The sequence below is a fragment of the Microbacterium sp. 22215 genome, from assembly GCF_052045655.1.
Taxonomy (GTDB): Bacteria; Actinomycetota; Actinomycetes; order Actinomycetales; family Microbacteriaceae; genus Microbacterium; species Microbacterium phyllosphaerae.
In genome coordinates this window covers 1-57,671 of sequence record NZ_JBQEPC010000005.1, presented here as the reverse complement: position 1 = coordinate 57,671, position 57,671 = coordinate 1, and the positions used below count along the sequence as shown (strand labels likewise).

The following is a 57,671-nucleotide window of genomic DNA, read 5'->3' as shown; positions in this document are numbered from 1 at the left end:
GCTGACAGACGCGGGAACGCGCGGTAGTCGAGACCCCGCATCGAGTCGATGTGCTCGGTCCAGAGGTTCGCCTGGCCGCCGAGCACGTGTCGCGCCTCGGCGGCGTCGAGCTCCGCGGGCACGGGATCGAAGGAGTACGCCTTCTCGACCGTCGTCACGGTGCCGGTCGGGATCGGCTCCGAGTCGAGATCGGACTCGCGATAGTCGAGGTACACCGTGTCTTCTGGGCAGGCGACCACGTCGTGCCCCGAGCGGGCAGCGGTGACAGCGCCGACATTGCCGCGCCAGGAGAGCACGGTCGCGCCGTCGGCCAGCCCGCCTTCGAGGATCTCGTCCCAGCCGAGCAGCTTGCGCCCGCGCGACGCCAGGTGCTGGCCGATGCGGCTGACGAACCAGCTCTGCAGCTCCTCCTCGTCGTGCAGGCCCAGTTCCCGCATCCGATCCTGGGTCCGCTCGTCCTCGACCCACTGGATCTTGGGGCACTCGTCTCCGCCGATGCAGATGTACTCCGAGGGGAACAGGTCGACGATCTCGTCGAGCACGTCCGACAGGAACCGGATGGTCGACTCCTCGACGTTGAAGATCACCGGATTGATGCCCCAGCGGGTCCACGGGGTGGTCGGTGCGCTGTCGGCGTCGCCGACACCCAGCTCGGGATACGCGGCCACGGCCGCCTGCGCATGGCCCGGGAGCTCGATCTCGGGGACCACGGTTATGCCGCGTGCGGTCGCGTACGCCACGATCTCGCGGATGTCGTCCTGCGTGTAGAAGCCGCCGTGCGGTCGCCCGTCGGTGTCGGATCCGTGTTCCGCTCCGAGCTGGGTCTCGGGGCGCCAACCGCCCACCTCGGTGAGGCGGGGGTACCTGGTGATCTCGACCCGCCAGCCCTGGTCGTCGGTGAGGTGCAGATGCAGGGTGTTGAGGCGGTGCATCGCCAGCAGGTCGATGAACCGCAGCACGTCGCGGGTCGGTGCGAAGTGGCGGACGACGTCGAGCATGGCTCCACGCCAGGGGAACTTCGGGGCGTCCTGCACGCGCGTGGCGGGGGCGGTCCAGCGTGCCGTCGCGAAGGGCGAGCGGCGGTACACCGCGGCCGGGAACAGCTGCAGCAGGGCCTGGACGGCCCAGTGTCCGCCTCGCTCGGTCGACGCGGCGAGCCGGACCGACGCCGGTGCGGTCTCGAGATCGAAGGCCTCATCGGCGAGCGACCGATCGACATCCAGACGGATGCTCACGGCGTCGCGCGATGCGGTGTCGGACACGTTCAGCGGCAGCACGAACCCGGTCGCCGCCCGCAGTCGCTCCTGCAGTCTCAGGGCCGGCTGGGCGAGGTCGGGGTGGCTCGAGATCGCGGCATCCGCGGTGAGCTCGAACTCGCCGGGCGACGTGATCTGGGTCGTGGGTCGAGGAAGAAGGGTCGACATTCGGGCGAACTCCCTGATTGTTTCGGGTGGGCAGGAATTAGTTGGTTACATGCCCTAATAGTTAGTAAATAAAGTGACCTAATTCAACGGCCAAGATTGTCGCCGGAAGCGAAACAATGCCGTCATAACGCTGAAACCTAACAGATCTATAAATGCCAACATAATGATTGACAACGGATATGCAACAGATGTGTACTAACTTTCACGAACGACACATCGACGTATCCGTTCGCGGTATCCCACCCACCAAGGAGAATTCAGTGGCAATCAAGAAGTTGGCGACGTTCGGTGCCATCGGCATCGTCTCCGCTCTCGCCCTCAGCGCATGTTCCGGTTCGGCCGGTGCCGGCAACGCCGGTGCCCCCAGCGACGGAAAGGTCCCCGAGGTCGACGGATCGGGCGAGACGCTCACGGTCTGGGTCATGGACGGCGACTACACGCCCGACACGCTCGACGAGATCAACAAGCGCTTCACCGAGGAGACCGGCGCGGAGGTGAACCTCCAGAAGCAGACCTGGGACGGCATCACCACGAAGGTCACGACGGCGCTCGCCACCGACACCCCGCCCGATGTGATCGACATGGGCAATACGCAGATCGCGAGCTACGCCGCGAACGGCGGACTGCTCGACCTCACGGCGTACAAGGATGACCTGGCCCAGGGCCAGACCTGGCTCGACGGACTCGTCGACCCCGCGACGATCGATGGCAGCCTCTACGGGGTACCCGGATTCGCCGGTGCTCGCGCCGTGATCTACAACAAGAAGATGTGGGCGGAAGCGGGCGTCACCGAGGTCCCGACCACGTATGACGAGCTGACAGCGGCCCTCGACAAGGTCGCGGCAGCCAACGCGCAGACGCCCGACTTCTCACCGTTCTACCTGCCTGGTCAGTACTTCTACGCGGGAATGCAGTTCGTCTGGGACGCCGGTGGGGACATCGCATCCGAGAAGGGCGGCGAGTGGACCTCGGGCTTCGGCTCGGACGAGGCCCTCGAGGGCCTCGAGGCGTTCAAGGAGTTCCAGAACACGTACTCCACCGCGGCATCCGCGACTCTCGACACCTTCGAGCCGAATCAGGGTCAGATCTTCGCTGACGGCAAGACCTCGGCGATCCTCAACACGAACACCGGTGCGATCCTGAAGATCAACCCGGATCTCGAGCCGGACCTCGGGTCCTTCCCGTTCCCCGGCCTCTCGGGCGAGGCTCAGCCGGTCATGCTCGGAGGCTCCGACTGGGCGATCCCGGTGAAGTCGCAGAACTCTGATCTCGCCCTGAACTGGGTCAAGATCGCCGCCAGCCCCGAGGTTCAGAAGGACTTCGTGTTCGGCGTCGACGGGTGGATCCCGAACAGCACGGAGGGCATCGAGTTCGCGCAGGAGACGCTGGATGACGTCAAGGTGAGCTTCTTCACCGCCGCACTCCGGTCGAAGGCCACGCCGGCCAACGCCAACTGGACCACGATCGAGAGCAACAAGGACATCAACAACCTGTTCTCCTCGATCGCCTCGGGCTCGAAGTCCGTCGACGAGGCGGCGACCGCCTTCGACGACGCGGCCGACAAGACGCTCAACACCAAGTAGCACTTCGGATGCCGCGCGCCCGCGCATCGCGGACGCGCGGCATCCTCCCACCCAGTACTTCCTCGGCCCCGTGAACCGGCGGTGCCTCGACCACCGAAAGGCGAACCCGTGGTCACCACACCCGTCGTGTCACCGCCGTCAGTGAAGACGCGAACACCTCGTCCCCCATCCCTCCGCGCTCGGCGGACGGCGAGCAGCCGCCGGAGCACGGCCCCGTTCTGGCTCTTGACGCCGGCGGGCCTGATGATCCTGTTCGTCACCCTGCTGCCGATCGGCTTCCTCGTCTTCACGTCCTTCACGAACTACAACCAGCGGACGCTGTTCACGGGAGCCTTCGACTTCGTCGGTCTGGATCAGTACGCCGCGGTGCTGGCCGACCGCGAGTTCTGGCTGTCCCTCACGCGCACGATCGTCTTCACCGCGGCTCTGGTCGTGGGCAGTGTGGCGATCGGCGCGGGGATGTCGCATCTCATGACGCGCCTGCCCTCCGGCATCCGTTATCTCACCACCGTCGTGCTGATCCTGGCCTGGGCGATGCCGAACGTCGCCTCGTCGATCGTCTGGTCGTGGCTCTTCCAGCCGCAGTACGGCGTGATCAACTGGATGCTCACGCAGCTCGGCATCTTCGGCGACATGACCAGCAAGGACTGGTCGTCCGATCCGGTGCTCGCGTGGGTCTGCATCTGGCTGCTCGTCGTCTGGCAGGCCGTCCCCTTCATCGCGCTGACCCTGTACGCCGCCGAGACGCAGGTCGCGGTCGAGCTGAAGGAGGCCGCCCGGCTCGACGGAGCATCCGAATGGCGCATCTATCGCGTCGTCGTGCTGCCCTCGATCGCACCGACGATCCTGCTCGTGACGATGCTCTCGATCATCTGGGACTTCAACGTCTTCAACCAGATCTGGCTGATCTCCGAGGGCGGTCCCGACGGGGCGACCTCGACACTCGGCGTCTTCACCTACACGACGGCGTTCTCCGGCAACCTGCAGATCGGGGCGGGGTCGGCGATCGCCGTGGCCTCGACCGTCATCCTCGCGGCGCTCAGCGCCGTGTACATCCGACACCTCGTGCGGTCGGGAGAGGACCTCTGATGACCACGACGACCACCGCCCCGGCTCCCGCGGCGACCACGACCACGCCGGCCGCCACCGGACGCAGGCGTCGCCGACGCCGCACCCCCTGGGTCAGCAGCAGCATCGCGATCCTCTTCTGCATCGTGTGGGCGTTCCCGGTGTACTGGATGATCAACACCGCGTTCAAGCCGCGGTCGGAGATGCTCAGCAGCACGCCGCACTTCCTGCCCGAATCGCCCACGCTCGACAACTTCTTCACGGCGATCGGCAAGGGCCAGTTCCACATCTATCTGCAGAACTCCGTGATCGTCGTCACCGGTGCGGTGGTGTTCGCGATCGTGCTCGGCCTGTTCGCGGCGGCCGCGCTGTCGCGGTTCCGGTTCCGCGGACGTCGGCCCATCCTGGTTCTCATCCTCATCGTCCAGATGCTGCCGGGCACAGCGCTGCTCATCCCGCAGTTCCTGATCTTCAACTCGATGGGACTCCTGGGAACCTACTGGGGCCTGATCCTGTCGTACGTCGCGAGCGTGCTCCCGTTCTCGATCTGGGTGATGCGCGGGTTCTTCCTCGCCATCCCGATCGAGCTCGACGAGGCCGCCCGCATCGACGGCGCCACGACGTGGCAGGTGCTCACCCGAGTGCTGTTCCCGCTCGTGATGCCCGGCATCATCTCGAGCAGCGTGTTCGCGTTCATCGCCGCCTGGAACGACTACATCGTCGCGTTCACGTTCATGAAGGATCAGGCGAACTACACGCTGCCGGTGTGGTTGAACTCCTTCACCGTCTCGGTCGGCGGCGAGATGGGCACGGACTACGGCGGGCAGATGGCCGCAGCGACGCTGTTCGCTCTCCCCGTCGTCGTCTTCTTCATGATCATCCAACGCAACCTGGTGACCGGCATGTCCGCCGGCGCCGTGAAGGGCTGACCGATGTCTGCGACGAACGGCCGCGATCGGCCGAAGACGAAGGCGGTCGTCATGACCACCGCAGCGACCCTGATGATCCTGGCGAGGATCGGGGCCGGTGCGCAGCCGGCACTCGCCGCACCCTCCTCGGCGGGAACCGCGGCGGCCGGGGCTGCGGGGACCGTGGACTGGTACGTCGCGCCCGACGGAACGGTCGACTACGAGCACTCGGCGGCGCTGGCCTACGAGTTCCTCGACGACCGGGTCGACGAGTACTGCAGCGCAGACGGCATGTGCCTGCCGCGGAGCTACCAGGGCGGCTTCTTCACGACCCCTGACTGGGACTTCACGTCGTCGTTCCTGTACGACGACGCGCTGATCGTCATGGCCTATGCGGCGAGGGGGCTTCCCGACGACATCCGGCGGGCGCAGTCGATCGGCGACGCGCTGCTGTTCGTGCAGCAGAACGACCCGGACTTCTCCGACGGGCGCACCAGGGCGTCGTATCAGCCTGCGAGCCTCCGTGCAGGCGCTGTCGAGATCGGATCCTCGGCGTCGAACACCGGCAATCAGGCGTGGGTGGGGATGGCGCTCGCCCGTCTCTTCGATGTCACCGGCGAACGGAAGTACCTCGACGGAGCCCTGCGGCTGGCCGACTGGATCCAGCAGAACACGGCCGACACCGAGCAGGCGCCCTTCGGCTACACCGGCGGACAGGATGCCGACGGCAACCCGTTCACGTTCAAATCGACCGAGCACAACATCGATGTCGCCGCTTTCTTCACGCAGATGTCTGCGCTCACCGGTGATGCGGTGTGGGCGGATCGGGCGGCCGTCGCCGCGGGCTTCGTCGCCGCGATGCAGACCGAGGACGGACACCTGTGGACGGGGACCCATCCGGATGGCGTCTCGACGAACTACTACCCGATCCCCGAGGACCCTCAGACCTGGAGCTACCTCGCGACGCTCGACGACCGATACGCGTCCGCGCTGGCGTGGACGGTCGAGAACCTGCACGCGACTGACGGTCCGTACGCGGGGCCCGCGTTCAGCAGCGCCGATGTGTCGAAGGTCTGGTTCGAGGGGTCGGGGCAGCTGGCTCTCGCCCTGCGCACCCGCGACTCCGCCGGTGACGCGGACTACACGCAGTCGATCCTCGCTTCGGCGGAGCTCGCGCAGCGGCAGGCCGCGAACGGCGACGGCCGAGGGATCGTCGCGTCGTCGAGCGACGGACTCGACACCGGGTTCGGCGACCTCTATTACTCGAGCCTCCACACCGGAGCGACCGCGTGGTACCTCCTCGCGGTCACGGGGTACAACCCGTTCCGCCTCGCGGTGGATCCCGAGACGCCGACGGTCCCGAGTCCCGAGGGCGAGGGCGAGGGCGAAGGCGTCGCGCCGATCGCCGACACCTCCGACGATGTCCTGGCCGAGAGCGGCTCCGAGGCCCCTGTCGTCGCGATCGGCATCGGCGGGTTCGCGCTCCTCGTCGGGGCGACCCTGCTGCGACGTCGTCATGCCGCGAGGTGATGCCGATCCCGGGTCGGGCGGGAGACAATGGGCTGTGGCCGATCTCCGCATCACGACCAAGGCGCTCCCCGAGCACAATCGCGTGCGCAATCGCGCGATGCTGCTGCAGACGCTGTTCCACGAGGGGCCGCGCAGTCGGGCGGACATCGCCCGCGGATCGGGGCTCAACAAGGTCACCGTCTCGACCATCGTCGGCGAGCTGATCGATCAGGGCATCCTCGTCGAGGCGGGGCATGCGGCGGAGGGCCGCGTGGGAAAGCCGGCGACGCTGGTCGCCCTCGACGACGACTCCCGCTCGATCATCAGCCTCGACCTCTCCGACGCGCAGTCGTTCCGGGGCGCGGTCATGAATCTGCGCGGGGAGGTGTCGCACGAGCGCCGAGTCGATGCGCTCACCGAGCGCGGCGACGACGCGATCGCGCGCGTCATCGCGATGATCGAGGAGCTGCTCGCCGAGGCATCCGCTCCCGTCCTCGGGATCGGCGTCGGCAGCCCCGGCGTGGTCGACCGTGACGGCGTCGTGCGCTTCGCGCCCCATCTCGGCTGGTTCGGCGCTGACCTGCGTGGGGCTCTGAGTGAGCGCTTCGGCCTCCCGGTGCACATCGTCAACGACGCCAACGGCATGGCTCTCGCGGTGCACACCTTCCGCGAGAACGACGACGGCCGCAGCATCCTGATCCTGACCATCCAGCGTGGAGCGGGGGCGGGGCTGATCATCGGCGAGACGCTGATCGACGGCGTCGACTTCATGGCGGGCGAGATCGGCCACGTGGTGGTGGATCCGACGCGCGACACCACCTGTCTGTGCGGACGCCCCGGATGCCTCGACGCGATCGTCGCAGTACCGGCGCTGCGCGCGCGCCTCGACGCCGGTGAGAACCGCGACGAGGTCATGGACGACGCGGCGGACGCGCTCGCCGCTGCCGTGGCTCCGATCATCTCGATGCTGGGTGCGACCCGCATCGTGCTCGTCGGCCCGGAAGACATCCTCGACGAGGCGTTCGCGCAGCGGACCCAGCGGTGTCTGACCGACCGCACGCTTCCGTCGACGACCAGCACGATCGGCGTCGAGATCGGCTCGGACGGCGGACTGCTCGCGCTGCAGGGCCCCCTGGTCGCGGTGCTCTCGGCGGAACTGGGCATCTCGTGACGAACCGCGGCACCGAGAAGGCCCTGCCGGAGCACACCCGGCAGGTCAACCGCTCCCTGATCCTGCGCACGCTCTTCCGCAGTGATGCGATGAGTCGAGCGGACCTCGCCAGAGCGACCGGACTCACCAGGGTGAGCGTGTCGCGCATCGTCGATCACCTCGCGGCCGAGGGGGTCGTGCGCGAGAGCGGGCCGAGCCCCGAGGGGAGGGTCGGCAAGCCGAGCACCCTCATCGCGTTGAACCCCGATTCCTATCACGTGGTCACACTCGACCTCTCGGCCTACGCGGAGCTGAGCGGGGCGATCATGAACCTCGACGGCGAGGTGGTGCATTCGACGAGCGTGCCCACCGACGGCGCTCGGGGCGCCGCGCTGGTCGACAAGGTCTGTGCGCTGGCCTCGGCGCTGGTCAAGCGGTCGACCGTGCGGGTCCTCGGGGTGGGCATCGGCTCTCCCGGTGTCGTCAACGGCGAGGGTGTCGTCCTCGAGGCCGTGGCCTTCGACTGGCATGGGCTCGATCTCGGTGCGGCGCTCTCGGCCGCGGTCTCCGTGCCCGTTCACATCGCGAACGACGCCAATGCCGCCGCTCTCGCCGCGCGAACCTACGGTCAGCCGGGCGTCGACAACCTGGCGCTCGTGCGGATCGGTCAGGGCATCGGCAGCGGCGTGATCGTGGGCGGCGCGCTCGTCACCGGCGACCGTTTCACTGCCGGCGAGATCGGCCACGTGCTCGTCGACGAGGGCGGCGAGGTGTGCCGATGCGGCCGACGCGGCTGCCTCGAGGTCGTGGCCGCGGTGCCCTACGTGCGTCGCCTGCTCGCGGAGCCCGACGCATCCGCCGACGAGATCCTGACTCGCGCGGGTCGGGCTCTCGGGCGTGTGCTCACCCCGGTCGTCGCCGCTCTCGGGCTCGAGCAGGTCGTGCTGTCCGGACCCCTCGACATCGTCGGCGGGGTCTTCCTCGACGAGACGCGCGCGGCGATCGAGCACGAGGCGCTGGCGATCGTGACCGACGACTTCGAGATCCGTGTGGCGGTGCGCGGCGACGACATCGTCCTGCTCGGCGGTACCGCGCTGGTGGTCGCCGAGGAGCTCGGCATCCGCTGATCGCGGCCCGTTGCGGATGCTCTCCGCAGACCGCCGGTGCTCTCGCTGTGCCGCAGCCTACGCGGCGACGCGCGCGACTGCGGCGATCGCGCTGGTGAAGAAGTCGAGTCCGTCGACGCCCGAGCGCATGGCCGCGGCGGTGTCGGGGCCGAAGCCCGCCTCGGTGGCGTGCTCGGGGTGCGGCATGAGCCCCACGACGTTGCCCGCCTCGTTGGTGAGCCCGGCGATGTCGCGCAGCGAGCCGTTGGGGTTGACGCCCGCATAGCGGAACGCGACGAGACCTTCGCCCTCGAGACGGTCGAGGGTCTCTTCGTCGGCGATGTAGCCGCCGTCGGCGTTCTTCAGCGGGATCGTGATCTCCTGGCCGGTGCGGAACCTGTTGGTCCACGCCGTGTCGGAGTTCTCGACGATGAGCTTCTGGTCGCGACGCACGAAGTGCTGGTGGTCGTTGCGGATCAGGCCGCCGGGCAGCAGGTGCGCCTCGACGAGCATCTGGAAGCCGTTGCAGATGCCGAGGATCGGCATGCCCTTGGCTGCTGCGTCCTTGACCTCGGCCATGATCGGCGAGAGCGCGGCGATCGCACCGGCGCGCAGGTAGTCGCCGTAGCTGAAGCCGCCGGGGAGGACGAGGGCGTCGACGCCTTCGAGATCGTGCGAGCCGTGCCACAGGGCGACGGGCTCGGCGCCGGCGATGCGCACGGCGCGCTGCGCGTCGCGGTCGTCGAGCGAGCCGGGGAAGGTGATGACCCCGATGCGCGTGGTCACTCGGCGACCTCGATGCCGACGACGTCCTCGATCACGGAGTTGGAGAGCACCTCGTCGGCGATGCGGCGGGCCTCGGCGAGGATCTCGTCGGTGACCTCGCCCTCGACGGTGAGCTCGAAGCGCTTGCCGATGCGGACATCGGAGAAGCCCTCGACGCCCAGACGCGCGAATGCGCCGGACACGGCCTTCCCCTGCGGGTCGAGCAGTTCGGGCTTGGGCATGACGTCGACGACGATGGTGGGCATGAACGGCTCCGGAAGTCGCGGGCGGACGGGCGTGCTCAGTCTACCGGCTCGCGGAAGGCGCCTTGAGCGAGAGCGCGAGCGTCAGGCGTGGAAGACGGTGTGCAGGTCTCCGATGGCGTCGCGGCCGCCGAGTCCGTCGATCTCGAAGAGCACCGAGATCCCGACGACGTGGCTGCCCAGGCGCTCGACCAGCTCGCGTCCGGCGGCCAGGGTTCCGCCCGTGGCGAGCACGTCGTCGATCAGCAGCACGCGGGATCCGGCGGGCAGGTCGTCGTGCATCTCGATCGTCGCGGTGCCGTACTCGAGGGCGTAGTCGACGGATGCCGCCGGGCGAGGCAGCTTGCCCGCCTTGCGGATCGGGATGAGGCCGACGCCGGCGGCGATCGCGGCTGCTCCGGCCAGGATGAAGCCGCGTGCCTCGATGCCTGCGACGACGTCGAACTGGCCCGCGAACGGCGCGATGATCGCCTCGGTGGTGGCCTGGAGTGCCTCGGCGTCGGCGAGCAGCGGGGTGATGTCGCGGAAGATGATCCCCGCCTCGGGGTAGTCCGGGATGCTGCGGATCAGCGATTCGGCGCGGACGAGGGCGGGGGAGAGTTCGGTGTCGGGCACCGGTCAAGGGTACGCCACCGGTGGGGCTTGACTTTCGTGGGAGCGCTCCCATAGAGTCACTCTTCAGTGCATGGGAGCGCTCCCACGAGCATCCCTGCATCCCCCGAAAGCACCAGCACCACCGCACGACCCACCACAAAGGAGTGAACTGTGAACACACGTGCCCGCACCCGGATCCTCACGGCAGCAGCCGCGGCATCCGTCTCCGTCCTGGCCCTCGCCGGCTGCGCCTCCACCGGCGCGGACGGCGGCGACGGCGCCGCCGGCGACGAGGACGTCACGCTGACCGTCACGACCTTCGGAACCTTCGGTTACGAAGACCTCTACGACGAATACGAGAAGGCGCACCCGAACGTCACGATCGAGGCGACCAACATCGACACCGGCGGCAACGCCCGCACCGACGCCTTCACGAAGATCGCCGCAGGCTCGGGCCTGAGCGACGTCGTCGCGATCGAAGAGGGCTGGCTCGGAGCCATCATGGACGTCTCCGACACCTTCGTCGACCTGCGCGACTACGGCATCGAAGACCGCAAGGGCGACTGGGTCGACTGGAAGTACGGCCAGGCGACGGATGCCGACGGCCGCGTGATCGGCTACGGCACCGACATCGGCCCCAGCGGCATCTGCTACAACGGCGCGGCGTTCGAGGCCGCGGGGCTGCCCAGCGACCGCGAGTCGGTCGCCGAGCTCCTCAACGGCGACTGGGAGAACTACTTCACCGTCGGCGCCGAGTACACGGAGAAGACCGGCAAGGCCTGGTACGACCACTCCGGCTTCGTCTGGAACGCCATGGTCAACCAGCTCGACGAGGGGTACTACACCTCTGACGGCGAGCTGAACGTCGAGGACAACGCCGAGCTCAAGGAGCGCTTCGAACTGCTCGGAGCAGCCACCGAGGGCGGCCAGTCCGCCGCACAGACGGCGTGGGACTGGAACGGCGGCAAGTCGTTCGTGGACGGCACCTTCGCGACCTTCGTCTGCCCCGGCTGGATGCTGGGCGTCGTCCAGGGTCAGGTCGAGGCCGGCGGCGGCGACGCATCCACCGGTTGGGACTTCGCCGACGTGTTCCCCGGCGGAGCAGCCAACTGGGGCGGCGCGTTCCTCTCGATCCCCGAGAGCTCGCAGCACAAGGAGGCCGCGGCGGAGCTCGCCGACTGGCTGACGCAGCCCGAGCAGCAGGTCAAGCAGTCCGCTGCGGCCGGCAACTTCCCCTCGACGATCAAGGCGCAGGAGACCCTGTCGTCCGAGGCGACGCCCAACGCGTTCTTCAACGACGCGCCGACCGGAGCGATCCTCGCCGAGCGCGCGAAGGGTGTCGTCGCCCAGTTCAAGGGTGCCGATGACTCGGTCATCCAGGAGAACGTCTTCGGTCCGGCCCTCAGCGGGCTCGACCGCGGCGAGACCGACACCCAGGGCGCCTGGGATGCCGCGATCAAGCTCCTGAACGAGCTGGTCGACTGACCCAGCCACTGCCTCCACTCCGCTCGCAGTTCGTGCCGCGCCTCCTCTGCGGGGGCGGCACGGACTGCGACCGGAACCGGACGAGCCGACACGCGACTCAGACGAAAGAACCCTCATGACCCTCACAGCGGAACGCCGCGAGACGGCATCCGAACAGCCGAAGCCGGATGCCGCCGGAAGGCGCCCCTGGCGACACCGCCTCTCGCGGTTCGACCAGAACGCGTCGCCGTACTTCTACATCTCGCCGTTCTTCCTGCTGTTCGGCCTGGTCGGTCTGTTCCCCCTGATCTACACGGTGTGGGTGGCCGTGCACGAGTGGGATCTGCTCAAGGGGCAGGGGGAGTTCGTCGGAGCGGGCAACTTCGTCGAGATCCTCGGCGATGCCATGTTCTGGAACTCGATCTTCAACACCCTGAGCATCTTCCTGCTCTCGGCGATCCCGCAGCTGGCCGTCGCCCTGGTGATCGCCTACCTGCTCGACCGCGGTCTTCGTGCCCCGACCTTCTGGCGGATGAGCGTGCTCATCCCGTTCGTCGTCACCCCGGTGGCCGTCGCCATCATCTTCTCGAGCATCTTCAACGAGGCCGACGGTCTCGCCAACAACCTGCTGAACCTCATCGGCATCGCCGACCAGGAGTGGAAGCACAACACGGCTCTGTCGCACCTCGCGATCGCCGTCATGGTCAACTTCCGCTGGACCGGGTACAACGCGCTAATCCTGCTCGCCGCGATGCAGGCGGTGCCGCGCGACCTCTACGAGTCGGCCGCGCTCGACGGTGCCGGTGCCGCGCGTCGCTTCTTCTCGATCACGATCCCCACGATCCGTCCCACGCTGATCTTCGTCATCATCACCGCGACGATCGGCGGTCTGCAGATCTTCGCCGAGCCTCGCCTGTTCGACGTGTCGACGGCCGGCGGCATCGGCGGCAGCGATCGGCAGTTCCAGACCACCGTGCTGTTCCTGTGGGAGCTGGCGTTCTTCCGTCGAGACCTCGGTGAGGCATCCGCCGTCGCGATCCTGCTCTTCCTGCTCATCGTCGGCATCGGCGTCATCAACTTCCTCATCTCGAGACGGATCTCGACCGGGGATGCTCCCCAGAACCGCGCCGCTCGCCGGCGTGCACGCGCCGCCACGGCTGCGGCAGCCGCCGGCACCACGATCGCCACCACCACCGAGGAGAATGCACGATGACCGCCACCCAGGCACTCAGCGTGCCCGAGACGATCCGTCGGCGTCGCGGAGCCGTCGGCGGGAACGCCGGAATCGGCAGCCGACCCGGCTTCCTCACCTACGGCCTGCTCGCCGCGTTCATCATCGGCAGCGTCTACCCGCTGTGGTGGTCGGTGGTCGTGGCGAGCGGCACCAATGCGACCCGCGGCGAGACCCTGCCGCTGATCCCCGGCGGCAATTTCTTCACCAACGCCGCCAAGGTGTTCGACGCGATCCCGTTCTGGCTGGCTCTGGGCAACTCGTTCCTCATCTCGGCGATCATCACGCTGTCGGTCGTGACCTTCTCGACGCTCGCCGGCTACGCGTTCGCCAAGCTGCGGTTCAAGGGCCGCGACGGTCTGATGATCTTCGTGATCGCGACCATGGCGATCCCGACGCAGCTGGGCATCATCCCGTTGTTCATGCTGATGCGCGAACTCGGCTGGACGGGCTCGATCGGCGCGGTCATCGTGCCGACCCTGGTCACGGCCTTCGGCGTCTTCTTCATGCGGCAGTATCTGGTCGACGTGATCCCGGACGAGCTGATCGAGGCCGCGCGCATGGACGGGGCCAACCAGTTCCGCACGTTCCTCACCGTCGGCATCCCCGCCGCCCGACCCGCGATGGCGATCCTCGGACTCTTCACCTTCATGACGGCCTGGACCGACTACCTCTGGCCGCTGATCGTGCTCTCCCCGCAGAACCCGACCCTGCAGACGGCGCTGAGCCAGCTGCAGTCGGGGTACTACATCGACTACTCGATCGTGCTCGCCGGAGCCGTGCTCGCCACCCTCCCGCTTCTCGTCCTGTTCGTCGTGGCAGGACGCCAGCTGGTCAGTGGCATCATGGCGGGCGCGGTGAAAGGATGACCCGTATGACCCGCGCCTTTCCCGAGAACTTCCTCTTCGGAGCCGCGACAGCGGCGTATCAGATCGAGGGGGCGGCTTTCGAAGACGGGCGCACCGCATCGATCTGGGACGCGTTCAGCCGCGAGCCGGGAGCGGTGATCCTGGGCGACAACGGCGACGTGGCGTGCGACCACTACCACCGCTATCCGCAGGACGTCGCCCTCATGAAGGAGCTCGGCCTGCAGACGTACCGCTTCTCGACGTCGTGGGCGCGGGTGCGACCCGACGGCGGAGCGGTCAACGCGAAGGGCGTCGACTTCTACGAGCGCCTCGTCGACGAGCTGCTCGCGAACGACATCCTGCCCTGGCTGACCCTGTACCACTGGGACATGCCGCAGGCGCTGCAGGAGACCGGTGGGTGGACGAACCGCGACACCGTCGGACGCTTCCTCGAGTACGCGGGCACGATGCACGACGCGCTGGGCGACCGGGTGAACGTGTGGACGACGCTGAACGAGCCGTGGTGCTCGTCGTTCCTCTCGTACACGGGCGGCGAGCACGCCCCCGGTCACACGAGCGTCGCCGAGGGGCTGCTCGCAGCGCACCACCTGCTGCTCGCGCACGGCGAGACGGTGCGCGAGCTGCGTGGACGCGATGCGAGCCTGAACCTCGGCATCACCCTGAACCACACGGTCGCCGACCCGGCAGACCCCACGAAGCCGGCCGATGTCGACGCCGCTCGCCGCGTCGACGGCCAGTTCAACCGCTGGTTCCTCGATCCGATCTACCGCGCCGAGTATCCCGCCGACATCGTCGAGGACATCCGGGTGGTGGATGCCGGGGCCGTGGCCCGCTTCGAGGACGCGGTGCACGAGGGAGACCTCGCGACGATCGCGCAGCACATCGACACGCAGGGCGTGAACTACTACCACGGTGACTTCGTCTCGGGCACGGCGCCCGAGGTCGCGCCGGTCAGCGGCGGACCCGCGACGGACCGCCCCGGTCGCAGCCCGTACCCGTCGAGCGAGGGCATCCACTCGGTCGAGCGCGGCCTCCCGCGCACCGCGCAGAACTGGGAGGTGCAGCCCGAGGGGCTCACGCGCCTGCTGCAGCGCGTGTGGACCGAGTACGCCGAACCGGCGGGCACCGTGCTGTACATGACCGAGAACGGCGCCGCCTACGACGACGTCGCGGTCGTCGAAGACGGTGAGACCCGCGTGCACGACGAGGATCGCACCGAGTTCCTGCGCCTGCACCTCGGCGCTGTGCTCGACGCAGCGGACGCGGGAGTCGATGTGCGCGGCTACTTCTACTGGTCGATGTTCGACAACTTCGAGTGGGCCTGGGGCTACGACAAGCGCTTCGGCATCGTGCGCGTCGACTACGACACCCAGGAGCGGAGTCTGAAGGACTCCGGTCGGGAGTACGCTCGCATCATCGCCGCTCGCGCTCTCTGACGCCGGACGGCGGCACAGGGGAGCATCCGACTTCGCTGTCGGACGGAGGGAGAGTCGTGTCGATACGAGCGACCATCGAAGAGGTGGCGTCCGCCGCCGGAGTCTCGCGATCGACGGTGTCGCGCGTCGTGAACGGATCGACGGCGGTGAGTCCGGAGGCGCTCGTCGCGGTGCAGCGGGCCATCGAGGAGCTCAGCTACGTGCCCAACCGCGCGGCGCGGTCGCTGGCCTCGAAGCAGACTCACGCGATCGCCCTGATCGTGCCCGAAGACACCACCCGCTTCTTCGGCGACCCGTTCTTCGCGGCGATCGTGGCGGGCATCACGGGGGCGCTCCGCGGCTCGGACTACCTCCTCAACCTGCTCATCGCGAGTGACGACCCCGGCGACAAGATGACCAGCTTCGTCCGCAACGGCGGAGTCGACGGTGCGCTCATCGTGTCGCATCACACCAGTGACGCCTTCATCGAGCGTGTCGCCGACGCGGTCCCCGTCGTGTGGGGTGGCCGTCCGGTGCGTCTGCGCGAGGGCGATTACGTGGTCGATGTCGACAACGTCGCCGGCGCGCGCACGGCGACCGAGTACCTGATCGGGACCGGACGCACCCGCATCGCGACGATCTCGGGGCCCATGACCATGGTGTCGTCGGTCGACCGTGTGCAGGGCTTCCAGGCGGCGTTGGCGGATGCGGGGCTGACGCCGTTCGCGGCGGAGGCCGGCGACTACAGCGAGGCGAGCGGAGCGGATGCCGCACGTCGCATCCTCGCGGCGGGGCGCCCAGATGCGATCTTCGTCGCCAGCGACCTCATGGCGCGAGGAGCGTTGACGGCGCTGCGCGCCGCCGGCATCCGGGTACCCGAAGACGTGGCGCTGGTCGGGTTCGACGACTCGTCGGTCGCGCTGAGCACCGATCCGCAGCTCACGACCATGCGGCAGCCGATGTACGCGCAGGGCGAGGCGATGGCAGGGGTGCTGCTGTCGCGGCTGGCCGGACGCGACCCCGAGCACACCACGATCCTGCCGACCGAGCTCGTGGTGCGGGCCTCGTCGTAGCCTCGCCCTCACCCCTGCATCTGACGGGGAAGGGCGACACGGATGCGGACCCGACGCCCCTCCAGGTGGGTCCGCATCCGTGATCCTGTGCGGTCAGCCGATGCGTTGGGCCGACCTGAGTTCGATCGCCGCCGGCCAGGGCAGCATCGCCCACGGTCCGTTGCGCTTCGTCGACGTCGCTTCCTTGAAGTCGCTCCACCCGTCTCCGAACTTCGCGAACGATTCGTCGTCGAGAGTGCCGTCGCTCCAGTGCATGATGCGTCCTGCGAGGTAGCTGAGCCCGAAGTCCGCCCACGACACGAACGACGGTCGGGCTTTGATGCTGATGCGGTGGATGATCAGGCGGGCCTCGGCGACGTCGGCATACCCGAGCGCGACACCCCACGTCGTCAACGCCACGGCCTGGCCGAGGGCATAGGCGTCGAGCGTGCGGACGAAGAGGTCGGGCGTGACGACCTCCCTGCCGACGCGCTTGCGCACCTCCCGCTCGATGTGCTCGATGCCGACGACGAACGGATGCGCGTCGTGCTCGTCACCGCCGTCCGCAGCGATGGCGTCGAGCCACTCCCGCGTCGTCGGCACGCGGCCCAGCGCGGTGGCGAGATCGTTGCGGACGCCCAGGTGGAGCATCCACGCATGGCGGCGACGTCGCACGGTGCACAGGTGATCGATCATGCCGAGCCAGTCCGTTCGGGAGTGGATCCCCCACTGCTCGGCGAGCATCCGACCCTCGTCCTCGCCGAGTTCCGGTGCGGTCGGATCGTTCCACGGGCCCGAGGGCACGGTGCGGATCTGGAGGTATCCCAGAGCGATCTCACTCGCTGCGGCATCGTCCGTGGAGTGGCTGCTCGACGTCGTGACCCTTGGTGCAGGCAGGACCCACGAGAGGGGATGCATTGCACTCCTTCCGACGCGGCATCGACGACACGCAAAGCTTGAATAGCCGTTCAGTCAGTAATATATAGGTTTCGGAGCCTTTTTCCGAGTCGTCCAATCCTGGGGAGGTGGACCTGCATGACGCGTAACGATGAATTGAATCGCGTCGCGCGGGAGCGCTCCCGCCAGGTCATCCTGCAGGCTGCGATCGACCTCTTCGCAGAGCGTGGTGTCTCGGGTGCGAGCATCGCCGAGATCACGCGTCGGGCGGGGGTGGCGCAGGGGTTGGCGAACTACCACTTCGGCGGCAAGGACCAGCTGATCGCGGCCGTTCTCGACAACTGGTTCGACGTGCTGTTCGGCATCCCCCAGGTCGACGGCCCTGCCGATCTGCGTCTGGCCGGCATCATCGACGGCGCGCTCACGGCCACCGGTTACGCGCTGCCGGTGCAGCGAGCCGTGTTCGCGATGCAGCAGCAGCCGACCACTCACCGCCTGTACGCCGAGGCGGAGGGGCGGCATGCCGAGCAGGCGAGACTCTCGGAGGACACCGTGCGCGAGATCTTCCGGGAGCGTGGCGCCGCCGACCCGCCGCTCGAGGAGATCATGCTCCGCAGCACGCTCGAGGGGATCTTCATGAAGTTCGCGGTGTACGGCGACACGTTCCCGCTCGAGGATGCGCGGCGCTGGGTGCACCGGCTGTACGGCCTGCCCGAGCCCGTGACGCCGCTGCCGTTGCACCTCGCCCCGCGCGATCCCGACGCCAGGACCAGGGCGTCCGGAGCGCTCCGCCCCGAGCTCTGAACCACTGAACGCGCAGATCCCGGATGCCGCCGCTGCAGCATCCGGGATCTGTCTCAGATTCTGGAGTTACGCGGGGTCGCCGCCGAGTGGTCCGACGGCTTCGAGCGGCTTCGGGTCGTCGGCGCCGGTCTTGCGCGCTCGGGCGATGAGGTTGCCCAGGTGGTAGATCAGCAGTGCCGCGACCGTGCCGAGCACGATGCCGCCGAAGGCGAAGTCGCCGAGCTGCATCGAGAACCCGGCGATGCCGATCACGAGCGAGACGGCTGCGGTGTACTGGTTCACCGGACGCGAGAAGTCGACCTTGCTGTCGACCCAGATCTTGATGCCGATGATGCCGATCAGGCCGTACAGCGCGGTGGTCGCGCCACCCAGCACGCCGGCGGGGATCGAGTTGAAGACCTCGCCGATCTTGGGTGAGAACGCCAGCAGGATCGCGAACAGGCCGGCGACCCAGTAGACCGCGGTCGAGTAGACCCGGGTGGCGGCCATGACTCCGATGTTCTCGCCGTACGTGGTGGTGCCGGATCCGCCGAAGCCGCCGGCGATCGTCGTGGCGACGCCGTCGGCGATGAGCGCGCGACCCGTGTGCTTGTTGATCTCGGGGTCTTCGGTCATCGTCGCGACGCCGCGCACGTGGCCGACGTTCTCGGCGACGAGCACCAGGACGACGGGGAGGAACATCGCGATCGTCGACCAGGTGCCCGGTGCGACGAAGTCGGGGAGCTGGAACTCGGGCAGGCCGACCCAGGGAGCGTCCGCGATGAGCTCGGCAGGGGTCTTGCCTCCGCGCAGGGCGTTGGGCACATCGAACGAGCCGGTGAAGGCGGCGTAGATGAAGCCCACGGCGACGCCGAGGAAGATCGAGATGCGGCCGAGGAAGCCGCGGAACAGCACCGCGAACAGGATGATCGCGACGAGCGTGATGGTCGCGGTGACCGGGTCGAGCTGGAAGTTGTTCCACGCGGTCGGCGCGAGGTTGAAGCCGATCAGTGCGACGATCGCTCCGGCGACGACCGGGGGCATGAGGGCGTCAACCCAGCGGAGGCCGGCGAACTGCACGACCAGACCGACCACGGCGAGCAGGATGCCGACCGCGACGACGCCTGCCAGGGCCGAGCCGGTGCCACCCGCCGCGACGGCAGCCGTGATCGGCGCGATGAACGCGAACGACGAGCCCAGGTAGCTCGGCAGCTGGTTCTTGGTGATCAGCAGGAAGATCAGGGTGCCGAGACCGCTGAAGAGCAGGGTGGTCGAGACCGGGAAGCCGGTCAGCGTCGGCACGAGGAACGTGGCGCCGAACATCGCGACCACGTGCTGGGCGCCGATCGCGATCGTGGCCGGCCAGTTCAGGCGCTCATCGGGCTTGACGACGGCGCCGGGTTCGACCGTGCGGCCGTTTCCGTGGGTCTTCCACAGGGGCATGCGGGCTCCTCAGTATCGGGGGGAGGGGGAGTGCTGGAGCAACACTACCGATTCCTGAGTGTTCCCTGGGTGTGCTGTCGGCCCTGCGCGTGCGGGGTACCGCGCGGGGTCAGGCCCCGAGGCGCTCGATCAGCTCGCGGTAGCGGGCGGCGGTGCGCTCGACGATGTCCGCGGGCAGCGCGGGCGGCTCGCCCTGCTTGTCCCAGTTGGCGGCGAGCCAGTCGCGCACGATCTGCTTGTCGAAGCTCGCCATGCGCTCGCTCGGCGTCGAGCCGGTGCGCCACGCTTCGGCATCCCAGTACCGCGACGAGTCGCTCGTGAGCACCTCGTCGGCCAGGTGCAGGATACCCTCGGCATCCGTTCCGAACTCGAACTTGGTGTCGGCGAGGATCAGGCCCTTCTCCCCGGCGATCGCGGCGGCGCGCGTGTAGAGCGCCAGCGAGACGTCGCGCAGCTCGGTGGCGCGCTCGGCGCCGACCAGCTCCACCGTCTGCTCGAAGGTGATGTTCTCGTCGTGCTCACCCATCGGCGCCTTGTAGGCGGGGGTGAACAGCGGCTCGGGCAGGCGGTCGCCGTTCTGCAGGCCGGCGGGCAGCGGGATGCCGCACACGGTGCCGCTCTCGGTGTACTCGGCCCAGCCGGAGCCGGTGATGTACCCGCGCACGACGCATTCGACCGGGAGCATCTCGAGCGACTGCGCGAGCATGGCACGATCGGCGACGCTCGCGGGGATCTCGCCCTCAGCCAGGTGGTTCGGGACGTCGGCGAGCTCGCTGAACCACCAGCGGCTCAGGCGCGTCAGCAGCGCACCCTTCTCGGGGATGCCCGGCGAGAGCACGGAGTCGAACGCGCTCACGCGGTCGGAGGCGACCACGAGGATGCGGGTGTCGGCGGCGTCATCCGAGGCGTACAGGTCGCGGACCTTGCCCGAGTAGATGTGGCGCCAGCCGGGGATGGTCTGCGCGTTGCTGTCCGAAGGTGTGCTCACCCGCCCATTATCCCGGTAGACGCGCCGCTGCCGTGTCAAGCCCTGGCATGACTCCGCCGTATCGGCGACGCTCGAGTGGACGGAGCGGAGGAATCATGACGAAGGACCTGTCGACCGGAGACCGGGTGAGCTGGAACACATCCCAGGGGCGCACGCACGGCACAGTCGAAGAGAAGCGGACGAAGGACTTCCGGTTCGCCGGACAGAGCTTCACGGCTTCGGAGGACGAGCCGGCCTACATCGTGAAGTCGGAGAAGAGCGGTGAGAAGGCCGCGCACAAGGGATCCGCGCTGCGGAAGCTGGGCGACTGAAGTGACCGCGGTTCGCCGCGCCGAGTGTCGGCGGGGGTGCCTAGCCTGAATCCGTGAACGACGATCTCCTCACCGACCGGCTGCGATTGGCGCGGGCTGTCCCCTCCGACCTCGATGAGGTCTTCGCGATCCAGAGCGATCCGCGGGTGTGGACGCACTACCCGATCCTCCGGCACACCGATCCTGCGCAGACCGTCGACATGATGGAGCGGTGGGATCGCAGCTGGGCGGAGGCCGGTCTCGGATCCTGGGTCGCCCGTCTGCGGGACACCGGCGCGGTCGTCGGCAACGGCGGATGCACGCTGCTCGGCGGCGAGGTCTGGAACGTCGGCTACCGGATCTCGGCTGACCACCACGGCCGCGGCCTGGCGACCGAGCTCGCGCGAGCGGGTGTCGCGCGGGCGCGGGAGATCGCTCCGGAGCGTCCCGTGATCGCCTATCTCGTCGAGCACAACCGTGCCTCCGCTCACGTCGCCGAGAAGCTGGGCCTCGAACTCGTGCATCGTGCGCCGGATGTCGGCAACCCCGACCCCTCGGTGATCCGGCTCGTCTACGCGGATCGGCCGCTCACCTCGACTCAGCTCGGGGCTGCTCTGCAGTGAGGCGGTACGCCGCCACCGGCGTTGTCACACCGTCAGAAGAGGCGTATAGTCCACATGGACTAATTGAGGTGGAGTACATGTCGAAGGACCCTGTGGAGCGGTTGACCCCGATGGGCGTCATGGTGCTCGCGCTGCTGCGCGAGGGTGACATGCATCCCTACGAGATGGTGCGTCTGATGCGCTCCCGCCGCGACGAGCGCCTGTTGGCCATCACCAACGGCACGCTCTACCACACGGTCGGTCGGCTGCAGCGGGAGGGCCTGATCGACGAGGTCGGCATCGACCGCGACGGCAACCGCCCGGAGCGCACCACCTACACGCTCACGGATGCGGGAACGGATGCTCTGATCGACTGGCTCCGACGCGAGCTGTCGACCATCGATCACCCGGCCGAGTTCCGCATCGCGCTCGCCGAGGCGCACAACCTCGAGCGGCCCGACGTGATCGACTGCCTCCGCTCTCGGCGTGCGGCTCTCGACGAGGGCCATGTGCAGCATCGCGATGGACTGATCGGCGCGCGCGCCAAGGCCGTTCCCGAGCAGGTGCTCGTCGAGTTCGAGCGCCAGGAGGTGCTGCTCGAGGCCGAGCTGCGCTGGCTCGACTCTCTGCTCGCTCGCCTCGAAGCCGAGGAGTTCGGCTGGGGTCCCACTGCTTTCGAGAACACAGACCGCTACCTCGCTCAGCGAAAGGCTGCACAGCAATGACCGATTCCTCCTCGACGGGACGCCCGCCCGTGGCATCCTCGTCGTCCGGTCCCTCGACCGGAACATTCGCCGCAGGGCACCGACCCGCGAGCCCTTGGCCCGCCCTCTGGGCGCTGGTCATCGGCTTCTTCATGATCCTCGTGGACACCACGATCGTCTCGGTCGCGAACCCCGCGATCAAGGCGGCCCTCGACCCGACGACGAACAACCTCGACAACGTCGTGTGGGTCACGAGCGCCTACCTGCTCGCCTACGCGGTGCCGCTGCTGATCACCGGCCGTCTCGGCGACCGGTTCGGCCCCAAGAACATCTACCTCATCGGCCTGGCGATCTTCACGCTCGCCTCTCTGTGGTGCGGTCTGTCGGACTCGCTCGGGATGCTCATCGCGGCCCGCGCCGTGCAGGGTCTCGGTGCCGCGTTCATGACCCCGCAGACGATGGCCGTGATCACACGCACGTTCCCGCCCGAGCGCCGCGGCGCAGCAATGGGCCTGTGGGGCGCGACGGCCGGTGTCGCGACGCTGGTCGGCCCGCTCGTCGGCGGCCTTCTCGTCGACGGCTTCGGCTGGGAGTGGATCTTCTTCGTCAACATCCCGGTCGGTGTCGTCGCGTTCGTGCTCGCCTGGCGTCTCGTGCCGAAGCTGCAGACCAGCCCGCACCGCTTCGACATCCTCGGCGTGATCCTCAGTGCCGTCGCGCTGTTCCTCATCGTCTTCGGGCTGCAGGAGGGCGAGAAGTTCGACTGGGGCGTCATCTGGGGGCCCATCTCGGTGTGGAGCCTGATCATCGCCGGCCTCGTCGTGCTCGCGCTGTTCATCGTGCAGCAGGCGCGCACCCGCAGCGAGGCGCTGGTGCCGCTCGCGCTGTTCCGCGATCGGAACTTCTCGGGGGCCAACGTCGCGATCGCGGCGGTCGGCTTCACGGTGACGAGCATGTCGCTGCCGATGATGTTCTTCCTGCAGACGGCTCGCGGGCTCACCCCGACCGAGGCGGCGCTGCTGCTCATCCCGATGGCGGTGCTCTCGGGTGTGCTCGCCCCGTTCGCGGGCAAGCTGCTCGATCGCGTCGACCCGCGCATCATCCTCATCCCGGGCCTGCTCTGCGTGGTCGTCGCCCTGATCTGGTACTCGGCGCTGATCAACATGGACACCCCGATCTGGATGTTCCTGCTGCCCTCGGCCTTGATGGGTGTCGGCAACGCGGGTATGTGGGGTCCGCTCGCGACGACGGCGACCCGCAAGCTGCCTCCGCGCCAGGCCGGTGCCGGCGCAGGCATCTACAACACGACCCGCACCATCGGATCGGTCATCGGCTCGGCATCCATCGCCGCCTTCATGCAGTCGCGTCTCGAGGCGAACCTTCCGGGGCTCTCCGACGCCCCGTCGGGCATCAGCGGCGGAAGCCTTCCTCCGCAGGTCGCGGAGGGGTTCGCTGCCGGCATGTCCCAGGCGATCCTGCTGCCCGCGTGCGTGATGGTCGTCGCTCTCGTGGCCTCGCTGTTCCTCGGGCGGTACGACAAGGCGGATGCCACGGCATCCGCGCCGGCGGAGGCCTCCGCTCCCGCGGCGTGACCCACGCCTGACCACGAGCCGGGTCTTCTGCACGATCGTGCGGAGGGCCCGGCTCTTCCAGGTTTGCGACGGCCGCGTCGGTGTGATGTCATCGGGCGATGACGATCGAGCTCATGAGGCCCACCACCGACCTGTTCGATTCCTGGGCGGCGGCCGTCGCTGAGTTCGGCGAGAGTCACATCGACGGGTCGGGTCTCCAGGCACCCGTCACCCCGGATCACGCGACGCTCGATGCCCTGATCGAGAAGTCGGAGCTGCTCTCCGACACCACCGCGCAGTTGCCCGAGGATGCCGTGCACAACGACCTGTACTGGGTCGTCGACGACGGAGAGGTCGTCGGCTTCCTCTCGTTCCGGCACGAGCTCAACGACTACCTGCGTGAGGTCGGCGGCCACATCGGCTACGCCGTGCGGGAGTCGCGTCGTCGTCAGGGCTATGCCTCGGCTGCCCTGCGTCTCGGCCTCGACCGTGCGCGCGAGATCGGACTCGATCGGGTCATGGTGAGCTGCGACGACGACAACGTCGGCTCCTTCCGCACGATCGAGGGGGCGGGAGGGGTGCTGCAGGACGTCCGTGTGCTGCCCGAGCACGGAGACGCCCCGGTGCGCCGCTACTGGATCACGCTGTAGCCACGAGCCTGCGCAGCGCCCTCGGCACACGGCGACACGCCGTCGCCGGTTAGGGTGGATTCTCGACGACCATCCCGGTGGCAGCATCCTGTCGCCCATCCGATCCGAGGAGCATCCGTCGTGATCCCACATCCTTCTTCTGCGTCTGCGCGTCTGCGCACGCTCGGACGCACCGTCGGGGCGATGGCGCTCACGGCGTTCATCGCGGCCGGCGCGTTGCTCGGCGGAGCCTCCGCCGCGACCGCCGCCGACGACACCGAGAAGTACGTCATCGGCACCGACACGACGTTCGCGCCGTTCGAGTTCACCGATGAGAGCGGCGAGCTCGTCGGCATCGACATGGATCTGCTCCGAGCGATCGCGAAGGACCAGGGCTTCGAGGTCGAGATCCGACAGCTCGGCTTCGACGCCGCGGTGCAGGCCCTTCAGGCCAACCAGGTCGACGCCGTCATGGCGGGCATGTCGATCACCGACGAGCGCGAGAAGACGTTCGACTTCAGTGACCCGTACTTCACCAGCGGCATCCAGCTGGGCGTGCTCGACTCGAGCGACATCCAGTCGCTCGACGACCTCGACGGTGAGGCCGTGGCGGTCAAGACCGGCACGCAGGGCCAGACCTTCGCCGAGGAGAACAAGGACGAGTACGGCTTCCGCATCACGCCGTATCAGGACACCACCGACATGGTGGATGCCGTCAAGGCCGGCCAGGCCGTCGGCTACTTCGAGGACTTCCCGGTGCTCGCCTACGGCATCCAGCAGGGGTCGGGCTTCCGCCTGATCGGCGAGCCGGAGCTCGGCGGCGAGTACGGCTTCGCCGTCAACAAGGGGCAGAACCCCGAGCTCATCGAGATGTTCAACGAGGGACTGAAGAACCTCCAAGCGTCCGGCGAGTACGACAAGATCGTCGACAGCTACCTCGCCGGCGGTGAGGAGACCACGCAGGCCACCGATATCTTCTCCGTCGCCGTGAAGTACTGGCCCGCTCTCATGGAGGGGCTCTGGCTCACGATCCTCGCGACCCTCGTCGCGATCGTCGCCGCCTTCATCCTCGGCCTCATCTTCGGCTTCGGACGTGTCTCGGCCTTCGCCCCGTTCCGCTGGGTCGCCACGGCGTACGTCTACGTCTTCCGTGGCACGCCGATCCTCGTGCAGGCGTTCTTCGTGTTCTTCGCCATCCCGCAGCTGTTCCCCGGGCTCACATTCAACCCGTTCGTCGCCGGTGCGATCACGCTCTCGCTGAACACGGGTGCGTACATGACCGAGATCATCCGCGGAGGCATCCAGGCCGTCGATCCCGGCCAATCCGAGGCGTCGCGCTCGCTGGGCCTCGGCCACTGGAAGACCATGCAGAAGGTCGTGCTGCCGCAGGCGTTCCGCATCATGATCCCGTCGTTCGTGAACCAGGGCATCATCACCCTCAAGGACACGTCGCTGATCAGCGTGATCGGGCTCGCTGAGCTCACGTTCGTGTCGCGCCAGATCATCGCCTCGACGTACCTGTCGGCGCAGGTGCTGACGATCGTCGCCATCATCTACTTCGTCGTGATCACGCTTCTCACGCTGCTCGCGAACCGCCTGGAGAGGAAGTTCAACGCATGAGCAAGATCGAGGTCAAAGGCCTGCACAAGTCATTCGCCGACAACCACGTGCTCAAGGGCATCGACCTGACGGTCGACGACGGCGAGGTCATCGCGGTCATCGGTCCGTCCGGTTCGGGCAAGTCCACTCTGCTGCGCTGCCTCAACAAGCTCGAAGAGCCGACGTCGGGTCACGTCATCGTCGACGGCGTCGACCTGACCGACAAGAGCGTGAAGCTCGACGAGGTGCGCCAGCGCATCGGCATGGTGTTCCAGCACTTCAACCTGTTCCCGCACATGACCGTGCTCGAGAACATCACGCTGGCGCCGATCGAGCTCGGCAAGCTGTCGAAGGCCGAGGCGAAGGAGCGGGCGCTCGCGCTGCTCGACCGCGTGGGCCTGGCCGAGAAGGCGGATGCGAAGCCGGCATCGCTCTCGGGCGGTCAGAAGCAGCGCGTGGCGATCGCCCGCGCGCTCGCGATGGACCCCGAGATCATGCTCTTCGACGAGGCGACCAGCGCTCTCGACCCCGAGATGGTCGGCGAGGTGCTGCAAGTCATCCGCGACCTGGCGTCCGGCGGCATGACGATGGTGCTCGTGACGCACGAGATGGGCTTCGCTCGCGAGGTCTCGGGCCGCACGGTGTTCATGGACGGCGGAGTCGTCGTCGAGGAGGCGCCGCCGGCCGAGCTGTTCGGTGCTCCGAAGAACGAGCGACTGAAGGACTTCCTGTCGAAGGTGCTCTGAGCGGTCACCCCGTGTCGAAGGCCCCCATCCGGTATCGGGTGGGGGCTTTCGTCGTGCAGCGGGTCAGTCGGGTGCGACCGCGGATGCGACCGGGGCCGGATGCCGACGGATGGTCGCGCTGACGAGAGCGGCGACCGCGCAGAGGCCTGCGGCCGCGAACCATGCGACCGTGTACTGCCCGGTGTGGTCGCGCACCAGCCCGGCGAGGACCGACGCGATGCCGGCGCCGATCTGGTGCGACGCGAACACCCAGCCGAACACGAGTGGCCCGCGGTCGCCGAAGACCTCACGGCAGAGCGCGATGGTCGGCGGCACGGTGGCGACCCAGTCCAGGCCGTAGATCACGATGAAGACGACGATGCTGGGCTGCACCTCGGCCGACAGCAGGCTGGGCAGGAACAGCAGGCTCACGCCGCGCAGCGCGTAGTACGCGGCGAGCAGGATGCGGGGGTTCACCCGGTCGGTCAGCCAGCCGGAGAACACGGTGCCGGCGATGTCAAAGATCCCGACGACCGCGAGCAGGCCCGCGGCGGTGGTGGTCGGCATCCCGTGGTCGTGCGCGCTGGGGATGAAGTGCGTGCCGATCAGCCCGTTGGTCGTCGCCCCGCAGATCGCGAAACCGATCGCCAGCGCCCAGAACGTCCGGGTGCGTGCGGCGTCGCGCAGGGTCGTGATCGCGAGCCGGGCTGCTCCCCAGGCATTTCCCTTCGGTCGGGGTGCCACCACGAGCGGGCCGGTGTCACCGTATCGGTTCACGCCGAGGTCGCTCGGCCGGTTGCGCAGGAAGATCCAGACCAGGGGTACGACCGCGAGCGCGCCGCCGGCGATGATGAGCGATGCTCCTCGCCAGCCGATGTCCTGGGCTGCCACGGCGATGACGGGCAGGAAGATCAGCTGCCCGGTGGCGCTGCCCGCCGTGAGCACGCCCGAGACCAGGCCCCGTCTGGTCGCGAACCAGGTGTCGGTGATGGTCGCCGCGAACACGAGCGCCATCGACCCGGTGCCGAGGCCGATCAGCACGCCCCACGTCAGGATCAGCTGCGCGGGTGTGGCGACGAAGACGCTCAGGGCGGCGCCCGCGCCGATCACGAACAGTGCGGTGACGGTGACGGCCCGGATGCCGAAGCGCTGCATCAGGGCGGCTGCGAACGGCGCGGTGAGCCCGAACAGCAGCAGGTTGACGGTCACGGCGAGGGAGAGCTCGGCGGTGGTCCAGCCGAACTCGTCCTGCAGGGGGAGCATGAGCACGCCCGGTGCGGCACGGAATCCGGCAGCACCGATCAGGGCGATCAGTGCGACGAGAGCGACGATCCAGGCCGGGTGGATGCGGCGCGGTCGCTGTCCGGGAGCCGCTTCGGACAACTCCGCAGGCTCGTCGACGGATTCGGCGGTCATGCCGCGCTGCCGGTGATGAGGTCGAACGGCTCGCCGCCCATGCTTCGCCGCGCCCAGCGGGTGCTGTCGGCGTCGAGCGGTGCGGCGCACTGCGTGCACCAGTCGGAGGATGCCGCGACCTCGCCGCAGCGCGCACAGCTGACCGTGAGGCCCCAGGTTCCGTCAGGGTCGGTGATGCGCGAGAACCGCGCGTGGGCGTGCAGGATCGGCAGGGTCTCGCGGCCGGCGTCGGTGAGACGGTAACCGGGGTCGCCCTGCGCGACGAGGCCGGCCTCGGTCATCGACGCGAGGCGCCGAGCGAGCACCGAGTCGGCGGCGCCGGTGGCATCCCGCAGTTGATCGAAGCGGGTGCGGCCCGAGAACATCTCGCGCAGGATCAGCAGCACCCACGGGTCGGCGAGCACGTCGGCGGCGCGGGCGATCGGACACGTGGCGGTCGACCAGTCTGAGCGGAGCGGCATCCGTCTACTTTCTTGAAGAAAGTAAGCAGAGTCAAGAGTTGTCGAAGGGATGGCGGAATCCCTGCTCGAATCGGCAGGAATGCGACGAGGCGGATTACTCCGCGACGCGGGCGGCGATGTCGGTCCGGAAGTGCGAACCGTCGAGGCGGATGCGGCCGATCGCCTCGTACGCGCGGTCACGCGCGGTGCGGAAATCGGATGCCACGGCGACGACGTTCAGTACACGGCCGCCCGTCGCGATGAGGGATCCCCCGGGGGCATCAGGGCTCGCGGTCGCGGCGTGCACGAGACGGACTCCCTCGACCGCCGCGGCGTCGGCGAGACCCTCGATCGGACGACCGGTCTGCGGGGCCTCGGGGTACCCCTCGCTCGCAAGCACGACGGTGATCGCGACGTCGTCGCTGAAGACCGGCTCCGGCTGATCCTCGAGAGTGCCGGATGCCGCGGCGAGCAGCAGCTCCGAGAGCGGCGTCACGAGACGCGGCAGCACGATCTGGGTCTCGGGGTCGCCGAAACGGGCGTTGAACTCGATGACGCGCACGCCGGCGGGCGTGAGGATGAGGCCGGCGTAGAGCAGGCCGATGAACGGCGTGCCCTCGCTGTCGAGCTGGCGGATGACGGGGAGCGCCACGTCGCGCGTGACCTCCTCGACGAAGGCCTGCTCGCTGCCGAACTGCTCGGCCAGCCACGGCAGCGGCGAGTACGCGCCCATGCCGCCGGTGTTCGGACCCTCGTCGCCGTCGAGTGCGCGCTTGAAGTCCTGCGCGGGGCTGAGGGCGCGCACGGTGTCGCCGTCGCTGAGGAAGAACAGCGACACCTCGGGGCCCGAGAGGAACTCCTCGATCAGCACGGGGCCGGACGGCAGGTAGTGCGCGGCGTGCGCGAGGGCGTCGCTGCGGTCAGACGTGACGATGACGCCCTTGCCCGCTGCGAGCCCGTCGGCCTTGACCACGTACGGGGCGCCGAGGTCGTCGAACGCGGCCTCGACCTCGGCGGTGGTGGTCGCTCGCACCGCGCGACCGGTGGGCACGCCCGCGGCATCCATGATCCGCTTCGCGAACGACTTGGATCCCTCGAGCTGCGCGGCGGCCCTGCCGGGGCCGAACACCGGGATGCCGTGCGCACGCAGCACGTCGGCGACTCCGGCGACGAGCGGCGCCTCGGGGCCGACGACCACGAGGTCGATGGCGTGCTCGTTCGCGAACGAGGTCACCGCGGCGCCGTCGAGCATGTCGACCGAGACGGGGGTCGCATCCTGCGCGATGCCGGCATTGCCGGGGGCGACGAAGATCTCGTGCTCCGCCTTCTCTGCTCGCAGAGCGAGGATGATCGCGTGCTCACGGGCACCGGAACCGAGGACGAGAATCTTCACCCGTCCAGACTACCGAGGCGGGCGCGCGGGTTTCGGCGGGTTGCGTTCCACCCGCACAGGCTCAGAGTTCGATCGGGCGCTCGATCGACGGATCCCAGTCCGAGGTCCAGCCGGTCGCGTCGAACAGGGCGTCGAGCACCATCGCGGTGAACCCCCACACGATCGTGCCGTCGACGTCGAACGCGGGGCCGCGCCAGGTGCGCCCCATACGGTGGATCGTCGAGGTGAACCGGGTCGCGGGGTCGAGCAGCTGCGCGACCGGCACCCGGAACACGTCGACCGTCTCGGCGTGGTCGACGGCCGCGACGCGCGAGGGGGAGCGCCACCAGGCGAGCACCGGGGTGACCAGGTGGTTGCTCGCGGCGAGGGGGATCTCGGGCAGGGTCGCCAAGACCTCGACACCTGAGGGGTCGAGTCCGGTCTCCTCCTCGGCTTCGCGCAGGGCGGTGGCGACGGCGTCGTCGTCCGCGGGCTCCACGCGGCCGCCGGGGAACGACACCTGTCCCGGGTGCGACGACAGGGTCGCCGCGCGGCGCTGCAGCAGCACATCGAGGTCGGTGGCGACGGTCAGCTCGTCGGTCTGAGCGGGGATGTCGTCGAGCCGGCCGAACAGCACGAGCACGGATGCCGGATGGGCGGTGCCCACGACGGGCGGGAACGGCCTCGCCCAGCTCTCATGCCGCTGCGTCGCCGCGAGCAGCTCGGCTCTCGCGCCGTGCAGGGTATCGGGATTCTGGCTCATCGCCTCGAGCCTATGCCCGTGCAGAGTCGTGAGGGCGGACGGCTCGGGGCGGCAGCCTTCCGATGAGCCGGGCGTAGCCTGATCCCATGCCCTCCAGGAAGATCGACATCATCGACGGACGCGCGGCCCTCGATGCGGTGCGGCGAGCGGATGCCGCCGGCGAGAAGCCGCAGCGCACCGATCTCGCGACCGCCGTGCGGTACCTGCTGCAGCTGCTCGACGAGAAGGCGCCGGGCAACAGCGTCGAGGTGCGGGTGCCGCCGTTCGGCGCGGTGCAGGTGATCCAGGGGCCTCGGCACACGCGGGGGACCCCGCCGAACGTCGTCGAGATGGACGCAACGACCTGGATCGCCGTCTCCACGGGCACGGAGCACTGGTCGGATGCCGCGGCATCCGGTCGTATCAGCGCCTCGGGCACGCGCGCCGACCTCTCCGACGTGCTGCCGCTGCGCCCCTGAGTCGTCGGCGGCCGTTCGAATCGCGTGAATGGCCGCATATACGTCTCGGATGCGGCCAATCACGCGATTCGAAAGCTGCGACGGCGGCTGCGGCAGCGACGGCGTCAGAGTCCGCGGCGAGCGACCACCAGCGGCACACCCGTCACCGGATGCGGGAACACGTCGACCGGCTGTCCGTAGACGGCCTCGATCCGCTCGGCCGTGAGCACGTCGGCGGCCGACCCCGTCGCGGCGACCCGGCCCTCCGACAGCAGCGTGACCCGGTCGGCATGAGCGAGTGCCGCGTTGAGGTCGTGCAGCACGATCGCGACGGCGATGCCGGCATCGGCCTGACCGCGGATCAGCCGCATGACGTCTTCGTGATGCTTCAGGTCGAGCGCGGCGGTCGGCTCGTCGAGCAGCAGGATGCCGGTGCTCTGCGCGATGACGCGGGCCAGTGCGACGCGGGCGCGCTCTCCGCCGGACAGTGACGTCACCGCACGCGACGACAGCGACAGCACCTCGGTCGACGCCATCGCCGCGGCCACGATGTCGTCGTCGTCATCGGCCGCGCCCGTGCGTACCCACGGCGCCCGGCCCATGCGCACGACCTGCTCGGCGCTGAACGGGAACGACACCGCGTTCTCCTGCAGCAGCACCGCTCGTGCTCTCGCCATCTCCTGCGCGCGGATGCCTCCGATCGGCACCCCGTCGAGCGTGACCTCGCCGGTCGACGGTGTCACATCGCCCGCGAGCACGCCGAACAGCGTCGACTTTCCCGCGCCGTTGGGCCCGACCAAGGCGTGGATCTCGCCCGCCCTGACCTCGATCGATGCGTCGTCGAGGATCGCGCGCTCGCCGCCGACGAGCACGGTGACCTCGGTCGCCTGCAGGCGGACGGCGTCGTCGGCGGCGCTCATGCCCATCCTCCCGAGCGTCGGCGCGTGCGCACGAGCAGCCAGAGGAAGAAGGGTCCGCCGACGAGTGAGGTGATCATGCCGATGGGCAGATCGGCCAGCGGCACCGCCGTGCGGGCGACGAGGTCGGCGACCGCGATCAGCAGCGCGCCGCCGAACGCCGAGGCGATCATCAGCGGCAGATGCGCGGGGCCGATGATCATGCGCATCAGGTGCGGCACGACCAAGCCTGCGAACCCGATGATGCCGGCGAACGCGACGGCGGCGCAGACCAGCACCGCGACCGTGACGATCACGACCATGCGCAGCAGCTCCACGTTGACGCCCAGATGGCGGGCGGTGCGCTCGCCGAGGGCGAAGAGGTCGAGCTGGGGCGACACGATCAGCGCCACGACGATGCCGATCGCCACGAGCGGAGCGACCAGGGCCACGTTCGACCACAGTGCCCCGTTGAGTGACCCGAGCTGCCAGAACACGATCTGCTCGCGCGTCGACGTCGTGCCGAGAAAGGTGAGGAAGGCCATGCCGGCGCCTGCGATCGCGTTGATCGCGATGCCGGTGAGGAGCAGGGTGACGACCTCCGTGCGGCCACCCGAGCGACTGATGAAGTAGACCGCGAGCACGGCCACGAGCCCTCCGAGGAACGCGAATGCCGGGGTGGTCCACATTCCGAACGAGGCGAGGCCGAGCGTGATGCTCGCGGCGGCGCCGAGGGCGGCACCGGACGAGACGCCCACGACACCGGCATCCGCCAGCGGGTTGCCGAAGATCGCCTGCATGAGCACACCCGACACGGCGAGGGCCGCGCCGACGAGCAGTCCGAGCACGAGGCGCGGCAGGCGCAGGTTGTAGATCACGCCGTAGTCGGTCGCCTCGGTGGGGGCCCACGCGGTGTCGATGCCGATTCCGCGCAGCAGCACCCCGATGAGGTCGGTCGGGGAGAGCGAATACTGTCCGCTCGTGATCGACACGATGCAGGTGACGAGGAGAGCGGCGAGCAGCCCGATGATGACGAGCGTGAAGCGCAGCCCGCGGTGTCTCGACGGCGTGCGGGTGACGACCTCGCCGCTCACTTCGCGGACTCGGATGTCGCGGCCTCGGGGGCGTAGAGCGCGCGGGCGATCGCTCCGATCACGTCGGCCGAGCGGGGGCCGAAGCTGAGGATCTCGCTGTCGGCCATGTCGATCACGCGACGGTTGGCGCCTGCCGGAGTCTCGGCGATCGCGGGGATGCGCTCGATCAGGCCGTCGATGCCGTCGACCGACTCGAGCCCGTCGGTCATCATCACGAGCACGTCGGGTTTCGCGGCGACGAGCGCCTCGGCGGTCATCGGCTTCATGCCCTCCCAGCCGATCTCGGCCGCGACGTCGACCCCTCCGACCGCGTCGATCAGAGAGTCGGCTCCCGAGTCCTCGCCGAAGATGTAGTAGATGTTCGCGTTGCCGCGCACGTACAGGAACAGCATCCGTGCCCGGTCGTCGACATCGGTCGGCACGACGGCGGCGATCTCTGCCAGCGCGTCGTCGAGATCGGCGTCCAGGCGCTCGATCAGGGCGGCACCGCGCGAGGGCACGCCGAGGGCCGTGGCGATCTCGGTGACCAGCTCGTCGGTGGTGTCGAGGCGTCGGTCGCTCGAGATCACGACGATCGCGATGCCGGCATCGCGCAGCTGCTGACGGATCTCCTTGGGGCCGATCGTGGTGTCGGTGAGGATGACGGTGGGGGCGAGTTCGAGGATCGCTTCGGCGTTCAGCGTGTGGCCCGACTTCGTGACCACGGGCAGGTTCTCGGTGCCGGCGAACATCGTCGACGAGTCGCGCCCGACGACCTGGTCGCCGAGGCCGAGAGCGAAGACGGTCGAGGCGATGGTGCCCGAGATGTCGATCGGCAGGATGCGGTCGACATCGGTGATCTCGACCTCGCGACCCTCGCTGTCGGTGACGGTCACGGGGAGCCCCGGGGCCGTGTCGTCGGTGACCGGCTCGATCGCATGTCTCGAGAGGCAGGCCGTGGATCCGCCGGTCGCGCCGCGCACGTCATCGACGAGGTCCAGATCGGCGAGGGGGACGGATGCCTGGGGGCAGGCGTCGACCGCGTCGCTCTGCTGCGGTACGGCGGACGCCCCGGGGTCTGCGCACGCGGAGAGTCCGACGGCCAGAGCGGCAGCGAGAAGGAGGGCAGAAACGCGTCGCATTAGGCAAGGCTATCCTAAAACTTGACTCGACCTTACGGCCAGCTCTATTCTCAGGAATGGAGCTTACTTAGCTAAGCCTAACCAACAATCACCCTCTCGCCCGACTGCATAGCGGCACCGCCGGCGCGCGCTCGTTCGCGTGCCCGCAGCCGTCTGGAGAATCGTGAACGCCACAGCCACAGCATCCACGGGGAGCAGCCGCATACGCGTGCTGGTCGCCGCCCTCGTCTCTTTCCTCCTGATCGCGGCGGGCGCGGTGATCGTCCCGCCCGCGCACGCGGCGGGCGGATCCGTCGCCGCCTCCGTGACCTCTGCGAGCACCACCGGCGTCACGGTGCAGGTCGACGCCTCGGGTCTTCCCGAGGTCGCGAGCGTCTACGCCGCGCTGATCGTGAAGGGCACCGAGAGCGGACTCTCCGGCCCCGGTGGTGGCTACGCCGCGTTCGCGCAGCCGTTCCCGGCGGTCGCCGCGGGGGCGAGCTCGTTCACGCTGACCGCTCCGGCCGGATCCCTCGACCGCACCGAGGTCTACGAGGTGCTCATCTGGCAGCAGCACTCGGTGCCCAACGCCGACACGATCTACGCCCGCGGCGACGTCGCCATCTCGGACGCACAGTGGGATGCCGTGTTCGGCGCCGAGACGACGGACCCGGGGACTGACCCCGGTACTGACCCGGGAACGGACCCCGGCACTGACCCGGGAACTGACCCGGGAACGGACCCCGGCACTGACCCGGGAACGGACCCCGGCACTGACCCGGGAACGGACCCCGGCACCGACCCGGGCACGGACCCCGGCACCGACCCGGGCGAGGCCGAGCCCGCGGCTCCCTCGATCCAGGTCTACCTCGCGGACGGTACGACGCCCGCCGGGACGACCGCTCTGAAGGCGGGCGACAAGGTCGTGGTGAAGGGTTCGGGATACGACCCGACGGCGAACGTGGGCGGTCGTGGTGTGCCGATCCCGGCGAACCTTCCGCAGGGCACGTATGTCGTGTTCGGCAACTTCGCCTCGACGTGGCAGCCCTCGACGGGAGCCGCCGGTGCGACCCGGTCGGTGGGGTCGCAGGCGTGGGCGCTGTCCGAGTCCGTCCTGGACCAGGTGCCGTCGCAGTACCAGGCCGCGATCCGCTCGCAGTGGGTCGACATCGCCGCAGACGGCACGTTCCAGGCGACGTTGACGCTGAAGGACTCCGCCGCGACCCCGGGCTCGTACGGCGTCTACACGTACGGCGCGGGTGGCGTGACCAACGCGGCCCAGGAGCAGAGCGTCGCCCTCATCTACACGATCGCGCCGAAGATCACCGTCGCATCGTCGCCGGCCACCGGCGATCCCGGCATCACCACCAAGGTCACCGGCACCTCGTTCGGCTCGGCCACCGGCGTCTACGCCGCGGTCATCGAAACAGGCACCGAGGCGAACGTCACCGCGAGCAGCGGGTTCGCAGCCATGCAGTACGTGCGCGGCGTGACCGGCGGCGCGTTCACGGTCGACCTCACGGCCAAGGCCGCCGATCTCGATCGCACCAAGAACTACGAGGTGATCGTCTGGACGCAGCACACGCTGCCCAATGCTCAGACCATCCTCGCCCGCGCCGCCGTCACGATCAGCGATGCCGACTGGGATGCCATCGAACCCGCGCCGGCGGCTCCCTCGATCCAGGTCTTCCTCGCGGACGGTACGACGCCCGCCGGGACGACCGCTCTGAAGGCGGGCGACAAGGTCGTCGTGAAGGGGTCCGGCTACGACCCGACGGCGAACGTCGGGGGACGCGGAGTGCCGATCCCGGCGAACCTTCCGCAGGGCACGTATGTGGTGTTCGGCAACTTCGGGTCAGCCTGGCAGCCTTCGACGGGAGCAGCCGGTTCGACGCGTTCGGTGGGGTCGCAGATGTGGGCGCTCTCGGAGGAAGTCCTGAACCAGGTGCCGTCGCAGTACCAGGCCGCGATCCGCTCGCAGTGGGTCGACATCGCCGCCGACGGAACCTTCGAGGCGACGTTGACGCTGAAGGATTCCGCCGCGACCCCGGGCTCATACGGCGTCTATACCTACGGCGCCGGTGGCGTGACCAACGCGGCCCAGGAGCAGAGCGTCGCCCTCAACTACGGACTCACGGCCGCGGTGACTTCGGCGGTCAAGAGCGCCACCGCGACCGAGGGCCTGACGGTCACCGCTGCGGGGTCGAAGCTCGGTGACGTCACCGGTGCGTACGTCGCGCTGATCGAGAAGGGCACCGAGGCCGACGTCACGGCCGGCGGCGGCTTCCTTGCGATGCAGTACGTCCGTGACATCACGTGGGGGGCCTTCACGGTCGACCTCAACACGGCGGCGGCGAAGCTCGATCGCACGAAGACCTACGAGGTCATCGCGTGGCAGCAGCACACGCTGCCCACGGCCGACACGATCCAGGCACGCTCGACCGTCGCCATCACCGATGCGCAGTGGGACGCGCTGTTCGGCACGAAGCCTCCGACGCCGAAGCCCCCGGTGACGACCCCGACCAAGCCTGCGGCCACCGTGCCCGGTGGCTCGCTGCGCTGGGCGATCTCGTCGTCGTTCACGAAGTACGTCGTCGGCGACATAGCCAAGGGCGCGATCGACGTGTCGGGGGGAGCGACGCGCTCGGGCGGGCTCTTCCAGTTCGGCCAGACCGTCGGCGGCGACTACAACGCGTCGACCGGTCTCGGCAGCGTCGTCTACCGCGGTTCGGTGCGCTTCACCGGTCATGCCGGCGTGCTCGACGTCACGGTCTCGAATCCGCAGATCAGCGTCACGTCCACGAGTGCGGCGACGCTGTACGTCACCCACGCCGGATCACGGGTCGCGTTCGCGACGCTCGACCTCTCCCGTGCGACGGTGACGAAGGCGAACGGCGCGGTCACCTACTCGGGTGCTCCCGCCGCTCTCACGGCGGAAGGCCGCAGCACGGTGCTGTCGGGCTTCTCGACGAACCTCGATCCGGTGTCCTTCACGATCGGCTCGGTGGCGGCAGCACCCGCGGGTACGACCGGAACCGTCGCCGCGGCCGTGGTGAAGCCCAAGGAGACACTTCCGTCGACTCCGCCGGCGACCACCGGCATCGAGATCGCCGAGAGCGAGCTCGAGGCACTGCAGTCCGGCAAGACCGCGACATTCTCGGCACCCGGGTTCCAGCCGAACGAGACGGGCATCAAGGTCGTCGTCTACTCGACCCCCGTGCTGCTCGACACGGTCTCGGCGGATGCCGCCGGCGTCGCGACCTGGACGGGAACGCTGCCGGCGAGCCTGGAGGACGGCGCGCACACGCTGACCCTGCAGGGCTCGGTCACTCGGGGACTCGAGTTCACCCTGGCCCGGGAGACCGCGGCGATCGGTGCGTGCACCGTCGACGGTGCCACGCTCCACTGGGGCTACAAGGAGTCGTTCCGCACCTACATCGAGGGCATCGCCGCGGGCGGCTGGACGCTCACCGATGTCACGTACCAGTACCCGGACTACGTCTGGGAGGGCGGCACCGGCTCGTTCGACGACGAGACCCTCACCGGGCTCGTCACGTTCGGAGGCAGCATCACCTTCACCGGTCACGGCGGCGCGCTGAACACGACCCTGGCGAACGCACGGGTCGAGCTCGCCGGCGACACGGGGTACCTCGTGTTCGACCTGCTCGGCACCACGCAGGACGGCCAGAGCGTCGACCAGAAGGCGGTCCGCCTGGCCGAGTTCGCTCTCGGAGATGCGGCCGTCGTCGACGGAGCGCTCTCGCTCGACGCGATCCCGACGACCCTCACCGAGGCGGGTGCCGCCGCATTCGGCACCTACGCCGCCGGCGAGGAGCTCGACCCTGTCACCGCGCAGCTCCCGGTCGCCGAGGACTGCGGCGTCGCGGCGCCCGAGGAGGACGAGCCCGCCGAGTCCGAGGGCACGGCAGCTGCGGCATCCGTCACGGCTGTCACCGACTCGGAGGGCGCTCCGGTGTGGCCCTGGATCGTCGGAGGCCTCGTGATCGTGGTGCTCGCCGTCGGCGGGGGCGTCCTGATCGGACGCCGCACCAGGGCGACGCCCGAGAGCGCCGAGGTCACGACGACCGAGGTCTGATCCGCTTCAGAACTGCATCGCCCTCCCCGCAGCGGACGCGGGGAGGGCGATGCTCTGCGCAGACGGGGGAGCGACCCACAGCCAACGGTGGGACAATGGATGCATGTCCTCTCACGATTCCTCCCAGACGGTCGAGGCGACCGTCCGACGCGTGCCTCGGTTCGGCGTGTTCATGGGCATCGGAGTCGTGCTCGGGATCATCGCCGCAGGCATCCTCACCATGGTGGGCAGCTACGAGCCGTCCGACGCCGTCAACGTCGTCTACCCTCCCGGCCAGGTCTTCGGATTCCTGCTGCTGTGGACGGTGCCGATCGGCTTCGCGCTCGCGAGCATCGTCGCCCTCATCCTCGAGCGCACCGCACGGCGCCACGATCGCGTCGTGCACGTCGAGCACGAGACGATCATCGAGAACGACTGACCGCGACGCTCCGTCTCTACGCCAGTTCGGCGATGATCGGCCGGATGGCCGCGTCGAACGACACGACGTCGCGTCGCAGGCCGTCGGTGACCGCCACCGTCAACGCGCCGATCCACCAGATGCCGCGCTGCGAGAACGGCAGCACCTGCACGTTGAGCTCGAACGAGTGCGCGCGGCGCCCGATGTCGCGCTCGAACTCGGCGATCGCCGAGGCGTAGGCGCGATACGCCTCGCCACCGATCGTGCCGTTGCCCGACCGGCTCGCCATCGAACTGCGGATCGATGACACGTAGCGGTCGTGCGCGACGCGGGCGTAGTGCAGGGTGGATGCCGCGTGCGGTGTGATCGCCTCGGTCAGCTGCTCGGATCCGGATGCCGGCAGGGCGACGAGCGTGTCGAAGCCCTCGACGAGCTCGAGCGGAACGTCCGACGGGTGGGCGCGGGGCTCGACCGTCATGTCCCAGTACTCCCGCCACTGCTTCTCGAGGTCGGGAGTGACCTCGGTGGCGTCGGGCGCTCTGACGGGCAGATCCCGCAGGCTCGGCAGGTCTTCGGGGGCTCGGATGCCGAGCGATTGCCGCAGCGCGAGCGCGACGAGCACCGGAACGCTCGCGTCCTCGCGGATCAACCACTGCGGCTTGTCGGCCATGGCCCCATCGTAGGAGATCGAGGGAGGGGAAAGGGGGGCTCGGCGGGCGGTAGGCTTGACGGGTGGCTGCCTCCCCCACCAATCCCTATTCCGAAGCCGGCGTCGATACCGCTGCAGGCGATCTCGCCGTCGAGCTGATGAAGTCCTCCGTGCGCGCGACGCACGGCCCTGAAGTGCTGGGCGGTGTCGGCGGATTCGCCGGGCTGTTCGACGCGAGTGCACTGCGCGACTTCCGTCGCCCGCTGCTCGCGACCAGCACAGACGGTGTCGGCACGAAGGTCGCCATCGCGCAGGCCATCGACAAGCACGACACGATCGGCCAGGACCTGGTCGGCATGGTCGTCGACGACATCGTCGTGGTGGGCGCCAAGCCGCTCTTCATGACCGACTACATCGCGTGCGGCAAGGTCTTCCCGCAGCGCATCGCCGACATCGTGCGCGGCATCGCCGAGGCGTGCACCGCCACCGGCACCGCGCTCATCGGCGGCGAGACCGCCGAGCACCCCGGTCTCCTCGGCCCGCGCGACTACGACGTGGCAGGGGCCGCGACCGGTGTCGTCGAGGCCGACGGCATCCTCGGTGCCGACCGCGTGCAGGACGGCGACGTCGTGATCGCCGTCGAGTCCAGCGGACTGCACTCCAACGGCTACTCGCTCGTGCGTCACATCGTCACGAACGCCGGAATCGGCTACGGCGACAACGCCGCCGACTTCGGCAAGACCTGGGGCGAGGCTCTTCTCGAGCCGACGCGCCTCTACACGCTTCCGCTGCTGCGCCTGATCGAGCAGCTCGGCGGGGGAGTGCACTCGCTCAGCCACGTGACCGGCGGCGGCATCGCGGCGAACCTCGCGCGAGTGCTTCCGCAGGGGAGCTGGGCCGAGGTCGACCGCAGCACCTGGTCGCCGAGCCCGGTCTTCCGCGTGCTCAGCGACATCGCAGGCTCCACGCTGGAGTCGGCCGAGGGCACCTGGAACCTCGGCATCGGATTCCTCGCGATCATCGCGGCCGACAAGAAGGATGCCGCGATCGCGGCCCTCGCGGCCGAGGGCATGCCGGCGTGGCAGGTCGGAACCGTGGGCTTCGGCGCGCGTCCGGCCGGAGAGTTCGAACAGGGCGCCAAGGGCGTCGACGGTGGAGCAGTGCGCCTGGTCGGCGCCTACGCGGACGGAGCGAAGTAAGAGCCCATGTGCGGCATCGTCGGAATGGTGGGCTCTGCCCCGGTCAATCAGGACATCTACGACGCACTCCTGCTGCTGCAGCACCGCGGCCAGGATGCGACGGGAATCGCCACAGCTGAGGCGAACGGCGTCATGCACAACGCCAAGGCGCAGGGCATGGTCCGCGAGGCGTTCCGCACCCGCGACATGCGGGGACTGCTCGGCAACGTCGGGCTCGGTCACGTGCGCTACGCCACGAAGGGCACGGCCTCGAACGAGGAGGAGATGCAGCCGTTCTACGTGAACGCGCCGTACGGCATCATCCTCATCCACAACGGCAACCTCACGAACACGCGTGAGCTCACCGCCGACATGGCCAAGCGCGACCGCCGTCACCTCAACTCCTCGAGTGACACCGAGCTGCTGCTCAACGTGCTCGCCGGCGAGCTGCAGAACACGACCTCGACCGTCGACCTCGACGCCGAGCGCATCTTCGAAGCCGTCGAGCGCACGCACGAGCGCATCGAAGGCGCCTACGCGGTCATCGCGGTGATCGCCGGATACGGTCTGCTCGCGTTCCGCGACCCGTTCGGCATCCGCCCCCTGATCCTCGGCCGTCGTCCCTCGACGGTCTCCGGCGCCGAAGGCCGTGACGAGTGGGTCGTCGCGAGCGAGTCGCTCGTGCTCGAGAACGCCGACTACGAGGTCGTGCGCGAGGTCGAGCCCGGCGAGGCGATCTTCATCACCAGCGAGGGCGAGCTGCACACCAAGCAGTGCGCCACCGAGACCACGCTCGCGCCGTGCGCGTTCGAGTACGTGTACCTCGCGCGTCCCGACTCGGTCATGAACGGCGTCTCGGTCTACGAGTCGCGTCTGCGCATGGGCGACAGGCTCGCCGACACGATCGCGAAGCACGTGCCGATGGACAAGATCGACGTCGTCATGCCGATCCCCGACTCCGCGCGCCCCGCCGCCATGGAGGTCGCCCGCAAGCTCGGCATCGAGTACCGCGAGGGCTTCTACAAGAACCGCTACGTCGGTCGCACCTTCATCATGCCCGGTCAGGCCGTGCGCAAGAAGAGCGTGCGTCAGAAGCTCAACGCGATGTCCACCGAGTTCCAGGGCAAGAACGTGCTGCTGATCGACGACTCGATCGTCCGAGGCACGACCTCGAAGCAGATCATCCAGATGGCTCGGGATGCCGGAGCCACCTCGGTCACGTTCGCCTCGGCGGCGCCGCCCGTGCGGCATCCGCATGTCTACGGCATCAACATGCCGTCGCGTCACGAGCTCATCGCCCACGGCCGGACGATCCCCGAGATCGCCGAGGAGCTGGGCTGCGACCACCTCGTCTACCAGGAGGTCGAAGACCTCAAGGCGGCGATCAGCGAGGGATCCGTGCTCAGCGACCTCGACATGAGCTGCTTCGACGGCCGGTACGTCACCGGCACCGTCTCCGACGAGTACCTCGCGTGGGTGGAGGGGTCGCAGACCTCGTGACCTCAGCTGCGCAGCCGCTCTGGCGCGGACGCGCGCTCGCGTTGGTCGGCATCGTGCTGGTCGCGTTCTCGCTGCGATCCGCCGTCGCTTCGCTGTCTCCGGTGATCGACCACATCGCCGAGGACTTCCCCGTCTCGTCGGTCGTCGTCGGACTCATCGGCGCAGCACCTCCCGTGTGCTTCGCGGTGTTCGGCCTGCTGACGCCGCTGTTCGAGCGGCGGTTCGGCCTCGAACGGGTGGCCGTCGTCGCGATCGCCCTGATCGCCGCCGGTCTGCTGCTGCGCAGCCTCGCCGTCGATTCGACGTCGCTGCTCGCCGCGACCGCCGTGGTGTTCGCGGGGGTCGGCTCGGGCAACGTGCTGCTGCCGCCGCTGGTCAAGAAGTACTTCCCCGATCGCCTCGGCCTGATGATGACCGTCTACTCGACCACGATGGCGGTGTCGACCTTCGTGCCGCCGCTGGTCGCCGTGCCGATCGCCGACACGGCGGGGTGGCGCGTGTCGCTCGGCCTGTGGGGCGTCTTCGCCGCGATCGCTCTCATTCCCTGGGTGGCGATGCTCGTCGCGCATCGGACGGATGCCGTCGCGGCTGCTCCTTCACGAGGCGAGCAGGCGTCACCCGAGACAGCGGCCAAGGAGTACGACGCCGCGTCCATGGCGACCGGCCCGATCGCCACGACGCCTGCGAACCCCCGCGTCTTCGGGCGGCTGTGGCGTCTGCCGATGGCGTGGTCGATCGCTCTGGTGTTCGGTGCGTCGTCGACCATGGCCTACGTGTCGTTCTCGTGGCTGCCGACGATCATGATCGATGTGGGCGGGGTCTCGCCGTCGAACGCCGGACTGCTGCTGTCGCTGTTCGGCCTCATGGGTCTGCCGTGCTCGCTGCTGGTGCCGATCCTCATCGTGCGTTTCCAGGCAACGCGTCCCGTCTTCTTCATCGCGATCGCTGCGGGACTCGTCGGCCTGGCCGGCATCCTGTTCCTGCCCACTGTGGCACTGCCGCTGTGGGTCGCGCTGTTCGGCCTCGCGCCGGCGCTGTTCCCGCTCGCTCTGGTGCTGCTCAGCATCCGCGCCCGCACGCCCGAGAGCGCCGTCGCGCTCAGCGGGTTCGTGCAGAGCATCGGCTATGCGGTCGCCGCCGTGTTCCCGCTGCTGATCGGCCTGCTGCACGACGCGACCGACAGCTGGCTGATCCCGCTGTGGCTGCTCGTCGGCGTGCTGGTCGCGGTGATCCCCGCCGGATGGATCGCCGGGCGGCGCCGCACGATCGAAGAGGACTGGGAGCGCCGGCACGGCCGCTGGTGAGGCGAGCGCGGTGCCGGCCTGACGAGTCAGCGGCTGCGGACCTCGTCGCCGATGCGGATGCTGCCGCCGGCCCACGAGCCGGATGCGTCGGCCGGTGAGGCGCCGGGAAGAAGCAACCGGCCGAGGGTGGGCTCGTCCTGGGCGAACGAGGCGGTGAGCGTCTTCAAGACCTTGGCGTCGCGCACCCCGGTGTCGGGGTTCGCGTGCGCCGCCAGGCAACGCACGATCGGACCCGCGGTGTCGAACGCGATGTCTCCGACGATCACCTCTCCGGTCCAGTCGAGTTCCGACCAGGCGTCGGCGTCGCCGACGACGATGTTCGAGCGGAAACGGCGGTCGTCGACATCCATCTCGAGGGCGTCGCTCAGGGCGCTCACACTGCTGCGGGTGTGCACGGAGACATAACCGCGTGCTCGATCCTGGAATCTCGACGTCACTCCGTCGCCGACGAGGGTCAGCGGCAGCCGTCCGGGGCGCTGGATGCGGCGGCCTTCCGCAGTGCCGAGGACGAAGTCGGTCACGGCGTCGGCCAGTTCGATCCGTCCGGCGTCGTCGAGTCCCGCTTCCACGAGGATCGAGCCGGCGTGCTCGATGCGCACACGCCGTCGCTCGTCGTCGTAGTCGGTGCGGAGCGCCGCGAGGGCCGGGAAGTCCTGCAGCGAGAGCCCCTTCGCCTTGGGCCAGTAGTCGAGGCCGTCACGGTCTTCCGGGGTCGTCGCATCCGCGAAGCGGAAAGCCAGGACACGATCGCCCGCGATCCTCCCGTCGGCCTGCACGGTGAGCGAGTCGACGGACTCGGCCGTGAAGCCCTTGATCGGATGACGGTAGAGCGAGACGACGTGAGCCATGGGGTGATTCTCTCAGCTGGGTCGCGAACGGAGCGGCGGTCGGTGCGGGAGGACGTCGCGGTGTTCCAGGATTCTGGTCACGACGAAACCCCCGTGCGTCACACGGGGGAGTCGACGACGAACGAAAGGGCGGTCAGGCCTTTTCGAGTTCGTCCTCGTCTTCGTCCGCATACTCGTCGGCCCACTTGTCGACGTATGCGTCTTCAGAGTCGCTCGGGTGCGCGAGTTCGCGCTCGAGCGCCGAGTAGTTCACCGACGGACTGAACGACTTCAGTTCGCGGGCGATCTTGGTGTGTTTCGCCTTTTGACGGCCACGGCCCATGCCTGAGACCCCCTCACGAGTTAAGCTGCGGGCGACCAGCGCCCGAGTCATTCACGACACCGGCTGAAGGCCGGTAAGAGTAGCATTCAGAATAGCACGCGGCTAGACCGCACTGGCCCGTTGCCCGCTGGTGAAGGGAGCGATCATCATGACCGACAACACCTCCACGCCCTCGGATGAGGCCGCGCAGAACGCGACACTGCAGAAAGCAGTCATCGTCGGGATGCAGCCGGGGCAGGCCAAACGAGTGATCGACGAAGCGGCGCGTTTCGCCCGGCTCCTTCGCGTGCCGCTCGTGGTGGCGCACGTCGACGTCACGCGCTTCGTGACGTATGAGGATCCGGACGGGTACGTGCACTCGGCGCCCATCGACATCAACTTCGAGGCCGGTACTGCCGAGTTCGAGGCCGTGCAGTCCGAAGCGGCCGCTGCCCTCGACGGCACAGGGTTGACGTGGACGGCGCGTCAGCTGGTCGGCGATCCGGCGCTCGCCATCAAGGCGCTCGCCAACAAGCTCGATGCCCAGCTGATCGTGGTCGGCACGCGCAAGCGCGGCATCGGCGAGTCCATCCGGGAGTTCTTCACCGGATCCGTCGCGGCTCGGCTCGCGCACCGTCAGCATCGCTCGGTATTGGTCGTGCCGCTCGAAGAGCCGGTACCCGACTCGCAGCCCGAGATCTGGACCGAGTAGGTTCCGCGCGTCGTCGGTGCGGATGGCTGGTCGATTCCCGTTCGGCTGATCACGTCGATCGGACGGCCCCGTCCGCCGGGGAATCGTCAGCCACCTGAAACGCCGAAGTCCCTCTCGTCGCGTGACGGGAGGGACTTCGGATCGTGTGACGGGTGACGTCAGCGCCCGAGCGACGCCAGTGCGGTCGTGATGCCGCGGGCTGCGGCATCCAGTCCGTCCTCCAGCTGCGAGACCACGGATGCCGGCAGAGTGCCGCCCTTCGCGATGTGAGTACGCAGGTCGGTGCGCACGCGTGCGCGGAAGGCGTTGATGACGGCATCCGCCCTGTGCATCTCCTCGCGGGTGATGATGCGCTCGTCGTCGCCCGCGGTGCGGGGGCGGGACTTGGATGCCGCGCGGTCGTCCTTCTCGGCGGTGGCGAGGTCGGCGCGGAGGCTCTTCATCGCCTCCTGCACGCTCTGGCGAACCTCGTTCGCGATCAGGCGCACCGAGTCGGTGAGCCCTGCCTCGATGCCGGCCAGGTCGCCCTCGCGTGACGCGAGCTCGGCGCGTCCGGCATCCGTGATCGCATAGATCGTGGTGCGGCCGTCGACTGTCTTCGTGACGAGTCCCTCCTCCTCGAGCTTCGCGAGTCGGGGGTAGATGGTGCCGGCGCTCGGCGTGTAGGTGCCGCCCGTGCGGTCGGTCAACGCCTGGATGATCCCGTATCCGTGCTGCGGGGCCTCGGCGAGCAGCGAGAGCAGGTAGAGCCTCAGGTCGCCGTGCGAGAAGACTGCGGGACTCATGCTTCCCACTCCGCATCATTCGTGATCGACTCGGGCGAGCGGCGCAGAACGGTCACGCCGCCCGAGACCGAATTGGCGCGCAGGTCGACGAAGCGACCGGCGAGCTCACCGGTCGAGCCGGTGTAGTTGTTGATGCCGGACGAGCCGCGCTCGATGCCGTCGATAAGCAGGCGGCCGCTGAGTGAACGGATGACGTAGTTCGCGGCGAGCGACTCGTCGAGGCGCACGGTCGTGCCGCCCGAGACGGAGTTGACGTTGATGGTGTTGACGTCGCCCGCGGCGTCGACGAGCGTCGAGCCCGACACGATGTCGACGGTCGCGCGGCGGATCGTGCCGGTGACGGCGACGTCGCCCGAGACGCTGTTAGCGCTGATCGATCCGGTGAGCCCGCGCACCTGCACGTCACCCGAGACCGAGTTGACGGTCAGGTCGCCGATGAGGGTGTCGACGATGAGGTCGCCCGAGACGGTGTTGAGGCGGGCGTCGTTGCGGATGCCCGAGATGAGCGCGCCGGCGCTGACGACGCCGAGGTTGAGGGCGATCGAGCGGGGGACGGCGACGCTGACCTCGGCCTTGGGGCCGCCCGAGCCGAAGTTGCGGAACACCTCGAGGAAGTTGTCCCAGCCGAGCTGCGGGTGGTCGATCTCGACCTCGCCGTCATTCGACTCGATGCGGAGGTCCTTGGTGGTGACGCCGTGCACTTCGATGCGGATGCCGGGTTCGTCGTGCGCGATGACGTCGACCTGGCCGCCGACCAGACCGATCTTCAGGCGGGTGACGTTCTCGATGTCGATCACACGTTCTTCACCGGGGGCGATGAGCCACTTCTCGGTCATGTCTGCTTCTCCTGTGTTGAGTGAACACGATATATCGTGTTCCGACAGGGTAACACGATATATCTCGACTTTGTCAAGTGGGTGGGCTCGCGCCGTGAGCCGAGTCAGTTCAGACGAGGGGTGGGGTGTGCCAGATGCGGTCGATGTAGTCGCGGATCGAGCGGTCCGACGAGAAGAAGCCGGTACGGGCGACGTTGAGGATCGCGGAGCGGGTCCACGCCTCCTGGTCGGCGTAGGCGGCATCCACTCGTTCCTGTGCCGCGATGTACGACGCGTAGTCGGCGAGCACCATGAAGCGGTCCTCGTAGAGCAGATTCGAGACGACGGGTTCGAACACCGAGCGGTCGCCGCGTGAGAAGGCTCCGGATGCGATCAGGTCGATCGCCCGGCGCAGACCCTCATCGGCCTGGTAGAAGTCCTGAGGCCGGTAACCGCGAGTCGACAGCTCCGACACCTCGGGCTCGCTCATGCCGAAGAGGTAGAAGTTGTCGTCCCCCACGAGTTCGCGGATCTCGACGTTCGCCCCGTCATCCGTGCCGATCGTGAGCGCGCCGTTCAGGGCGAACTTCATGTTGCCCGTGCCCGATGCCTCCTTGCCGGCGAGCGAGATCTGCTCCGACAGGTCGGCGGCGGGGATCACGCGCTCGGCAAGGGTCACGTTGTAGTTCGGCGGGAAGACGACCCTCAGTCGACCCTCGAGACGGGGGTCGGTGTTGACGACTTCGCCGACGGCGTTGATGAGGTGGATGATGCGCTTCGCCATCGCGTATCCGGGCGCCGCCTTCGCGCCGAAGATCGCGGTGCGGGGAACGACATCCGACACGGCGATGCGCCCCGAGATGACGCCCTCGTAGGTCGTGACGATGTGCAGCACCTTCAGCAGCTGACGCTTGTACTCGTGCAGGCGCTTGACCATCACGTCGAGCATGTGACCGTCGCTGATCTCGACGCCGTCTCGTTCATGCAGCACCTCGCTCAGGCGGCGCTTGTTCGCCGCTTTCACGCCTGCGAACGCGGTGCGGAACTCGGCATCCTCGGCGAAGGGTTCGAGCTCGCGCAGGCGTTCGAGGTCGGTGGCCCAGCCGTCTCCGATCGCCGCGGTGATCAGCGACGAGAGCTCGGGGTTCGCCAGGCGCAGGAACCGACGAGGTGTCACGCCGTTCGTGACGTTGGTGAACTTGCCGGGGAAGAACGCGTCGAAGTCGTGGAGCACCTTGTCGCGCAGCAGCTGCGAGTGCAGCTCGGCGACGCCGTTGACCTTCGCTCCTGCGACGGTCGCGAGGTACGCCATGCGCACGGAGCGCACCGGATGCTCGGCGATGATCGACATGTTGCGCACGAGCATCTCGTCGTCGCCGAAGCGCTCGCGCACCGCCACGAGGAACTCGTCGTTGATGCGGTAGATGATCTCGAGGTGGCGGGGCAGCAGGCGCCCGAGCAGTTCGACCGGCCACACCTCGAGGGCTTCGGGGAGCAGCGTGTGACACGTGTACGCGAAGCACTGCCGGGTGATCGCCCACGCGGCATCCCACTCGAGGTGCCTCTCGTCGATGAGCACCCGCATGAACTCGGGCACCGCGATCACCGGGTGGGTGTCGTTGAGCTGGAAGATCACGCGCTCGGGAAGGTTCGCGAGGTCGAAGCCGTCGGCGAGCATGTTGTCGAGGAAGTCGTGGATGGATGCCGCGACGAAGAAGTACTGCTGCTGCAGGCGCAGCTCCTTGCCCTGCGGGGTGGAGTCTTCGGGGTAGAGCACCTTCGAGATGTTCTCGGCGTAGGTCTGCGCGCGCACGGCTTCTTCGTAGTCCCCCGAGTTGAAGATGCGCAGGTCGAAGGCGCTCGTCGCCACGGCGCTCCACAGGCGCAGTGTGTTGACGCGGCCGTTCCGGAATCCGGGGACCATGTAGTTGTAGGGCACGGCCTGCACGTTCCACGCGGGAACCCACCGGCTGCGGGTGACGCCCGCGTCGTCGTACTTCTCGGTGTGGCCGCCGAACGCGATCGTCTGCGCGTCTTCGGGTCGGGCGAACTCCCACGGCGAGCCGAGCGCGAGCCAGGCGTCGGGCTGCTCGACCTGCTGGCCGTCGACGAACGTCTGGCGGAAGATCCCGTACTCGTAGCGGATGCCGTAGCCGATGCTCGGCACCGCCATCGTGGCGAGCGAGTCGATGAAGCAGGCGGCGAGACGGCCGAGTCCGCCGTTGCCGAGGCCGGGCTCGACCTCGTGGGCGCGCAGCTCGTCGAGGTCGATGCCACACGATGCGAGGGCCTCGGTCGCGACCTCGGTGAGGTCGGCCGCGAGCAGGTTATTGTCGAGCTGGCGGCCCAGCAGGTACTCGGCCGAGAGGTAGCAGACGCCCTTGGCCTGCACCTCCTTCTGGTGCCGCACGTCTTCGAGCCATCGCGCCATCAGGTAGTCCCGCACGGTGTGGGCGAGGGCGAGGTAGCGATCATTCGCGCTGGATGCCGACAGCGCGACACCGCGGTCGAAGTTGAGGTTGTGCAGGAAGCGCTCCACGAACTCATCCGCGGTGCTCGGCGGAGCGATCACGGGAGCGAGGGCGAGCGGATGCAGGGAGGAGTGTGATTCGGGCACGTGACGACCGTAGCGAGCGCCGGGCCGATTCGTGTGACGGGCGGATGAAGAATATTGGTTGGGGACCGTTCTCTCGACCGGGATCGCGATAAAACCGTTACCTGGGAGTCACATTGGTGCTTCCTATCAATCCCCTGAACCCAATAGGTTGATCCTCGGATGCTCATCCGTCATGCGCATCGACCGGAGAGCGCGCGAGCGCATGTAACTGGGGGCTCTATGCGTGCGCGCATTTTTCTGGGGTTCGTCCTCGTCTCGATTCTGTTCGTGGGTGGATTGACACCCTCAGGTGCTGCAGTCGCGCAAGGCGCCACGGTTGGGCGGATCAGTGCCCCGCGAGTCACGGCGGCAACGGATGAAGCAGCGGTTTTGGCTGCACAGCAGGTTGCTGTCGAGACGGGCGAGCCCGTGGTCGTCGACGAGCTCACCACTCCCACCGAGCTCACGACGGCCTTGCCCGATGGGACCACGGAGACCGCGATCTCGAGCCGTCCGGTGCGCGTCGAACAGGACGGCTCGTGGGTCGATCCCGACCTCAGCCTCGTGCGGGTGGGCCAGTGGTATGAGCCGGCGGCAACTGCCGTACCTGTGCGGTTCTCGACTGGTGGCAGCGATCAGCTGAGCCAAGTGCGTGCGGAGTCGGGGGAGTGGATCACCGAGGTATGGCCGCATGGCACTCTCCCCGCACCGGTCATCGACGGCGACACCGCGACGTACACCGAGGTGCTTCCAGGCGTGGACCTCAAGCTTGTCGCCACTCGTACCGGCAAGGCCTCCATCTTCGTCGTGAAGAATGCTGCCGCAGCCGCCTCGTCGCAGCTTGCGGACCTTCGCGTGAACGTCGAAGGAGCGATGCTCGATACGAATGCGTCAGGTACCGCTATCGCTGAGACCGACTCGGGCGCCACTGTCGTCGCTGGCCAGCCGTTGTGGTGGGACTCCTCGGGCGGCGGAGATTTCCGTGAGCCTGGCCTGACCGCGCCGGTGAGGCCAGTCGAGCACGAGTTCTCGGATGACGGCGTCGCAATGGACGTGGGGGAGTCTGTCGAGCGCGAGGTGCAGGACATGCCGGCTGATGGGGAGCTCGATTATCCGCTCTTCATCGACCCCGACTGGAGCGTGGGCGAGGCGTCGTCGTGGTACACCGATGCCGCCTACCCGGATCAGTCCTACTTGAGCGCTGGTGCTTCGGATGTTCTTCGTGTGGGGATCTATCAGAACTTTCGCTCGGACATGTTCTTCCAGTTTCCGATCAGCGCGATGTCGGGTAAGCAGATCTTGTCTGCTCGTCTGAATACAACGCAGGTGGCGGTGGCCGCTTGCGGTGTTCAGCCGATCCAAGTGCAGACGTATGGGCTGAAGACGCCCGGTTTCACCTGGGATCAGGAGCAAGCGTGGAACGCCGCAGGAACCGGCGGCTGGAGCGCGATCCTGCAGGCCCCGTTCTACGGCCCGGATTGTGGGGCGGCGCCCCTCGCTGTCGGGTGGAACGTCACCGCAGGCGTGAAGGACAAGGTCGGTGACGACAACATGCAATTCGCCTTCACGTACTCGAACCCCAACGCTCCTTCGCGTCGTCACTACAGCCGCGACGCTACGCTCATCGTGACCTACAACACCGCACCGAGGGTGCCGACCGCACAGGCAATCGTCTCGCCGCCCCGCGCGTGCGGCACCGCTGTCGCACCAGCTCAGGTCGCGGCGACCGACGTGACCGTCTCCGTCAATCAGACCGATCCGGATGCGGGGAACGTCGACACCTACTTCTATCTGTCGAAGGCATCGGCGACCGCAACGGTCGTGCAGACGAAGAGTGCAGCCATGCGAGCGCAGGGTGTTCGGAGCATCCCGTTCACAGGCCTCACCGACGGTGTGACCTACGCGTGGCGAGCTCGGGGGTACGACACCCACGCGTGGGGAGCGTACGGCGGGTGGTGCTACTTCACCGTAGATGTCACCAAGCCCGTTCTTCCGACAGTTTCGAGCACGACGACATCGTTCACGGTCGGACAGGGAGCGACGGTGGACGTGAACGGTGAGACGGGTGCGGCTGGGTACGTGTACTGGGTCGCGCCGGGCGCGATCGTCTCGCCCGCTCCGACGATCCCGGTGGGCGGTACGGTGAGCAAGACCAGCGCGTTGCCGGCGTGTGACGGGGTCGTCTCCGCCAGCGTGCGATGGGCCTGCGCGAACACCAGCGGAAACGCCGTGCTGACCGTCGCGCCGGTGGACTCGTACTCCACGCTGTGGGTCTCGGCGTACGATCGTGCGGGCAACCAGGCGAATGCCGTGGGATTCCCGCTCTATGACAACAGCGCAAACGGGGCACCGGCAGGCGCCGCGAACATCGACGGTGGTCACGCGTGGCAGCTATCCGCACTCGAGTCCCCCTTGCCGTCGACGATTCAGGATTCGAATCCTTGGATCGGAGCGAACGCTGTCGCTCTGACGATCCCGGCGGGAACAGCCACAGATCAGACCAGTGTCGTGATCCCGCCGGTCGCCACGCCGGTGCTCAGCGGGGCATCGCTTGCCTCCACCGCTGATGCCTTCAGCACCTCGGCGTCACCTGTTGATGCCTCGAAGAGCTTCACTCTGAGCATGTGGGTCAGGCCGACGGCGGTTCCTACCGCCGACCAGGTGATCGCCTCGCAGGGCGGCACCGGTCGTGGAAGCGTCAGTCTGCGAGCCACCGTCGGCGGCGCCTACGCCTTCTGCATCACCGGCGCGGCGGCCAGCGATGACAACGGGCGTCCGGTGAGCGGCTGCGCCACCGGTGGATCTCTGTCGTTGAACTCCTGGCAGATGGTCACCGGGATCTGGGATGCCGGTAATCAGCAGCTTCGGCTCGTGATGGGTGGCACGTCGGTGTCGCCGGTTGCTGCGGCCGGCCATGTCGTGGGATCGGGCGATTGGACGGCGAACGGGCCGCTCAAGCTCGCTCCTGCTCCGCACGCCAACAGGTTCAAGGGCTCGATCGCAGATCCAGTGATCGTTCCCGGAGTCGTCGACCATTTTCAGCTTCAAGCGCTGGCGGGTCTCTCCCTTCCCTTCTCCGAATGATGGAGCGAAACATGACCACATGGAATCTGCGGCGCGGAATCCTCGCCACAGTAGCGACCGCCGCTTTGGTGCTCGGCGTCGCGATCTCGCCATCGCCGGCCATCGCGGAGGACGCGATCCCCACGATCGAAGAGCCGGTGTTCGGCGATCCGGTCCCGGGTACGACCGTTGGCGCGAAAGGGGGCAAGGGCAAACCGGCATCATCGGTGACTGCGCCGGCGCCCGCAGAGCGCGCCGTGACCGAGGTGCCGGCGGAGGATGTCGAACTCCCTTCATCTGACGTGGACGGTGTCGAGACCGAGGGCGTCAAGGGCACCTCGCCGGCGACCGTGGCCGGCGAATGGCAGAAGGTCGGCGACTCCGGGGTGCAGGTCGCGGCCGCAGAACAGGTCGCGGCAGATAAGAAGGATGCCAGCGAGCCTGCGGCAGCCGTAGAGGCCGGCGTGCTCAGCACGAAGGCGTCCACGAAGCTCGGGGCTGCTGTGGCGATCACGCTCGACCGCGCCGACGATAAGAAGGGCGAAGCGCCGATTGCCGTCAGCGTCCCCGACGATCTTCTCGCAGGCTCCTTCGGCGGAAACTATGCAGATCGGCTGACCTGGATCCAGGTCCCGCTCGTCGATGGCAAGCCGAAGCTCGACAAGGCCACCTCGGTCGCTCGAGCGACCGGCGAGAAGTCGGTCGTGCTGACCCCCACGGTCGCTGACTCACCGGTCATGCTGATGGCGGTCGCCGCGGCGTCGACGACAGACGGCACAGGGTCATACGCCGCGACGCCGCTGAAGTCGTCGTCCACATGGGACGTCGCCGAACAGACGGGGGCGTTCACCTGGGCGTACGACATGGGGGTTCCCGCTGCGGGAGCCGGCCCCTCACCCGATCTGGCGCTGTCGTACAACTCGCAGGCCGTCGACGGTGCGACCGCATCCACGAACAACCAGCCGTCTGCTGTCGGCGAGGGCTGGGACCTGTCGGCGAGTGGCTTCATCGAGCGCAGCTACATCCCGTGTGCCAAAGACGATGGCGCGAGTGGCGCTGTGACCACATCGGGCGACCTCTGCTGGCGCACCAACAATGCGACTGTGTCATTCGGCGGACACTCGGGGTCTCTCATCAAGGACGACGCGTCGGGGAAGTGGAAGCTCCCCAACGATGACGGCACCCGCTTCGAGTACCTGACGGGAACGGCGCAGGGATGCGCGGCGAACGGTACGGCTTCTACCGACTGCTGGAAGATGACGACGCCCGACGGCACGCAGTACTTCTTCGGCCTCAATCGTCTGCCCGGGTGGGTCACGGGTAAGGCGGTCACGAACTCGACATGGACCGTCCCGGTGTTCGGCAACGACGTCGGCGAGCCCTGTCACGCCTCGACGTTCGCTGCCTCGTCATGCATGCAGGCCTGGCGGTGGAATCTCGACTACGTGGTCGATGTCCACGGCAACGCAGAGACGTTCTACTACACGGCGGAGACCAACAAGTACGCCAAGAACAAGACGACCGCCACTGTGTATCAGCGCGGCGGCGTGCTGTCGCGCATCGAGTACGGACTTCGGTCGAACAACATCTACGGGGCGAACGCCGCGGGCTATCGGGTGCTGTTCGCCTACGACACCAAGGGGCGTTGTAGCGATGCGACCGGAGCGAAGTGCACCACGGGCACGCTCGACGCTGCGGTGAAACCGGCAAACCCGGCGATGTACCCCGATGTCCCCTGGGACCGGCTGTGCACGGCCGCCACCTGCACCACGGCCCAGATCTCGCCGTCGTTCTTCACGAACGCGCGACTCGCCACGGTTCAGACTCAGGTGCTTGTCTCTACGGCGTACTCCAACGTCGACAAGTGGGCGCTGTCGCACTCCTACCCTGCGCCCGGAGACGGCACCTCGCCGGCACTGTGGATGACGCAGGTGCAGCGCACCGGAACGGCCGCCGCGCAGGCGGCGATCGCCGAACCTGCAACCGTCTTCTTGGGAACGACGATGCAGAACCGGGTGTGGGTTGTCGATGGGCTCGCACCCCTCGACAAGTGGCGGCTCAGCTCGATCAAGACCAGTCTCGGCGGTGTCATCAGCGTCAACTATCAGGGCCAGCAGTGCACGGCGGCACAAGCACCGGCGATCCTCGCCGACCTGGCGAACAACACCAAGTGGTGCTTCCCCGAATGGTGGGTGCCTGAGTCTACGGTCGCGTTGCCCGGACGTCAGGACCTCTTTCACAAGTATCCGGTGGCGTCGGTCATCGTCGATGGAGTGACCGGCGGCCCACTCAACAAGGCGCAGCAGACCCAGTACTTCTACGGCACCCCGCGCTGGCGATACAACGACTCTCCTCTGACCATCGCGAACTCGCGCACCTGGAGCATGTTCTCCGGTGTCGACACGGTCGAGGTGCGCGAGGGCAACCCGGCCACTCCCGCAGCGCAGAAGGTGACGAAGTACACCTACTACCAGGGCATGAACGGCGATCGTGCGGCCCCGAGCGGCGGGACGAAGCCGGTGAACGTCGTGGGGACATCGATCGCGGACGAACGCTGGTTCGCCGGTCAGACACACAGCCAGCAGACGCTCAAGGGCGTGGGCGGAGCTGTCGTGAGCACCCAGGTGAACACCCCGTGGGCGTCGCCCGTCACGGCGGAATCCGGAACGCGCACCGCGCGGTTCACGAACGTGCAGAAGACCGTGATGACCGAGCCCGTCTCTACCGGCGGCAGCCGCACGCTCGAGACACGCACGACTTTCAATGACACCTACGGATACCCGCTCACGGTTTCGACGATGCCCTCCGATGCGGCGGGCACCTGCACCACGACGACGTACGCCGCTGCGAACACGACAGCGTGGGTGATCGGACTTCCCAGTCAGGTCCGCACGGTGGCGAAGACGTGCTCCGATGCAGGCACCGCCCAGTTCCCGGCGGATCTCGTCAGCGATGTCAAGACCACGTACGACGGTGGGGCGTGGGGCGCGGCGGCTACTCGCGGACTCGCGACGTCGACTCAGGTCGTCGACCGGTACGACAACGGTCAGCCGCATTGGGCTGCCGCCGGATCGCAGACATACGACGCTCTGGGGCGCCCGCTCGTGAAGACCGACGCGCTCGGCCGCACCAGCACCACCGCCTACACGCCGGCTGCGACTCAACCGCTGCTGAGCACGGTGGCGAAGAACACTGCTCCGTTCCAGTGGGCGACGACAACGACGTTCGAACCCACCACGGGAACCCCGACGACGATCGTAGATCCGAATGGCGCGACGACCACGATCTCGGTGGATGCATTGGGACGCAACAGCAAGGTCTGGCTGCCGCTGCAGCCCAAGGCGACCAACCCTGACGCTCCGTCATTGGCTTTTGTCTACACCTTGTCGCAGTCCGCACCGAACGCGATCAAGACCACGACCTTCACGGGTGGCGGCAACGTGACCGCCTTCGAGCTCTTCGATGGTCTCGGTCGATCCGTGCAGAATCAATCTGCCGCTGTGGGCGGCGGCGCGGTCATCAAGACCACGAACTATGACGACCAGGGTCGTTCCTACTTCGTCGACAACGCCTACTGGACGGCGTCGATCTCGCCGGGAGTGTCATTCTTCACTCCCGACAGTGAGAACAACATCCCGTCTCAGGTGATCACGACCTACGATGCTGTCGGCCGCACGCTCAAGACCGTGCTCAACGGCTCGGGCACGCTCCGCAATCAGACGGTCATGGCGTACCCCGGCGCGGATCGCGTCGACACCACGCCGCCGCAGGGTGGTACGGCGACGAGCGTGACCACCAACTCGCTCGGTCAGAAGACGAAGCTCGTGCAGTACCTGAACGGGGCGGTGTCGGGCACAGGTCAGCCCTGGACCTACACATACGACGGTGCTGGCCGCACGACATCGATGACCGATCCGGCTGGCAACGACTGGACCTGGGCGTTCGACCTGCTCGGAAACCGGGTAGCGCAGAACGACGCCGACTCCGGAGTATCGACCGCTACGTATGACCTCGCCGGAAACATGACGTCGACCACCGACGCACGGGGCAAGACGGTGACGACCACGTACGACGAGCTCAACCGCAAGAAGGCGATCTACGCGGGTGATGCGTCGGGTGCGATCCTCTCGGCATGGACGTATGACACAGTGTCGAAGGGACGTGTGACCTCGTCGACGTCGTACACCGGCTCGACGGCAGGCACTCCCGGAACCGCGTACACGACGACGGTCGGGTCATACGATCTCGCCGGGAACCCGCTGGACACGACAGTATCGATTCCCAGCGGTGCGCCGGCGTTCGGCGGAACCTCGTACAAGGTCACGTCGTACTACAACTCGGATTCGTCGCTGCAGGCGAAGTCTGTTCCCGCTATCGGTGGGCTCCCCACGGAGCTCATCAGGTACGCCTATGACCCCTGGGGAAGGCTCGGGAGTGTCCGCGCGGGAACCACTGCGGTGCTCGGCGGCACGGACTACTCGCCCATCGGACAGCTCGCGCAGTTCGTGCGGGGCACCAGCGCCAGCAGCGCCTACTCGACGTATGGGTACGACCCTGCGACGGGCGCCGTCCTCGCGATCAAGGACAATGCGGTGTTCGGCGGTGCCGGCCACTACGTCGCGGATCGCTCGTTCACCCGCGACGCCGTCGGCAACGTGACGTCGTCGACGGTGTCGGCGACGCATCCGCAGACGCAGACGCAGAAGACGTGTTACACGTACGACGGTCTGCGTCAGTTGACGCAGGCGTGGACGCCGAATGCGTCAGCGACGTGTGCGGATGCGGCGTCTGCGGCGACGATGGGTGGTCCGGCTCCGATGTGGATGGATTACGCGTATGACACGACCACGGGTAATCGGACGAGTGTGACGTCGCATTCTGCGATGGGGTCGACGTCGACTCGGGCGTATGAGTATCCGGCGGCGGGGGCTGCTCGTCCGCATGCGGTGCAGGAGATCACGGGTGCGGCGGGTGATGGGTCGGGCTCGTACGAGTATGACGAGTCCGGGAACGCGGTCAGTCGTCCCGGGCAGGAGATCACGTTCAACACACGCGGCAAGGTGTCGAAGGTGGTGGCGGGGGCTGAGGAGCAGTCGAACGTGTATGACGTTGACGGCAACTTGTTGTTGCGGGTGTCGTCGTCGGAGGGTGCGACGTTGTTCCTGGGGGATACGAGTGTGTCTCAGGCTGTGGGGTCGTCGGTGGTGGAGGGGTTCCGGACGTACTCTGGTGCGGAGGGGAAGCCGGTGGCGCAGCGGTCGGCGAAGTCGGGGACTG

Annotated in this window: 48 protein-coding genes (1 of these 48 running past the window's edge); 28 read left to right on the top strand and 20 right to left on the bottom strand. The window is 68.1% G+C overall.

The window, feature by feature from the left end:
- Nucleotides 1–1,424 carry the 5' portion of a beta-N-acetylhexosaminidase gene (locus ACTJKH_RS09885; protein WP_440736750.1) on the bottom strand. It extends 217 nt beyond the left edge of the window, so the window shows 1,424 of its 1,641 coding nt (coding positions 1–1,424); its start codon is at nucleotides 1,422–1,424; its stop codon lies off the left edge, out of view.
- A 260-nt stretch (nucleotides 1,425–1,684) separates the two neighbouring features.
- On the opposite strand from ACTJKH_RS09885, the gene ACTJKH_RS09880 reads away from it, so the two are divergent.
- From ACTJKH_RS09880 to ACTJKH_RS09855, 6 genes are all read left to right on the top strand, one after another.
- A complete protein-coding gene (locus ACTJKH_RS09880) occupies nucleotides 1,685–3,007 on the top strand; it encodes an extracellular solute-binding protein (RefSeq protein ID WP_440736749.1) in 1,323 nt (440 codons plus the stop codon).
- 243 nt (nucleotides 3,008–3,250) lie between these two features.
- On the top strand, nucleotides 3,251–4,096 hold the full coding sequence (locus ACTJKH_RS09875) for a carbohydrate ABC transporter permease (protein ID WP_341956301.1): 846 nt from the start codon (nucleotides 3,251–3,253) through the stop codon (nucleotides 4,094–4,096).
- Nucleotides 4,096–5,004 carry a carbohydrate ABC transporter permease gene (locus ACTJKH_RS09870; RefSeq protein WP_440736748.1) on the top strand — a complete coding sequence of 303 codons (909 nt, stop codon included), beginning with the start codon at nucleotides 4,096–4,098 and terminating at the stop codon, nucleotides 5,002–5,004. The genes ACTJKH_RS09875 and ACTJKH_RS09870 overlap by 1 nt, the downstream gene beginning before the upstream one ends.
- Nucleotides 5,005–5,055: 51 nt before the next feature.
- Nucleotides 5,056–6,513: a hypothetical protein gene (locus ACTJKH_RS09865; RefSeq protein ID WP_440736747.1), complete on the top strand. Its 1,458-nt coding sequence runs from the start codon at nucleotides 5,056–5,058 to the stop codon at nucleotides 6,511–6,513.
- A gap of 34 nt (nucleotides 6,514–6,547) precedes the next feature.
- Nucleotides 6,548–7,663: an ROK family transcriptional regulator gene (locus tag ACTJKH_RS09860; protein ID WP_440736746.1), complete on the top strand. Its 1,116-nt coding sequence runs from the start codon at nucleotides 6,548–6,550 to the stop codon at nucleotides 7,661–7,663.
- Nucleotides 7,660–8,769 carry an ROK family transcriptional regulator gene (locus tag ACTJKH_RS09855; protein ID WP_400788953.1) on the top strand — a complete coding sequence of 370 codons (1,110 nt, stop codon included), beginning with the start codon at nucleotides 7,660–7,662 and terminating at the stop codon, nucleotides 8,767–8,769. The genes ACTJKH_RS09860 and ACTJKH_RS09855 overlap by 4 nt, the downstream gene beginning before the upstream one ends.
- 57 nt (nucleotides 8,770–8,826) lie before the next feature.
- On the opposite strand, the gene purQ is transcribed toward ACTJKH_RS09855, so the two are convergent.
- The 3 genes from purQ to ACTJKH_RS09840 all read right to left on the bottom strand — a co-directional run bounded on the left by purQ (nucleotide 8,827) and on the right by ACTJKH_RS09840 (nucleotide 10,391).
- The gene (gene purQ, locus ACTJKH_RS09850; protein WP_440736745.1) at nucleotides 8,827–9,534 is read right to left on the bottom strand and encodes a phosphoribosylformylglycinamidine synthase subunit PurQ; all 708 of its coding nucleotides are present in this window, start codon (nucleotides 9,532–9,534) and stop codon (nucleotides 8,827–8,829) included.
- Complete coding sequence (purS, locus tag ACTJKH_RS09845) at nucleotides 9,531–9,779, bottom strand: phosphoribosylformylglycinamidine synthase subunit PurS (protein WP_120494994.1); 249 nt, start codon at nucleotides 9,777–9,779, stop codon at nucleotides 9,531–9,533. Before purS ends, purQ begins: the two co-directional genes overlap by 4 nt.
- Before the next feature lie 81 nt (nucleotides 9,780–9,860).
- Nucleotides 9,861–10,391, bottom strand: coding sequence for an adenine phosphoribosyltransferase (locus ACTJKH_RS09840; protein WP_120494995.1), 531 nt, complete (start codon nucleotides 10,389–10,391; stop codon nucleotides 9,861–9,863).
- Between the two features lie 150 nt (nucleotides 10,392–10,541).
- On the opposite strand from ACTJKH_RS09840, the gene ACTJKH_RS09835 reads away from it, so the two are divergent.
- The 5 genes from ACTJKH_RS09835 to ACTJKH_RS09815 all read left to right on the top strand — a co-directional run bounded on the left by ACTJKH_RS09835 (nucleotide 10,542) and on the right by ACTJKH_RS09815 (nucleotide 16,422).
- Nucleotides 10,542–11,855: an ABC transporter substrate-binding protein gene (locus ACTJKH_RS09835; RefSeq protein WP_210096813.1), complete on the top strand. Its 1,314-nt coding sequence runs from the start codon at nucleotides 10,542–10,544 to the stop codon at nucleotides 11,853–11,855.
- Between the two features lie 115 nt (nucleotides 11,856–11,970).
- Entirely contained in the window at nucleotides 11,971–13,047 is a 1,077-nt protein-coding gene (locus ACTJKH_RS09830) for a carbohydrate ABC transporter permease (RefSeq protein ID WP_440736744.1), read from the top strand.
- Nucleotides 13,044–13,934 carry a carbohydrate ABC transporter permease gene (locus ACTJKH_RS09825; RefSeq protein ID WP_440736743.1) on the top strand — a complete coding sequence of 297 codons (891 nt, stop codon included), beginning with the start codon at nucleotides 13,044–13,046 and terminating at the stop codon, nucleotides 13,932–13,934. The genes ACTJKH_RS09830 and ACTJKH_RS09825 overlap by 4 nt, the downstream gene beginning before the upstream one ends.
- Nucleotides 13,935–13,939: 5 nt before the next feature.
- Entirely contained in the window at nucleotides 13,940–15,370 is a 1,431-nt protein-coding gene (locus tag ACTJKH_RS09820; protein ID WP_440736742.1) for a glycoside hydrolase family 1 protein, read from the top strand.
- Nucleotides 15,371–15,426: 56 nt separating this feature from the next.
- Nucleotides 15,427–16,422 (top strand): LacI family DNA-binding transcriptional regulator, encoded by a 996-nt coding sequence (locus tag ACTJKH_RS09815; RefSeq protein ID WP_440736741.1) that lies wholly within the window; start codon nucleotides 15,427–15,429, stop codon nucleotides 16,420–16,422.
- Nucleotides 16,423–16,515: 93 nt separating this feature from the next.
- Here the strand turns inward: ACTJKH_RS09815 and ACTJKH_RS09810 are convergent, their stop codons facing one another.
- A complete protein-coding gene (locus ACTJKH_RS09810; protein ID WP_440736740.1) occupies nucleotides 16,516–17,319 on the bottom strand; it encodes a DUF1266 domain-containing protein in 804 nt (267 codons plus the stop codon).
- 117 nt (nucleotides 17,320–17,436) lie between these two features.
- Between ACTJKH_RS09810 and ACTJKH_RS09805 the strand changes: the two genes are divergently transcribed.
- Complete coding sequence (locus ACTJKH_RS09805; protein ID WP_440736739.1) at nucleotides 17,437–18,102, top strand: TetR/AcrR family transcriptional regulator; 666 nt, start codon at nucleotides 17,437–17,439, stop codon at nucleotides 18,100–18,102.
- A 66-nt stretch (nucleotides 18,103–18,168) separates the two neighbouring features.
- On the opposite strand, the gene ACTJKH_RS09800 is transcribed toward ACTJKH_RS09805, so the two are convergent.
- Together ACTJKH_RS09800 and ACTJKH_RS09795 are read right to left on the bottom strand one after the other, a co-directional pair.
- Nucleotides 18,169–19,524, bottom strand: a complete 1,356-nt coding sequence (locus ACTJKH_RS09800; RefSeq protein WP_440736738.1) for a uracil-xanthine permease family protein — start codon at nucleotides 19,522–19,524, stop codon at nucleotides 18,169–18,171.
- Nucleotides 19,525–19,633: 109 nt separating this feature from the next.
- Complete coding sequence (locus tag ACTJKH_RS09795) at nucleotides 19,634–20,512, bottom strand: phosphoribosylaminoimidazolesuccinocarboxamide synthase (protein ID WP_440736737.1); 879 nt, start codon at nucleotides 20,510–20,512, stop codon at nucleotides 19,634–19,636.
- Between the two features lie 95 nt (nucleotides 20,513–20,607).
- Here ACTJKH_RS09795 and ACTJKH_RS09790 point away from each other — a divergent pair, with 95 nt between their 5' ends.
- From ACTJKH_RS09790 to ACTJKH_RS09760, 7 genes are all read left to right on the top strand, one after another.
- On the top strand, nucleotides 20,608–20,823 hold the full coding sequence (locus ACTJKH_RS09790; RefSeq protein ID WP_440736736.1) for a DUF2945 domain-containing protein: 216 nt from the start codon (nucleotides 20,608–20,610) through the stop codon (nucleotides 20,821–20,823).
- 53 nt (nucleotides 20,824–20,876) lie between these two features.
- On the top strand, nucleotides 20,877–21,425 hold the full coding sequence (locus ACTJKH_RS09785) for a GNAT family N-acetyltransferase (RefSeq protein WP_440736735.1): 549 nt from the start codon (nucleotides 20,877–20,879) through the stop codon (nucleotides 21,423–21,425).
- 77 nt (nucleotides 21,426–21,502) lie between these two features.
- Complete coding sequence (locus ACTJKH_RS09780; RefSeq protein ID WP_440736734.1) at nucleotides 21,503–22,129, top strand: PadR family transcriptional regulator; 627 nt, start codon at nucleotides 21,503–21,505, stop codon at nucleotides 22,127–22,129.
- Nucleotides 22,126–23,700 carry an MFS transporter gene (locus tag ACTJKH_RS09775; protein ID WP_440736733.1) on the top strand — a complete coding sequence of 525 codons (1,575 nt, stop codon included), beginning with the start codon at nucleotides 22,126–22,128 and terminating at the stop codon, nucleotides 23,698–23,700. Before ACTJKH_RS09780 ends, ACTJKH_RS09775 begins: the two co-directional genes overlap by 4 nt.
- Nucleotides 23,701–23,798: 98 nt before the next feature.
- The gene (locus tag ACTJKH_RS09770) at nucleotides 23,799–24,329 is read left to right on the top strand and encodes a GNAT family N-acetyltransferase (protein WP_440736732.1); all 531 of its coding nucleotides are present in this window, start codon (nucleotides 23,799–23,801) and stop codon (nucleotides 24,327–24,329) included.
- 120 nt (nucleotides 24,330–24,449) lie between these two features.
- Entirely contained in the window at nucleotides 24,450–25,928 is a 1,479-nt protein-coding gene (locus ACTJKH_RS09765; RefSeq protein ID WP_440736731.1) for an amino acid ABC transporter substrate-binding protein/permease, read from the top strand.
- The gene (locus tag ACTJKH_RS09760; RefSeq protein ID WP_210096827.1) at nucleotides 25,925–26,653 is read left to right on the top strand and encodes an amino acid ABC transporter ATP-binding protein; all 729 of its coding nucleotides are present in this window, start codon (nucleotides 25,925–25,927) and stop codon (nucleotides 26,651–26,653) included. Before ACTJKH_RS09765 ends, ACTJKH_RS09760 begins: the two co-directional genes overlap by 4 nt.
- Nucleotides 26,654–26,716: 63 nt before the next feature.
- Here ACTJKH_RS09760 and ACTJKH_RS09755 read toward each other — a convergent pair whose 3' ends face one another.
- From ACTJKH_RS09755 to ACTJKH_RS09740, 4 genes are all read right to left on the bottom strand, one after another.
- Nucleotides 26,717–28,048, bottom strand: coding sequence for an MFS transporter (locus tag ACTJKH_RS09755; RefSeq protein ID WP_440736730.1), 1,332 nt, complete (start codon nucleotides 28,046–28,048; stop codon nucleotides 26,717–26,719).
- Nucleotides 28,045–28,509, bottom strand: coding sequence for a winged helix-turn-helix transcriptional regulator (locus ACTJKH_RS09750; protein ID WP_440736729.1), 465 nt, complete (start codon nucleotides 28,507–28,509; stop codon nucleotides 28,045–28,047). Before ACTJKH_RS09750 ends, ACTJKH_RS09755 begins: the two co-directional genes overlap by 4 nt.
- Before the next feature lie 94 nt (nucleotides 28,510–28,603).
- Nucleotides 28,604–29,881, bottom strand: coding sequence for a phosphoribosylamine--glycine ligase (purD, locus tag ACTJKH_RS09745; RefSeq protein WP_440736728.1), 1,278 nt, complete (start codon nucleotides 29,879–29,881; stop codon nucleotides 28,604–28,606).
- A 61-nt stretch (nucleotides 29,882–29,942) separates the two neighbouring features.
- The gene (locus tag ACTJKH_RS09740; RefSeq protein ID WP_440736727.1) at nucleotides 29,943–30,623 is read right to left on the bottom strand and encodes an NUDIX hydrolase; all 681 of its coding nucleotides are present in this window, start codon (nucleotides 30,621–30,623) and stop codon (nucleotides 29,943–29,945) included.
- An 86-nt stretch (nucleotides 30,624–30,709) separates the two neighbouring features.
- On the opposite strand from ACTJKH_RS09740, the gene ACTJKH_RS09735 reads away from it, so the two are divergent.
- Entirely contained in the window at nucleotides 30,710–31,081 is a 372-nt protein-coding gene (locus tag ACTJKH_RS09735) for a sterol carrier family protein (protein WP_440736726.1), read from the top strand.
- Nucleotides 31,082–31,185: 104 nt separating this feature from the next.
- Here ACTJKH_RS09735 and ACTJKH_RS09730 read toward each other — a convergent pair whose 3' ends face one another.
- Genes ACTJKH_RS09730 through ACTJKH_RS09720 form a run of 3 tightly spaced genes read right to left on the bottom strand, consistent with a single transcriptional unit; the run spans nucleotide 31,186 to nucleotide 34,171 of the window.
- Nucleotides 31,186–31,980 carry a heme ABC transporter ATP-binding protein gene (locus ACTJKH_RS09730; RefSeq protein ID WP_440736725.1) on the bottom strand — a complete coding sequence of 265 codons (795 nt, stop codon included), beginning with the start codon at nucleotides 31,978–31,980 and terminating at the stop codon, nucleotides 31,186–31,188.
- Nucleotides 31,977–33,050: a FecCD family ABC transporter permease gene (locus ACTJKH_RS09725; protein ID WP_440736724.1), complete on the bottom strand. Its 1,074-nt coding sequence runs from the start codon at nucleotides 33,048–33,050 to the stop codon at nucleotides 31,977–31,979. The genes ACTJKH_RS09730 and ACTJKH_RS09725 overlap by 4 nt, the downstream gene beginning before the upstream one ends.
- A complete protein-coding gene (locus ACTJKH_RS09720; RefSeq protein WP_440736723.1) occupies nucleotides 33,047–34,171 on the bottom strand; it encodes a heme/hemin ABC transporter substrate-binding protein in 1,125 nt (374 codons plus the stop codon). Before ACTJKH_RS09720 ends, ACTJKH_RS09725 begins: the two co-directional genes overlap by 4 nt.
- 163 nt (nucleotides 34,172–34,334) lie before the next feature.
- On the opposite strand from ACTJKH_RS09720, the gene ACTJKH_RS09715 reads away from it, so the two are divergent.
- Together ACTJKH_RS09715 and ACTJKH_RS09710 are read left to right on the top strand one after the other, a co-directional pair.
- Nucleotides 34,335–38,246 (top strand): HtaA domain-containing protein, encoded by a 3,912-nt coding sequence (locus ACTJKH_RS09715; RefSeq protein WP_440736722.1) that lies wholly within the window; start codon nucleotides 34,335–34,337, stop codon nucleotides 38,244–38,246.
- Between the two features lie 103 nt (nucleotides 38,247–38,349).
- Nucleotides 38,350–38,664: a potassium transporter Trk gene (locus ACTJKH_RS09710; RefSeq protein ID WP_210096837.1), complete on the top strand. Its 315-nt coding sequence runs from the start codon at nucleotides 38,350–38,352 to the stop codon at nucleotides 38,662–38,664.
- Nucleotides 38,665–38,680: 16 nt separating this feature from the next.
- Here ACTJKH_RS09710 and ACTJKH_RS09705 read toward each other — a convergent pair whose 3' ends face one another.
- Nucleotides 38,681–39,313, bottom strand: a complete 633-nt coding sequence (locus ACTJKH_RS09705; RefSeq protein WP_210096838.1) for a zinc-binding alcohol dehydrogenase — start codon at nucleotides 39,311–39,313, stop codon at nucleotides 38,681–38,683.
- A gap of 62 nt (nucleotides 39,314–39,375) precedes the next feature.
- On the opposite strand from ACTJKH_RS09705, the gene purM reads away from it, so the two are divergent.
- The 3 genes from purM to ACTJKH_RS09690 are packed head-to-tail and all read left to right on the top strand — an operon-like array spanning nucleotide 39,376 to nucleotide 43,274.
- Entirely contained in the window at nucleotides 39,376–40,491 is a 1,116-nt protein-coding gene (gene purM / locus ACTJKH_RS09700) for a phosphoribosylformylglycinamidine cyclo-ligase (protein ID WP_434332259.1), read from the top strand.
- A gap of 6 nt (nucleotides 40,492–40,497) precedes the next feature.
- Nucleotides 40,498–41,970, top strand: a complete 1,473-nt coding sequence (gene purF / locus ACTJKH_RS09695) for an amidophosphoribosyltransferase (RefSeq protein ID WP_440736721.1) — start codon at nucleotides 40,498–40,500, stop codon at nucleotides 41,968–41,970.
- A complete protein-coding gene (locus ACTJKH_RS09690) occupies nucleotides 41,967–43,274 on the top strand; it encodes an MFS transporter (protein ID WP_440736720.1) in 1,308 nt (435 codons plus the stop codon). Before purF ends, ACTJKH_RS09690 begins: the two co-directional genes overlap by 4 nt.
- Nucleotides 43,275–43,300: 26 nt before the next feature.
- On the opposite strand, the gene ACTJKH_RS09685 is transcribed toward ACTJKH_RS09690, so the two are convergent.
- Both ACTJKH_RS09685 and ACTJKH_RS09680 read right to left on the bottom strand, forming a co-directional pair.
- Nucleotides 43,301–44,122, bottom strand: a complete 822-nt coding sequence (locus ACTJKH_RS09685; protein WP_440736719.1) for an MOSC domain-containing protein — start codon at nucleotides 44,120–44,122, stop codon at nucleotides 43,301–43,303.
- A 133-nt stretch (nucleotides 44,123–44,255) separates the two neighbouring features.
- Entirely contained in the window at nucleotides 44,256–44,444 is a 189-nt protein-coding gene (locus ACTJKH_RS09680) for a DUF3073 domain-containing protein (RefSeq protein ID WP_045254362.1), read from the bottom strand.
- Nucleotides 44,445–44,592: 148 nt separating this feature from the next.
- Between ACTJKH_RS09680 and ACTJKH_RS09675 the strand changes: the two genes are divergently transcribed.
- A complete protein-coding gene (locus ACTJKH_RS09675; RefSeq protein ID WP_440736718.1) occupies nucleotides 44,593–45,135 on the top strand; it encodes a universal stress protein in 543 nt (180 codons plus the stop codon).
- Between the two features lie 158 nt (nucleotides 45,136–45,293).
- Here the strand turns inward: ACTJKH_RS09675 and ACTJKH_RS09670 are convergent, their stop codons facing one another.
- From ACTJKH_RS09670 to ACTJKH_RS09660, 3 genes are all read right to left on the bottom strand, one after another.
- The gene (locus tag ACTJKH_RS09670; RefSeq protein WP_210096844.1) at nucleotides 45,294–45,920 is read right to left on the bottom strand and encodes a PadR family transcriptional regulator; all 627 of its coding nucleotides are present in this window, start codon (nucleotides 45,918–45,920) and stop codon (nucleotides 45,294–45,296) included.
- On the bottom strand, nucleotides 45,917–46,756 hold the full coding sequence (locus tag ACTJKH_RS09665; protein ID WP_210096845.1) for a DUF4097 family beta strand repeat-containing protein: 840 nt from the start codon (nucleotides 46,754–46,756) through the stop codon (nucleotides 45,917–45,919). Before ACTJKH_RS09665 ends, ACTJKH_RS09670 begins: the two co-directional genes overlap by 4 nt.
- A 109-nt stretch (nucleotides 46,757–46,865) precedes the next feature.
- On the bottom strand, nucleotides 46,866–49,352 hold the full coding sequence (locus ACTJKH_RS09660; RefSeq protein WP_440736717.1) for a glycogen/starch/alpha-glucan phosphorylase: 2,487 nt from the start codon (nucleotides 49,350–49,352) through the stop codon (nucleotides 46,866–46,868).
- Nucleotides 49,353–49,511: 159 nt separating this feature from the next.
- Here ACTJKH_RS09660 and ACTJKH_RS09655 point away from each other — a divergent pair, with 159 nt between their 5' ends.
- Nucleotides 49,512–52,415 (top strand): LamG-like jellyroll fold domain-containing protein, encoded by a 2,904-nt coding sequence (locus tag ACTJKH_RS09655; RefSeq protein WP_440736716.1) that lies wholly within the window; start codon nucleotides 49,512–49,514, stop codon nucleotides 52,413–52,415.
- 11 nt (nucleotides 52,416–52,426) lie between these two features.
- Nucleotides 52,427–57,671 (top strand): RHS repeat domain-containing protein (locus tag ACTJKH_RS09650; RefSeq protein ID WP_440736715.1); only part of this gene is annotated, 5,245 nt, incomplete at its 3' end.

What these genes read in the sequence shown, in the direction of transcription:
- ACTJKH_RS09875 (WP_341956301.1), top strand. Translation starts at nt 3,251, where the DNA reads ATGATCCTGTTCGTCACCCTGCTGCCGATCGGCTTCCTCGTCTTCACG.
- ACTJKH_RS09870 (WP_440736748.1), top strand. Translation starts at nt 4,096, where the DNA reads ATGACCACGACGACCACCGCCCCGGCTCCCGCGGCGACCACGACCACG.
- ACTJKH_RS09865 (WP_440736747.1), top strand. Translation starts at nt 5,056, where the DNA reads ATGACCACCGCAGCGACCCTGATGATCCTGGCGAGGATCGGGGCCGGT.
- purS (WP_120494994.1), bottom strand. Translation starts at nt 9,779, where the DNA reads ATGCCCACCATCGTCGTCGACGTCATGCCCAAGCCCGAACTGCTCGAC.
- ACTJKH_RS09830 (WP_440736744.1), top strand. Translation starts at nt 11,971, where the DNA reads ATGACCCTCACAGCGGAACGCCGCGAGACGGCATCCGAACAGCCGAAG.
- ACTJKH_RS09825 (WP_440736743.1), top strand. Translation starts at nt 13,044, where the DNA reads ATGACCGCCACCCAGGCACTCAGCGTGCCCGAGACGATCCGTCGGCGT.
- ACTJKH_RS09820 (WP_440736742.1), top strand. Translation starts at nt 13,940, where the DNA reads ATGACCCGCGCCTTTCCCGAGAACTTCCTCTTCGGAGCCGCGACAGCG.
- ACTJKH_RS09810 (WP_440736740.1), bottom strand. Translation starts at nt 17,319, where the DNA reads ATGCATCCCCTCTCGTGGGTCCTGCCTGCACCAAGGGTCACGACGTCG.
- ACTJKH_RS09805 (WP_440736739.1), top strand. Translation starts at nt 17,437, where the DNA reads ATGACGCGTAACGATGAATTGAATCGCGTCGCGCGGGAGCGCTCCCGC.
- ACTJKH_RS09800 (WP_440736738.1), bottom strand. Translation starts at nt 19,524, where the DNA reads ATGCCCCTGTGGAAGACCCACGGAAACGGCCGCACGGTCGAACCCGGC.
- ACTJKH_RS09790 (WP_440736736.1), top strand. Translation starts at nt 20,608, where the DNA reads ATGACGAAGGACCTGTCGACCGGAGACCGGGTGAGCTGGAACACATCC.
- ACTJKH_RS09780 (WP_440736734.1), top strand. Translation starts at nt 21,503, where the DNA reads ATGTCGAAGGACCCTGTGGAGCGGTTGACCCCGATGGGCGTCATGGTG.
- ACTJKH_RS09775 (WP_440736733.1), top strand. Translation starts at nt 22,126, where the DNA reads ATGACCGATTCCTCCTCGACGGGACGCCCGCCCGTGGCATCCTCGTCG.
- ACTJKH_RS09770 (WP_440736732.1), top strand. Translation starts at nt 23,799, where the DNA reads ATGACGATCGAGCTCATGAGGCCCACCACCGACCTGTTCGATTCCTGG.
- ACTJKH_RS09760 (WP_210096827.1), top strand. Translation starts at nt 25,925, where the DNA reads ATGAGCAAGATCGAGGTCAAAGGCCTGCACAAGTCATTCGCCGACAAC.
- ACTJKH_RS09755 (WP_440736730.1), bottom strand. Translation starts at nt 28,048, where the DNA reads ATGACCGCCGAATCCGTCGACGAGCCTGCGGAGTTGTCCGAAGCGGCT.
- ACTJKH_RS09750 (WP_440736729.1), bottom strand. Translation starts at nt 28,509, where the DNA reads ATGCCGCTCCGCTCAGACTGGTCGACCGCCACGTGTCCGATCGCCCGC.
- ACTJKH_RS09740 (WP_440736727.1), bottom strand. Translation starts at nt 30,623, where the DNA reads ATGAGCCAGAATCCCGATACCCTGCACGGCGCGAGAGCCGAGCTGCTC.
- ACTJKH_RS09735 (WP_440736726.1), top strand. Translation starts at nt 30,710, where the DNA reads ATGCCCTCCAGGAAGATCGACATCATCGACGGACGCGCGGCCCTCGAT.
- ACTJKH_RS09730 (WP_440736725.1), bottom strand. Translation starts at nt 31,980, where the DNA reads ATGAGCGCCGCCGACGACGCCGTCCGCCTGCAGGCGACCGAGGTCACC.
- ACTJKH_RS09720 (WP_440736723.1), bottom strand. Translation starts at nt 34,171, where the DNA reads ATGCGACGCGTTTCTGCCCTCCTTCTCGCTGCCGCTCTGGCCGTCGGA.
- ACTJKH_RS09710 (WP_210096837.1), top strand. Translation starts at nt 38,350, where the DNA reads ATGTCCTCTCACGATTCCTCCCAGACGGTCGAGGCGACCGTCCGACGC.
- ACTJKH_RS09705 (WP_210096838.1), bottom strand. Translation starts at nt 39,313, where the DNA reads ATGGCCGACAAGCCGCAGTGGTTGATCCGCGAGGACGCGAGCGTTCCG.
- purF (WP_440736721.1), top strand. Translation starts at nt 40,498, where the DNA reads ATGTGCGGCATCGTCGGAATGGTGGGCTCTGCCCCGGTCAATCAGGAC.
- ACTJKH_RS09685 (WP_440736719.1), bottom strand. Translation starts at nt 44,122, where the DNA reads ATGGCTCACGTCGTCTCGCTCTACCGTCATCCGATCAAGGGCTTCACG.
- ACTJKH_RS09680 (WP_045254362.1), bottom strand. Translation starts at nt 44,444, where the DNA reads ATGGGCCGTGGCCGTCAAAAGGCGAAACACACCAAGATCGCCCGCGAA.
- ACTJKH_RS09675 (WP_440736718.1), top strand. Translation starts at nt 44,593, where the DNA reads ATGACCGACAACACCTCCACGCCCTCGGATGAGGCCGCGCAGAACGCG.
- ACTJKH_RS09670 (WP_210096844.1), bottom strand. Translation starts at nt 45,920, where the DNA reads ATGAGTCCCGCAGTCTTCTCGCACGGCGACCTGAGGCTCTACCTGCTC.
- ACTJKH_RS09665 (WP_210096845.1), bottom strand. Translation starts at nt 46,756, where the DNA reads ATGACCGAGAAGTGGCTCATCGCCCCCGGTGAAGAACGTGTGATCGAC.
- ACTJKH_RS09655 (WP_440736716.1), top strand. Translation starts at nt 49,512, where the DNA reads ATGCTCATCCGTCATGCGCATCGACCGGAGAGCGCGCGAGCGCATGTA.